Source organism: Actinomyces oris, assembly GCF_001929375.1.
GTDB lineage: Bacteria > Actinomycetota > Actinomycetes > Actinomycetales > Actinomycetaceae > Actinomyces > Actinomyces oris_B.
In genome coordinates, this window is sequence record NZ_MSGO01000038.1 from 12,220 (window position 1) to 69,260 (window position 57,041).

Sequence of the window (57,041 nt, forward strand, 5' to 3'; positions counted from 1 at the left end):
CAACCGCCGCAAGCTGGACATCATCATCGTCGGCTCCGGCCTGGCGGGCGGCGCCGCGGCCGCCTCCCTGGGCGAGCAGGGCTACAACGTCAAGGTCTTCTTCTACCAGGACTCGGCCCGCCGCGCGCACTCCATCGCCGCCCAGGGCGGTATCAACGCCGCGAAGAACTACCGCAACGACGGGGACTCCGTCTACCGGCTCTTCTACGACACGGTCAAGGGCGGTGACTACCGCGCCCGCGAGGACAACGTCTACCGCCTGGCGGAGGTCAGCGCCAACATCATCGACCAGTGCGTGGCCCAGGGCGTCCCCTTCGCCCGCGAGTACGGCGGCCTGCTGGACAACCGCTCCTTCGGCGGTGTGCAGGTCTCCCGCACCTTCTACGCCCGCGGCCAGACCGGTCAGCAGCTCCTCATCGGCGCCTACCAGGCCCTCGAGCGTCAGGTGCACGCCGGCACGGTCAAGGAGTTCCGTCGCCACGAGATGGTCGAGCTCATCATCGTCGACGGCCGTGCCCGCGGCATCGTCACCCGCGACATGGTCTCCGGGAAGATCGAGACCCACCTGGCCGACGCCGTCGTCCTGGCCAGCGGCGGCTACGGCAACGTGTTCTTCCTGTCCACCAACGCCATGGGCTGCAACACCACCGCCATCTGGCGGGCGCACCGCAAGGGCGCCTACTTCGCCAACCCCTGCTACACGCAGATCCACCCCACCTGTATCCCGCAGTCCGGGGACTTCCAGTCCAAGCTCACCCTCATGAGTGAGTCCCTGCGCAACGACGGACGCATCTGGGTGCCCAAGAAGGCCGAGGACTGCGACAAGGACCCGCGCGACATCCCCGAGGAGGCGCGCGACTACTACCTCGAGCGCATCTACCCGGCCTTCGGCAACCTCGTGCCGCGTGACATCGCCTCCCGCCAGGCCAAGAACATGTGCGACGAGGGGCGCGGCGTGGGACCGGCCATCAAGGAGCGCGACGCCAACGGCAACGAGCGGATGATGCGTCGCGGCGTCTACCTGGACTTCTCCGAGGCCATCAGCCGCCTGGGCAAGGACGCCGTCTCCGCCCGCTACGGCAACCTGTTCGAGATGTACCAGCGCATCACCGGGGACGACCCCTACGAGGTCCCCATGCGCATCTACCCCGCCGTGCACTACACCATGGGTGGCCTGTGGGTGGACTACGACCTGGAGTCCAACGTCCCGGGTCTCTACATCGCCGGAGAGGCCAACTTCTCCGACCACGGAGCCAACCGCCTGGGCGCCTCCGCCCTCATGCAGGGGCTGGCCGACGGCTACTTCGTCCTGCCCGACACCATGAATGACTACCTGGCGGACATGCTGCGCCTGGGCAAGGTCGACCCCAACGCCCCGGAGATCGCCGAGGCCAAGCGCTCCGTCGAGGAGCGCGTCGCCCGCCTCATGGCGCTGCGCGGCACCCGCAGCGTGGACGACTTCCACATGGCCCTGGGCCGCATCATGTGGGAGTACTGCGGAATGGAACGACGCGACGCCGGACTGCGCGACGCCATCGAGCAGATCCGGGCCCTCAAGGAGGAGTTCTGGCGCGACGCCCGCATCACGGGCCAGGCCGACGAGCTCAACCAGGCCCTGGAGAAGGCCGGCCGACTGCTGGACTTCTTCGAGCTGGCCGAGCTCATGTGCATCGACGCCCTGCACCGGCGTGAGTCCTGCGGTGGCCACTTCCGGGCGGAGTCCCAGACTCCCGAGGGTGAGGCCATGCGGCACGACGACGAGTTCCTCTACGTCGCCGCCTGGGAGTGGGGCGGGGAGAACCAGCCGCCGATCCTCCACAAGGAGGACCTCGTCTACAAGGACATCGAGCTCAAGCAGCGGAGTTACAAGTGAACATCAAGCTCAAGATCTGGCGCCAGAAGAACCAGGACTCGAAGGGCCACTTCGAGGAGTACGCCATGAGCGGGATCGAGGAGCACATGAGCTTCCTCGAGGTCCTCGACCTGCTCAACGAGCAGCTCTTCGCCGAGGGCAAGGAGCCGGTGGCCTTCGACTCCGACTGCCGCGAGGGCATCTGCGGTCAGTGCGGTGTGGTCATCAACGGGCAGGCCCACGGGCCCATCCGCTCCACCACCTGCCAGCTGCACATGCGCCACCTGGCGGAGGACCCCTCCTTCAAGGACGGCTCCACTATCACGATCGAACCGTGGCGCTCCACCGGCTTCCCGGTGCTGCGCGACCTCATCGTGGACCGCTCCGCCCTGGACCGCATCGTCCAGGCCGGCGGCTATATCTCGGTCAACACCGGTGGGGCCCCGGAGGCCCACTCGGTGCCCGTGCAGAAGGAGAAGGCCGACGCCGCCTTCGAGGCGGCCGCCTGCATCGGATGCGGCGCCTGCGTGGCGGCCTGCCCCAACGCCTCGGCGATGCTGTTCACCGGTGCGAAGATCTCGCACCTGGGTCTGCTGCCGCAGGGCCAGCCCGAGCGCCTCGCTCGTGTGGTGAGCATGCTCAACCAGCACGACGCCGAGGGCTTCGGCGGCTGCACGAACATCGGCGAGTGCGCGGCCGTGTGCCCCAAGTCGGTTCCGCTCGAGGTCATCTCGCGCCTCAACCGGGATCTCGGCCACGCCCTGTGGAAGGGCCAGCACGCCCACTGATCCATCTGCCTCACTCAGTACCGAGCCGGGCATTTCTCGCGTACCCCAACGGAATTTCTGTAGGGCTACGCGAGAAATGCCCGGCTCGGTGGGTTGTCACCAGCGCATGCCGGTGGGGTGGATGTCGTGGTGGGCGAGCTCGCGGCGGCGCTCGTTGAGGACGGTGTCTTCGGCGTTCCTGCCGTAGCTGTTCTTGCGGTACTTGATGCGGCCGTCGAACTCGCCGACCACCCTGGTGGAGGGCCACAGGAAGTCGAGGCGGTAGGTGTGGTCGTCAATGTGGGTCTCGTGCTGGAGGTCGGGGCGGGGCAGGGTGGCCTGCCACATGCGTACGCGGGAGAGGGACTCGCCGGGGGACTCGGAGCGGGCGTCGGTCAGGTGTGTGGCGGTGCGGGCGCTGCGGATGCCGCGGGCTCCGGTGGCCAGGTGGTCGACGGCGTCGGTCAGCTCGGCGTGGGTGCACAGGCGGGCGGCCAGGGCGGCGTCCATGGCGCACACGCCCTGGGTGAGCCCGCCCCACCGGGCCAGGTCAACGACCGTGTCAGAGATGTTGGACACCAAGACTCCTCTGACCGTTTCCAGTGCGCCGAGCCCGGTTCTCTCCCGACGTTGCAGAAGAGCGGTGCTCGATCGATCCGTGCGACGCCCGAGGCACTGGACCCGTCTCGGGATGCGGCCCACCAGGGGCAGCCCGAGCCACACGGCCGCCGACGCGCCGAGCAGGACCAGGTCCCCGCGGGCCTTGGCCAGTGCGGCCCGGATGAGAGTCAGATGCCGCAGGTCCGGCCTGGCCGCGTTCCACTCCCGCTGCGGGGTATAGACACCAGGACCGATCCGGAACAGACCCGGCGCGGTGCACAAGTGGGAAGCCCCCGCCGCGACGGCGTCGGAGGACAGAAGGAGCGATGGCGCTCTGGAAGAGGCAAGTGCGGGGGTGATACCGGTGGTCATGCCTACCAGCGTGAGGGTTGAGCTCAAGACGTGAGAACTGGCATCAGATGCTTTGTGGACTGGCGGTGTCAAAACTTGGCTGTGGAAACCGGCGCGTACCAGAATCACGCCGCTCGGTGCCCAATCGCGAAGAGGGCATTTTTCGCGTACCCCAACAGAAATTCTGTAGGGCTGCGCGAAGAATGCCCGGCTCGGCGCTAGTGGGTGGTGAAGTCCGCGATGCGGAGGTCACCAGGGCCAGAGGAACACCGACCTCGATGAGGGCGGTCACCAGAGCCGCAGCGCCGGGAATCTCCGCCATGCGTCCTGCGGTTTGCACGATCTCCTCACGTGCGAAGCGCTTGTAGATGGCGTCCTGCTCATCGGCCGTCAGCTCACTCATGCCGTAATCGCGGGCGAAGGAGCTCCACATCGACTCCACGACCGCCGAGGAGTCCACGAGTGTGCCGTCCATGTCGCACAGGACTGCCTCGGTCCGGGCCAGAGGCACCGGCTCCTCAGTGGAGCTGCCCGATGACGACAGCAGTTGAACGGACACGGTGCCTCCTGAGACGAAGCCGACGGAAGAGTGAGGAAACACGGGCACGAGTGTGATTCAGGGTATCAACGAAGGAGGCAGCCAGGCTGGGCTATGCCCACACCCCGGAGGAGCCACGGCGGTGGGAACCGACCAGGTGGGTGTCGATGATCCCGATCGCCTCCATGAGGGCGTGCATCGTCGTCGGGCCGACGAAGCGGAAACCGCGGCGCTTGAGCTCGCGGGACAGGGATGCCGATTGCGGTGACCGTGTGGGGATGTCCGCGAGTCGGTGCGGTCGTGGGGTCGTCTCCGGCTGGTAGGACCACACGAGGCCCGCCAGGCCTACGTCGACGTCACCCGCCTCCCTGAGGCGCAGCGTCGCGCGGGCATTGCCGATGGTGGCCAGGATCTTGGCCCGGTTGCGCACGATCGCGGCATCACCCAGCAGCCGGTCCACGTCCTCCTCCCCGAAGCCGGCCACCGCCTCCGGGACGAATCCGGCGAAGGCCTCACGGAAGGCCGGCCGCTTGCGCAGGATCGTCGCCCAGGACAGGCCCGACTGGAAGGCCTCAAGGCTCAGGCGCTCGAAGACGCCCCGCTCGTCGCGCACCGGCATGCCCCACTCGGTGTCGTAGTACTCGCGCAGCAACGGGTCGGTGGCCGCCCAGACCGGCCTGGCCAGGCCGTCGTCGCCCACCACCAGGTCCGGGTTATCGGGCTCCGTCACGAGTGCCTCCTCATCGGTGATGCGTCTCAGTCGCAGGGTCAGCATCGCGTCCCGGTCGACTCATCCCAACGGTAGCGGTGACGGCGGCCTCGTGGCCCGTGCCGGCTTCACCCAGGCCTTGTGCGTCGCCTACGTCGGCAGACGATAGGCTGGGCCTGTGAGCGACCCCCTCATCCTCGGCATCGAGTCCACCTGCGACGAGACCGGCGTGGCCCTCGTGCGCGGCCGCGAGCTCCTCGCCGACGTCACCGCCACCTCCATGGACCAGTACGCGCGCTTCGGCGGCATCATTCCCGAGATCGCCTCACGCGCCCACCTGGAGTCCTTCCTGCCGACCCTCGACGCCGCGCTGGAGAAGGCCGGTGTCGACCTGGGCGAGGCCGACGCTATCGCCGTGTGCGCCGGTCCCGGACTCATCGGCTCCCTGACCGTCGGCATCTCCGCCGCCAAGGCGCTGGCCGCGAGCCTGAACCGGCCGATCTACGGCGTCAACCACGTCGTCGGCCACCTGGCGGTCGACGAGCTGGTCGACGGTCCCCTGCCGGAGCGCTTCGTCGGACTCATCGTCTCCGGTGGCCACTCGAACCTGCTGAGCATCCGGGACATCGCCACCGACGTCGTCGAGCTCGGTGGCACTCTCGACGACGCCGCCGGTGAGGCCTTCGACAAGGTCGGCCGGCTCCTGGGCCTGCCCTACCCCGGTGGTCCGCACGTGGACCGGCTCTCCCAGGAGGGCGACCGAGGTGCCATCCGCTTCCCCAGGGGGCTGGCCGCGGGCAAGGACAAGGAGCGCCACCGCTACGACTTCTCCTTCTCCGGCCTCAAGACTGCCGTGGCCCGCTATGTGGAGTCCTTGGAGGACTCCGGCCAGAAGGTGCCCAGTGCTGACGTCTGCGCCGCCTTCTCGGAGTCCGTCAACGATTCCCTGACGGCCAAGGCGGTCCAGGCCTGCCTGGACACCGGCTGCGACACGCTCGTCGTCGGGGGCGGCTACTCGGCCAACTCCCGCCTGCGATCCCTGGCCGCCGAGCGCTGCGAGGAGGCCGGCATCACCCTGCGCCTGCCGCCGCTGCGCTTCTGCACCGACAATGGCGCCCAGATCGCGGCCCTGGGGTCAGCGGCCGTGCGAGCCGGCGTCGCCCCCAGTCCCATGGACTTCGCCCCGGACTCGGGGATGCCGCTGGACGTCAGCGTCGCCCACTGACGTCCGCTTCCTTCCAGCGTCCGCTGCGTTCGGGGGCAGACCGGCGGCCACTCCCCGGATGATGATCTCGATCTTGCGGTCCAGGCCGCCGCGCTCCAGCCAGCTCTCGTTGGGTGTCAGCGCCTCGGGCAGGGACGGCCTCCCGACGGCGCCCGCGAACCGGCTGGTCTCCTCCAGCCCCGTGGGCCCGCCCTGCCCGGAGGGGGCCACCGGGGAGCGCATGACCTCGATCTGCGCGTGCGTGGAGATGACGGTGTCGCCGACGAAGTCCAGAACCACCCCGGCCTCCTCGACCCCCAGGCCGCCGTCGACCAGGACCTGGCACGCCTGAGCTACGGGTGCGGCGAAGAGCTGGTGGGCCCACGGCACCCCCATGATGACTCCGGCCAGGCCGGGGTAGCGCTCCAGCATGACCCAGATGGCCTCGGCGTGGGCCCGCACCGCATCGGGCCAGCGCCTCCCGGCTGCCGGGGCGTCGATCTCGGCGGCGATCCTCTCCAGGCAGGCGGCCAACAGGTCCTCACGTGAGGAGATCGTGCGGTACAGCCCGGAGACCGCCACGCCCAGGTGCTTGGCCACTGCCGTGAGCGTGAACTCCGCGATGCCGATCTCGAGGGCGGCATCGACGACGTCGTCACGCGAGAATCCGGGTCTTGGTCCGGTCGGTCGGCCCAGTCGCGTGCGTCGTGTCATGGCAGCACCGTAATGGGCCTTGGCAACTGTTGCTCGCGGTTCCGCGACATGAGTAAGGTGGGCCTTATCGAGTTCTGAAAGTCATTCAGAATTAGGGTCGACGGAGGGGTGGGACACCTGATGAGCACACAGACGCAACCATCGGCTCCAGGAGCCTCGCCGCACTCATCGCCTGCGCTCGCGCCGACGTCGCCGCCCTCAGTCGGAGCAGCAGCACCTGACGACGCGGCTGAGCCGACCCCGCAGGGCAACGCTCAGCGCTCGCGTGAGGGGCAGGCCGCCATCGCCCGCCTCGGCGCCCCCGTGCGCACCCGCCTGCGGATCGGCCAGGTCCTCGTCCTGCTCTCCGCGGTCCTGGCGGTGGCCCCCTACATCGCTCTGGTCCAGCTCGGCGACATCCTGCTGCGCGCCCACCGGGCGGGCCTGAGCCCGGATCCCCGGCAGGTGTCAGGCGCGGTCATGGTGCTCGTGAGCGCCTACTCCACCCGCCTGCTGCTGTACTTCCTGGCGCTGCTCATCACCCACCTGGCCGACCTGTCCCTGCGCGACCGCCTGCGCCGCGACATCGTTGCGCGCATCTCCCACGCCCCGCTGTCCTGGTTCACCGCCTCCACCTCCGGGCGCCTGCGCAAGGCCGTTCAGGACGACACGACTCTGGTCCACACCGTCATCGCCCACGGCCCCGTCGAGCGCCTCAATGCCATCGTCACTCCGCTGGCCCTGCTGGGGTGCGCCTTCTGGATCGACTGGCGTCTGGCCCTGCTGGCCGTCTCCACACTCATCCTCTACGTGCTCACCTACTCGGTGTCCATGCGCGGCATGAACGAGAAGACCGTGGAGATGGACCGCAAGCTGGCCGCCATCTCCTCGGCCATGGTCGAGTTCGTCTCCGGGATCGGCGTGGTCAAGGCCTTCGGGCGCGTCGGGCGCGCCCACTCGGCCTACCTCACCGCCTCCGACGAGTTCTCCGCCTTCTATCGCGCCTGGGCGATGCCCCTGGTGACCGTCACCTGCCTGTCCTTCACCTGGGTCTCCATCCCCGTGCTGCTCCTGGTCAACCTCGGGGGAGGGGCGCTGCTCATCCATGCCGGCGCCGTCACCCTGCCCCAGGTCCTGGCCACAACCCTCGTCGCCCTGGTCCTTCCCGCCGCCCTCATCACCATCGCCTCGATCTCCTGGTCCTACCAGCTGGCCGGGGCGGCGGCCCTGCGGCTGTGTGAGGTCCTCGACACCTCCGTTCTGCCCGCCACCGACCGCCCTGAACAACCCCGTGCCGCGCGCGTCGAGATCGACCACGTCTCCTTCTCCTACGGGGACGTCCTCGCCGTCGACGACGCCTGCCTGACCTTGGAGCCGGGAACCGTGACCGCGCTGCTCGGCCCCTCCGGCTCGGGCAAGTCGACACTGGCGACCCTCATCGCCCGCTTCGCCGACCCCGACGCCGGTGCCGTCCGCATCGGCGGGGCGGACCTGCGGGACATGGACGAGTCCACCCTGTACTCCACCGTCTCCTTCGTTCTCCAGGACGCCCAGCTGCTCGCCACCACCGTGCGGGAGAACATCGCCCTCGGGCGCCCCGAGGCCGACCTGACGCAGGTGCGCGCCGCCGCCCGCGTGGCCCGCATCCACGAGGAGATCATGGCGCTGCCGCAGGGCTACGACACCGTCCTGGGGCAGGACACGGCACTGTCCGGTGGACAGGAGCAGCGCATCGCCATCGCCCGTGCCATCCTGCTGGACACCCCCGTCATCGTGCTCGACGAGGCCACCGCCATGGCCGACCCCGAGTCCGAGGCCGAGATCCAGCAGGCACTGAGTGCCCTGGTCAAGGATCGCACCGTCCTGGTCATCGCCCACCGGCCGGCCGCCGTGCGCGGCGCCGACCGCATCGCCGTCATGGACGGCGGACGCATCGTCGCCGCCGGCTCCCACGACGACCTGGTGGATGAGCCCCACTACCGGGCCCTGCTGCGCCAGGCCGGCGAGCTCAAGGACTCCGCGGAGACGGACAGCCACGACACCGCGACCAGGACGGACGGCCCCGCACTCGCCGACGGTACGGCTGACGATGCGGCCGAGAGCAGCGTTCTTGTACCGGCATCCTCCCGCACCGATGACCGGGGCGGGAGGACCGGGACCGCGCTCCCGGTGCCCTCCACTCCCGGCGGGCCCTCCCAGCCAGCGGACTCCCTGCTGTCCCGCTTCCGCAGGCTCATGACCGACTCCTCCTGGAGACAGACCCGAGGGTGCATCGCCCTGGCGGGAGTCAACGGCGTCCTGGTGGGACTGTCGCTGCTGGTGTTGCTGCCCGCCTCAGTCTCTCTGGCGACCAGTGCCCCCCGATGGGGGCTGTCCTTCGGCGGTTGGCTCGTCGTGCTGGTCGTTCTCGGCGTCGGTGCGGCTGTCTGCGACTTCCAGGGACGGCGCATGGGCATGTCGGGGGCGCTGGGCTTCATGCGCGACGTCCACCACGCGGTGGGCGACCGGATCGCGCGTCTGCCCCTGCGCTGGTTCACCGCCGACTCCGCCGGCGCCCTGTCCCGGGCCGTGAGCCAGGAGATGGTGGCCCTGGGGGAGTCCGCCGCCCACTTCATGTACCTGCTCACCTCCACGACCGCCGCATGCCTGGTCGTCGGGGTCGGCTCCTGGGCCTGGGACTGGCGCCTGGGACTCCTGCTGACGGTGGCCGCGCCCCTGTTCGCCGGACTCGTGCGCCTCTCGCGCCGTCTGCTGGACCGGGGCAAGTCCATCTCCGAGCCCGCCGAGCGCGAGCTCGCCGCCCGCATCGTCGAGATCGCCCGTTGCCAGGGGGCCCTGCGCTCCTGCCGGGCCGCCTCCGGCTACAGCCGCCTCACCGCCGCCTTCGACGACGGGGCTCGCGCCTCCAGGCGCGCCCTGTGGTGGGAATCGGCCGGCAACCTCGTCAACGGCGCGCTGAGCCAGATCCTCGTCGTCGCCATGATCGTCCTGACCTCCTCACTGGCCGCCTCCGGCGCCATGGAGCCGCTGGCGGCCATCGCCGTCATCGGCATGTGCCTGCGCTTCACCACCATGCTCGACGACATCGGAGCAGCCGTGATGGGCGTGGAGGAGCGGCGCCAAATGATGAACCACCTGGACGCCGTCATGGACGCTGAGCTCATGGCCGAGCCGCAGGAGCCCAGCGCGCTGCCCGAGCCGGGGGCCGTCGAGCTCGACGACGTCGTCTTCGGCTACCGCCCCGAGGCACCCGTCCTGACCGGGGTGTCGATGAGCGTGCCCGCACGCACCATGTGCGCGATCGTGGGGCCCTCCGGCAGCGGCAAGACGACCATCGCCCGTCTCATCGCCCGCTTCTGGGACGTGGGCTCGGGAGCCGTGCGAGTCGGCGGTGCTGACGTGCGCGACATGCCGACCACCCAGCTCATGGAGCAGCTCTCCATGGTCTTCCAGGACGTCTACCTCTTCGACGACACCCTGGCCGCCAACATCCGCATCGGCAACCCCGCAGCCGACGACGCCCAGGTGCACTGGGCCGCGGACCTCGCCGGCGTCACGGAGATCGTCGACCGCCTGCCCCGTGGCTGGGGCACGCGCGTAGGAGAGGGCGGGCGGGCCCTGTCCGGCGGTGAGCGCCAGCGCGTCTCCATCGCCCGCGCCCTGCTCAAACAAGCCCCGATCGTCCTTCTCGACGAGGCCACCAGCGCGCTGGACGCCGAGAACGAGGCCAATATCGTCGCCGCGATGCAGGAGCTGCGGCGCACCTCGACCCTCATCGTCATCGCCCACAAGCTCGAGACCATCGCCGCCGCCGACCAGGTCATCGTCCTCAACGATGCCGGACACGTCGCCCAGCACGGGCACCACGATGAGCTCGTGCCCCTCGAGGGGCCCTACCGCAGCTTCTGGGAGCAGCGTACCCGGGCCCGCGGATGGGCGCTCGTGTAGGGCACAAGACATGTGCGGCGGCGAGTCGCGCGTCGCGGGCGGACGACGGCCGCTACCCGAACGAGTGGTATCCGGGGAACCCGTTGTAGATGACGGTCGTCTGGGGCGCCTGAGGCGCAAAAGTATTCGTGGACTCCATGAGAGGCTCGCGCTGCTCCCAGGGGTCGTAGGCCAGAATCTGCATCGCAGTGGTGTACGACTGCTGGACCGCGCTGCTTGAACCGTTCGCGGTCACAACGGTTCCGGGAAGCACCAGCTCCTCCTGATCCAGCTTGAGGCACACGAGACTCATCGTCGTGGGCGCGGGGGATCCGGGGGTGTACTGATTGACCGTCTTGACGGCGACTCGCCCGCTGGCGTTGTCCCAGGGGATGAAACGGCCCGAGGACTTCATCTGCTGAAGCCACAGTCCGCGCCCGTCGACGACGGTTCGCACTGCCGTGACACTGCGATACCTCCAGATCACGAACCAGATGAGGAATCCGAGCAAGGCGAGAAGGAGCAGGCCGAGAACTGCGAACGGCCCAGAAAGAAGGACAAACTTCAGGGAGAAGGGAAGAAGAATCAAAGCCAGCATAATGATGGCGATGGTGACAGGAATGAACTGCCTGTCGATATTGCGGGAGCGGACCTCGAGAGGCTGTGGTGGCAGAAGGGGCGAGACGCACGAGGAGGACATATCTCGAGTGTAGGGAGATCCCCGAGACCCCGCTAAGGGGTGGTCTCCCCAGCAGGGGGTCGGCAAGGTCGGTGGGTGGTTGTCTGATCTCTAGTGGGTCTGGTGTGTTGGTGCGGGTGCGGCGTGACCCGCATGGTGACGATGAAGGCGTCTACTCAATCCCGTCACCAGCGAGGTCACGCCGCCATGTCATCTTCCACGACGAACGCTCTGTCGTGCCAGCCCCTGGTCCAGGTTCTTTAGGAGCGTCACCAACCCACGCGACAGACGCGGAGTGCGCCACAGCCTGCTCACGGTGCTGTCCCTGGCCGTGACCGGAGTGCTGGCCGGCTGTCGCAGCCTGACGGCGATATGGGAGCACGCCACCGACTTGACCGCCGCCGACCTGGAGGTCCTAGGGCTTCAGGCGGGGCAGGCCCTGCCCTCGGAGTCGACCATCCGCCGGGTTCTGCAGGGCCTGGACCCCGCAGACGTTGATGCCCACCTGGAGGACCGCCACCAGCTGCACACCGGCAACGGTCCCGAGAGCATGGCCACTCTACGTAACCTGGCCACCCGGCCTCATCCGCCTGGTCCACGGCGCCGGCATCTCCATCGCCTCAACTACCAGATCCCTGTCACGACAACCCACGCGAGCCATCAAGCTACTCACCCGACCAACCACCTCAACCAACTTTGCCGACCCCTGGTGTTGTCCCTAATGAGACTACGGGTTGAGAGGAAATGAGCGACGGACCAAAGGAGTGAGCGCGTTCTCCGTCTCTACAAGGGGTTCTGTTTGCCCCCAGGGATCGTGCGACAGAATCCGCACGGCAGTCCGATAGTTCTGTCGAGCGATGCCGCTGGGGCCGTCGCTTCGTAGCAGAGTCTCCGGAATCTCAACCTGCTCGTGATCGAGGTTGATCACAATCAGGCTGATCGTGGTGGAGCGTTTGCTGGTGTGTTGCGTCGTGGTCTTGACCATGACGCGCCCGTGAGCCTGCTGCCAGGGGACGAACCGGTGCGCCTGCCGCAGCTCGATACCACGTTCGTCAACGATGGTTCGCATACCGATTGCCATAGCCCCGAGTGAGAAGAACGCCCCGATGAAGCAGATCAGTAGAATTCCGAAGAATATCTGAAACAGGATGATGCCGTTTCCGGAGGATGTGAACACGACGATGTTCAAGGGGATTGCTAATGGGGACAAGAGGACTGATGTGATAAGGAAGGCGTAGAACTTTGCCGTGGTCGCACGTGAACGCAGTACGAGCCTCTTAGTCGATGGGGAGTCAGCGGATGCTGCTGCGGGAATCATGTCCTCAGGGTAGGGATCGTGCCGGTGAGCGTCCACGGGATGGTCTACCCATGCGCCGCATTGGTTCCTCGGCCCGGATCGTTGATGGGCCATGGGAACCTTGCTTATCTGCGCACGGTGGTAGACTGTGCACTCCTGGAGACCTGTTTAGATGATGTTCTGGGGTGCCTGCATGAAGGTGTTCTCAGACTCTATGAGAGGTGCGTGCTGGCCCCGAGGCCCCTGGGAAAAACGGTTCCTCATGATCCATTTTGAGGAATATGAAGCTCATGGTCGCCATATTGGCGTCAGGTGTGTACTGGATCGTCGTCTTGACAGTGATGCGCCCGTGCGCGTCCTCCCAGGGGATGAAGCGCTCGAACTGTTTTGACTGTTGCAATCGCAGGCCCTGGCTGTTGGTAACTGTACGGGCCTTGCGCACTTCGACGATCTTCCATAGGTAGAAGGACGTAACGGCAATGTTTAAAAGTGTCGCGGTCAGCAGCGGAAGCGAGATGGCTACCGCGGGCCCCTTCGATCCCAGGACGGTAAACAGCAGGACGATAAGCAGCCCAAGGAGCAGGCTCATCATAAGGGAAAAAGCGAAGCAGATGATGAGCCTCGTTTCGGTGTTTCGGGACCGCAGGACCAGCGTGTTGGGAAGTGATGAGCTCGGATACTGTGCTGCGGGGAGTGTCATAGCGGAAGTTTAGCGTTGAGCGTCCTCAATGAGGATGGGGACTTCTTTCGTCTCTCAGGAGGTGGAGGGCGCCGGCAGGAAGGGGAAACGGCAAAGCGGGCATCGTCGTCACCGGATGAGGTGCTGAACTCCCGGTGTACTCAGGGAGGGTAATTCACAGACGTAGAAAGTCCGGCGTTTGCCCAGGTCAGAGACAGTTCTTCTTCCCTCGTGAATAAGCCTCCTCGTGTCAGCCTCTTCCGCTGCGGCGCACGCCGACCCCTCCGCACGGGTTCTCACCGCCACCTCGGCAGTACTCCGCGGAAAGCTCGCAGTGATGGTCATGTTCGTGTCGTCGGGATCGTGAGCGTGTGCCTGTGGACGGGGTATCCGGTGGACGTATGCCGCAGTCCCGCAAGCTGCCCGTGATCGCGATCGTGGGCATGGTCGCCTGCGCCCCACGCTGCCGCCGCGGGTGGCGCGCAGGTTGGGGAGGAGCTTCTCCCACGGTCGCACGACGACCCCGATTCCCGCCCTGCTGGGGAATCCCGTCACCGGCATGACCAGCCTCCCGCGTGAGGAGATGAGGCTGCGGACGGGGCGTTCCTGAACCGGCATCGGGGCCCTCAACGCAGGTGATCACAGGCGGGCCGCCGGCATGCACCTCAGGACCTGGCCGCCAGCGAGAGCACCTCGGTGGGGCGCAGGGGCCTGCCCGCACGGGCCTCGGCCAGCAGCAGCCTGACGGCCGCCTCCCGCTGCCCGCCGTAGGCTCTGACCGCGGCGATCTGGCGCTGGTAGGAGGCTCCTGTCTCCAGCGTGGCGCGTACGGAGTCGAGTTCGGCGGCGCAGCCAAGGTCCTCGGCGACGGGAGCGAGCTCGGTGAGCATTCGCTCAACGGTGTCACCCACGAGCTCCTCCTCACCCGCGGAGTTGATCAGGAGGATCGCTTCCATGCCGTAACGGGCCGAGCGCCACTTGTTCTCGGCGACGTACCAGTCCGGCATCGCATCGAGCTCCTCACCCCGGTCCAGGGCGCGGGAGAAGGACTCCACGAGGCACTGGGTCAGTGCCGCGATCCCGGCCAGCTCGGTCAGGTTCGTCGCGGCATCGCAGGCCCGCACCTCGATGGTCCCCAGACGCGGCGAGGGGCGCACGTCCCAACGGATCTCGGTGAAGTCCTCAATGACGCCGGTGTGGACCAGGTCCCCGGTGTAGCTCTCCAGCTGCTCCCAGGTGCTGAACTGCTCGGGGGCGCCGGCGGTGGGCAGCTGCTGGAACATCATGGCCCGGTTGTCGGCGTAGCCCGTGTCCGCCCCCGCCCAGAAGGGCGAGGAGGCGCTCAGGCACTGCAGGTGGGCGGTGCGTGTGAGCAGAGCCTTGAGGATCGGCAGGACCTTGGCCCGGTCCTCAACACCGACGTGGACGTGGGTACCGAAGATGAGCATCTGGTGGCCCCACAGCCGGGTGCGGTCCACCAGGCGTGCGTAGCGCTCGGCATTGGTCACCTTCTGCACCAGCGGGTCGGCGAAGGGGTGGGTCCCGGCCGAGGCCAGGTCCACACGCAGGGGATCGGTGACGGGAAGAACGCGGTCGAAGGCGAGGGCGATGTCCTCCATGCACGCGGCCACGGTCCCGCGTGCCCCGGAGACCAGCTCGATGGTGTTGAGCATCATCTCGCCGTGCACGTGCGGGTCCGGGCCCACCTTCTGGAGGATCTCCTCGGCGCACTGGCGCAGGTCGAGGCTGTCACGGTCGATGAGGGCCAGCTCCCACTCCACCCCCAGCGTGGAGCGGGCCGAGCTGGCGAAGTCAAGAGACTGGGGCCGGTGAGCCGGCGGCAGCTGAGCGTCGGCGGACGCGGCGCTCGGGCTCGTCGTGTCAGTCGTGTCCTGCATGTCCTGGTCTCCTCGGATTCCTCGGGGCCCTCGCGGGTGCTGACAGGGGTCTCTCGTCGCGGGAAGGGGGCTGTTACGTCGGTGAGTGAGCCGATGAGGCGCCGGTGATCGGTTCGACGACGAGAACGGCGCCCTTAGCCTTGTCTCCCACCCGGGTCAGGATCCAGGTCTCCGACTCCTGACCGTTGAGCCTCAGCGAGGCGCGCAGGGCGTCGGGGGAGACGTCGACTCCGCGCTTGAGGATCTCCAGGCTCCCGATTCCGAGCTCGCGGCCACGGGAGCGCAGGGCCTTGAGCCGTAGCGGCAGGACCTCGGTGAGCCGGAAGGAGCGCACGAAGGGGGCGGTCGCCTCGTCGGGGAGGCGCTCTCCCGTGAGGTAGCCGATCCGGGGCCCCACCGGCCTGGCGTCCAGGGCCTGGCAGAGGTGGGCGACGAGCCCGGCGCGCACGGCGGCGCCGTCGGGAACGTGGATGATGCTGCCCAGGTCGTCGGGCGAGCCTATCGGGTCGACCTGGACCGGCGGCTGCGAGGGGTCGGAGGTGCTGGGGTCGACCAGCGTGCAGGCGCTCGCACCATCGGTCCCTGAGCGCAGGATCAGGGCGGAGCGCCCCGGCCCCTCCGGCGCCAACGGTCCGCACCAGATGGCCGCCTCGACGACGTCGCCGTCCACGCTCACCCACTGGGTGTGGGTGTCCGACGGCAGCGCGGCGTGGTCGATACCGGGAGCGACCTTGATGCCGAGGGCGGGCACGGACTCACGTAGCGCGAGCACCTGCGACAGGGCCGGCGACCACTGCTCCGGGTCGGTGATGCGCCGCCCCTCGGCGCGGCGGGCGGGGTCGGCGAAGACGGCGTCCACCCCCCGTGCGACCAGGTCGATCTCCAGGGCGTCGGCGCACTCGACGCTCGCATGGGGGAAGGGCATGAGGTTGATGGTGGCCAGGGCGGCCGTGGCCTCGTCGCGGTCGACGGCGAGCACCGGCAGGTCGAGCCCGGCCAGGGCGACGGCGTCGCCCCCGATCCCGCAGCCCAGGTCCGCGACCTTCGACACGCCCGCGGCCGCGTAACGGGCCGCATGGTGGGCCGAGACCGTCAGCCGGGTGGCCTGCTCCAGGCCGTCGGCGGTGAAGAGCATCTGCTGGGCGAAGGGGCCGAACTTCGCTGCGGCCCGCTCGCGCAGGCGCTGCTGCGTCAGTGCGGCCGCCACCAGAGCGGGGGAGTGGCCCTCCTCGCGCAGGGAGCGTCCCAGGGACAGGGCCTCGGAGGGGTCGTAGGGGGGCAGGGAGGACAGAAGCTCCCAGCCCTCGGGGGTCAGCAGGAGCGCGACGTGGTTCTCAGCCATCACCCCCGATCATTCCATGCAGAACCTGCCTGCGGGCGTGATGTTCACTGGGTGGAGCGCGGGGAGGCGGCGTGGGGCCTGTCGGACAGGCGAGCGGGCAGGTGGGGCGCCGTGCGTGTAGCCGTGGGTAGTGTGGTGACCGATGTCCGCATGCCTGCGGAGCCGGACGGCCTTGGACGGGACGATGGATAGGGGATTGATGACTGACGAGGAACCGCAGCTCGGGGATGGCGCCGATCCCGGCACCGTCGTCGACCGCGAGGGCGCCGGTGGGGACAACCCGCTGCAGGGGTCTCGCACCACGAGCCGCTGCAGGGCCCTGCTGCGCCGTCTGGTGCGGGTCTCAGTGGTCGTCGTCGGAGTCCTGGGGCTCATCACGGCCGGGGCCAGTATCTGGGCCTGGACCGTCAGCGCCGGGCATATCGAGATCGCCGGTGGAAGCCACGGCGGCAAAGAGGCGGCCAGCGCGCCGGTGGCGATCGTCCTGGGGGCGGCCGTTCACGCCGACGGGCGGCCCTCGCCCTGGTTGGCCTACCGGCTCGATGTTGCCGCCGACCTCTACACCAGCGGGCGTGTCGAGGCGATCCTGGTCTCCGGGGACAACCGGCGCGTCGGCTACGACGAGCCCACCGCCATGCGCGACTACCTCGTCTCCAAGGGAATCCCCCACCAGGCGATCGCCCTGGACTACGCGGGCTTCGACACCTACGACACCTGTGTGCGGGCCCGCAGGATCTTCGGGATCGAACGCGCCCTGCTCGTGACCCAGGACTTCCACGAGCCGCGCGCGGTCGCCATCTGCCGCACGGTCGGTGTCAGCGTCGACGGCGTCGGTGACTCGCGTGCCCGTGGCGACCGCACCACCTGGACAGTCAGCTGGGTGCGTGAGCGTCCGGCCACGATCAAGGCCGTCGTCGACGTCGTCTCCCGACGGGACCCGACCCTGGGGCGCCAAGAGACGAGTGTCGGGGAGGCCATCGCCTGGACCCGGGAGCACCGGCGCTGACGAGGGCTGACGCCCACGGCGAAACCGCCGCCACGCTTTGGCACTCGCGTTGACTGAGTGCTAATGCCGTCGTAGATTCTCCGTCAGGCGCAGCGGAGTGCTCGCCCGGTCCTGGGACGCGGGCGGGCACCTTCTGCGACTCGCACTCCTGCATCGTGCCGGACCGGCCCCCGCGACGGCGGTCGGGCACGCCTGGGGAGGGCGAACAAGCCGTTCTACTGCACGTTGAAGAGAAGGAGGAGGTCTCCAATGTCGATCTCCATCAAGCCGCTCGAGGACCGTATCGTCGTCCAGGCCGCTGAGGCCGAGCAGACCACCGCATCGGGCCTGGTCATCCCCGACACCGCCAAGGAGAAGCCCCAGGAGGGCAAGGTCGTGGCCGTGGGCCCGGGCCGCGTCGATGACTCCGGCAACCGCGTGCCCGTCGACGTCGCCGAGGGTGACGTCGTCATCTACTCCAAGTACGGGGGCACCGAGGTCAGCTACGCCGGTGAGGACTACCTCATCCTGTCGGCGCGTGACGTCCTGGCGGTCGTCACCAAGTGACTCGTTGAGGCCGTGTGCGCCGCCCGGCGCCACGGCACGTTGAAGGGGGAGGCGCCTTGGGGTGCCTCCCCCTTCAACGTGCGCGTACAGTGCCTGCTGCATGTAAGCGGCATGTCCGGACGATTGTCTTGAGCTGGGAGCGTCCGTGCTGTCGATTCCCTGAAACAGGGTGGAGCGTTAGGCCGGCTCGTCGGCGAAACGGCGTGCCTGCCGCTCGTAGTAAGCGCGCCGCTCCTCCTCGCTCATGCCTCCCCAGACGCCATAGGGCTCGCGAGTGCTCAGGGCGTGGTCCCGGCACTCCTCCAGGACGGGGCAGTCCTGACAAATGGCCTTTGCTCGTTCGTCGCGTCGTCGACGGGAACCGCCTCTCTCTCCTTCGGGGTGGAAGAAAACCGAGGAGTCCATGCCGAGGCAGGTCCCCCGGTACTGCCACTCCCAGAGGGTGGAGATCGGGCCGGGCAGACGCGATGAGTCGTGCATTGCCTCCCTTCCCTCCTTTGGATATGGCGGTCGGGCACACCGAACTTGATGTGCTATATCTAACGATAAGATCGCGCGGTGCGTTAATCAAGGCGAAACATTCTATCTCACAACGAAATTTTCTCCAGATTTGCTGCACGTCTGTGTTCGGACTGTCTGAAAACGTGTGCCAGAATATGACGCTCGAATAGCAGAAACGTTTTGTGAATGATGTTTGTCTGAAGAGTGTCTTTTTTCTGAAACGTTCCGCATTCATTGCCGCTTTATTTCTGGGACGCTGGTCGCCTCGGAGTGGTGGTCTCGCCGTCTGGCCGGCTGCCGTGTCGGGTGTCGGGTCGAGTGCCCGGCCCTGCCCCTCGGGCGCCTCGGTGCCGGCGGGCCGGTGGAGCGGGCAGGCCGGTGCCGGCGGATATGCGCAGGGCGGTCAGGTCGTCCTACGATGGCGCCGTGAGCGACTCGATCACCAGCCCTGACGTCTTTGCCCCTACCGGACTCACTTACGACGACGTGCTCCTGCTGCCCAGGCTGACCGACGTCATCCCCTCCGAGGTCGATACGACCTCCAGGTTGACCTCGAGGATCAGCCTGGCCACACCGCTGCTCTCGGCCGCGATGGACACGGTCACCGAGTCGGACATGGCTATTGCCATGGCTCGTCAGGGGGGTATCGGCATCCTCCACCGCAACCTGTCCATTGAGGACCAGGCTCAGCAGGTGCGACGCGTCAAGCGCTCGGAGTCCGGCATGGTTACCGACCCGGTGACCGTCGGACCGGACGCCACCATCGCCCAGCTCGACGAGCTCTGCGGCCACTACAAGGTCTCCGGCCTGCCGGTCGTCGATGCAGGAGGCAACCTTCAGGGGATCATCACCAACCGCGACCTGCGCTTCGTCCCTCCGGAGCGCTGGGCGAGCCTGACCGTGCGCGAGTGCATGACGCCGCGTGATCGCCTCATCACCGGCGCGACCGGCATCTCCCGGGAGGACGCCAAGGCGCTCCTGGCCGAGCACCGTATCGAGAAGCTGCCCCTGGTTGACGCCGAGGGGCGTCTCACCGGTCTCATCACCGTCAAGGACTTCGTCAAGACCGAGCAGTACCCCCACGCCACCAAGGACGCCGAGGGGCGCCTCGTGGTGGGGGCCGCCGTCGGCTACTGGGGAGACACGTGGGAACGTGCCGGGGCCCTGGCCGAGGCCGGCGTGGACGTCCTCATCGTCGACACCGCCAACGGCGGCGCCAAGCTGGCCCTGGAGATGATCTCCCGCCTCAAGTCCGATTCCGCCTTCAGCGGCATCGAGGTCATCGGCGGCAACGTCGCCACCCGAGAGGGCGCCCAGGCGCTCATCGACGCCGGGGCCGACGCCGTCAAGGTCGGGGTGGGGCCGGGCTCCATCTGCACCACGCGCGTCGTTGCCGGCGTGGGGGTGCCTCAGGTGACGGCCATCTACGAGGCCGCCCGCGCCTGCAAGCCCGCCGGGGTCCCCCTCATCGCCGACGGCGGCCTGCAGTACTCCGGTGACATCGCCAAGGCCCTGGTGGCAGGCGCGGAGACGGTCATGCTCGGCTCCCTGCTGGCGGGCTGCACGGAGTCGCCCGGTGACCTCGTCTTCGTCAACGGCAAGCAGTGGAAGCGCTACCGCGGCATGGGGTCGCTGGGCGCCATGAGCTCGCGTGGACGCACCTCCTACTCCAAGGACCGCTACTTCCAGGCCGACGTCTCCTCCGACTCCAAGATCGTCCCCGAGGGCATCGAGGGGCAGGTCCCCTACTCCGGAGCGCTGGGCGACGTCGTCTACCAGCTCATGGGAGGGCTGCACCAGTCCATGTTCTACGTGGGCGCGCGCACGATCCTCGAGCTCAAGGAGCGCGGGCAGTTCGTGCGGATCACGAGCGCCGGCCTCAAGGAGTCTCACCCCCACGACGTCAAGATGACCGTCGAGGCCCCCAACTACACCGGGCGCGACGGGGTCTGAGAGGCCGGTAGCCCCGTCGACCAGACAGACTCAGCACAGCACTGCCGCGCAGGGAGCCGGCCGGAGTGATCCGGCCGGCTCCCTCTGTGCCTGGGTGCCCCCGCTGGTTGTGCGGCAGGCGAGCGCGGAGGGACTCAGCACATGGGGGAGTCCGGCAGGGGCCAGGCGGTCTGGGCCGGCGTCCGTGAGGGGTTGCGGCGCGCCAGCCACTCGTTGAAGGACTCCGCCCAGGTGCGGTGGGCTCGGGCCTGGAAGGCCACGAGCTCATCGGGACCGAGCTCGGAGATCCGCGGGTGGACCGCGGCCAGGGCCTCGAGAACATCGAGTGTGGCGGCCACGTCCACCTCCGCGGTGTGCAGGGCCTCATCGACGCGCACGCCGTAGACCTCGCAGAGGTCGCCCAGGCGGCGCTTGCCGCGGCGGTAGCGATCCACGGCCCGGTCCAGGACCAGCGGGTCGGCGATGGGCCCCAGCTCGCGGCCAAGGCGCGAGCGCATCGTGGGCAGTCCGTGGCGAGCGAGCTCGGCCTCCATGAGAGTGAGGTCGTAGGAGGCGTTGAAGGCGACGACCGGGGTGCCGACCGTCATTGCCGCCACCAGGTGCTCGCTGACCTCTGCCAGCACCTCGGTCACCGGCCGTCCCTCGGCGCGGGCCCGCTCGGTGGTCACGCCGTGGACTGCGGAGGCGGCCTGGGGGATCTCCACTCCGGGATCGGCGAGCCACGTGGTCACCGACTGCGGCCGGACGCCGTCGGCCTGAGGCGCCGCCCGCCAGACGAGCGCCGCCGTGACCAGACGGTCCCCGCAAGGATCCACTCCGGTGGTCTCGGTGTCGAAGCCGAGCAGGGGGCCCAGTGGCCAGGCGGAGGGAACGGCGGCGGCGTCGGACGCGGAGGAGGAGTGCGGGGTGCTCATGGGGCCAGCATGCCACCGGGGTACGACATCAATGCGCCGGCGCCAGTGTGCCCTGGCCTGCCTCTGGCGCCAGCGTGCACGTGGCCGCCCCGCCGGTCGCTCCGGTGGATACCGGACCGGTCCCACTAGGATCAGGCCATGAGCACAGAGGTCGAGATCGGACGCTCCAAGCGTGCCCTGCGCGCCTACTCCTTCGACGACATCGCCCTGGTGCCGGCGCGTCGCACTCGAGACACCTCCGAGGTGCGCGTGGGCTGGCAGATCGACGCCTACCACGTGGACCTGCCGGTCATGGCCTCCCCCATGGACTCGGTGATGAGCCCCGAGACCGCCATCATGGTGGGACGTCTGGGCGGGATCGGCGTGCTGGACCTGGAGGGGCTGTGGACCCGCTACGAGGACCCCGCCGAAGCCCTCGAGCGCATCCGCCGGGCCGATCCGTCCCGGGCCACCAGCGTCCTGCAGGAGGTCTACCGCGCTCCGGTCAGACCCGAGCTCATCACTGAGCGGCTCACCCAGATCCGTGCCTCCGGCGTCGTCGTCGCCGGGCGGCTCAGCCCCGCCCAGACGCAGCGCCACTGGCGCACCGTGGTCGAGGCCGGCGTGGACCTCATGGTCATCCGCGGCTCCTTCGTGTCGGCCGAGCACGTCTCGGGATCCGTCGAGCCCCTCAACCTCAAGCGCTTCATCTACGAGCTCGACGTGCCCGTGGTCGTCGGCGGGGTGACCACCTACACCGCCGCCCTCCACCTCATGCGCACTGGCGCGGCCGGGGTCCTCGTGGGACAGGGCGGCGGTGCCTCCTCCTCCGTGCGCCAGGTCCTGGGGCTGCACATGCCCATGGCCACCGCCGTGGCCGACGTCGCCGGGGCCCGGCGCGACTACCTCGATGAGTCCGGGGGCCGCTACGTCCACGTCATCGCCGACGGCTCGGTGGGCAACTCCGGCGACGTCGTCAAGGCCATCGCCTGCGGCGCGGACGCCGTCATGCTCGGGGCCGCCCTGGCCCGGGCCGAGGAGGCGCCCGGCGGCGGCTACCACTGGGGCGCCGAGGCCCGCCATGAGCGCCTGCCGCGGGGATTCCGCAGCCATGTGGGCACGGTCGGCACCATGGCCGAGATCCTCAACGGCCCCTCCGACCGCGCCGACGGCACGCTCAACCTCATGGGCGCCCTGCGCCGCACCCTGGCCACCACCGGTTATGCGGACGTCAAGGAGCTCCAGCGGGTCGAGGTCGTCCTGGCGCCCTACACCGGTTCTTGAGAGTGCCTCCACGACAAACCGTGGTTTTGAGGGGTGGAACAGTGCAACTGAGCCGTGATCTCGGGTAGTCTCAGCCAGGACGGCAGCCATCGCGCTGCTCACACCGGCGCGGGGCGTGATTCGGTTCCCGCACCGTTAGACCCCACATGTCACAAGGAGCTTCACATGGCCCAGGTCACCGCCACCATCGCTTCCAAGGTCGGTCTGCACGCCCGTCCCGCCGCCACCTTCGTCAAGGCCGTCGCCGAGAAGGGCGTCCCAGTCACCATCGCCAAGGAGGGCGGCGCTGCGGTTGACGCCTCCTCCATCCTCGGTGTGATGACTCTGGGCGCAGGCTTCGGCGACGTCGTCACCCTGGCCTCCGACGCCGACGGCGCCGAGGCGGCCCTCGAGGACCTCAAGGCCCTCCTGGAGACCGACCTGGACGCCTGAGAACAGGTCCAGTCGACGGGGGCGCGCTCCACTGCGGGGCGCGCCCCCGTCGTTCCTTCGCGGACAGCGACGCCACCGGTGCACCACCCGGCCGCCGGCCGGGCCGCAGAGGCTTCGCCCCGAGCCCGTGGGGCCCGTCCCGGGCTGAGCGGTCCCGTCCTCAGCCCTGTCCCGCTGGGGGCAGCGGGACATACCACTCGACGCCGGTCAGGAGCATACGGGTGTTCGCGTCTCCCTCCCAGCTGACGCCGATGCCGTGTTCCTGGAGGATCGGGATGACGACGGTCCTCATCAGCGTGACGGTCATGGTGTCGTAGAGCTCCTCGCGCCGGGAGTCGTCCAGGGCCTTGTACGCCTCCTTGCTGATGTGAGCGGGCCAGAAGATACCGAAGCTGAGGTAGGTGCTGCCGCTCTCCACGAGGCGCTCGGTGTCCTGCTGGTGGAAGAACACGTACCCCAGGTCGTCCTGGCCGCCCTCGATCTCCGCGTGTCCGCAGTTGTTGCAGCAGGCGAAATCCTGCTCCGCGACGACGTGGGCCCTCCGCAGTGCCTCGAAGGCGCGGTCCAGCCTGGTGGCGGGCACGTCCCCGAATCCCGCCTGCTGGGTGCGGCGCGCATCGATGAGGTACTGGGCGATGGCGCGGCTCTGCTCGTCGGACAGCGTACCGTCGCCCTCGTCCTCCACTGCGCAGGCGATCTCGAAGGCGTGGTCGTTGATGCAGTCATTCCCGCGCACGAGCTGCATCCAGATGAGGTCGCGGATGTACTCCTCGAGCTCGGGGCCAACCACACCCCCGAGCAGCTCGTCGGGGATTCTCAGTCCGTCGGGCTGGGCGTTCAGATCGAGCATGGTCGAGACCCTAGCAAACACCACCGACGACAAGGGGCCTGGCGGCACTGCCCGGTCCTGGATGCGGGCGTGACGACGGCGCCGTCGCAACGGGAGGCTGCGGCGACGCCGTCGATCGGATGGGATGTGATGGGCAGGCGGCCCTCACTGGTGCTGGCCCAGTGCGGCCCCGCCAGTCTCAGCCCTGCTCGCCTCCGGAGGGGTTCGGCTTGATCCACCACCACAGACCCATGCCCGCGGCAATGGCCAGCAGACCCAGGCCCGACCACAGGTTGGCGTTGATACCTCCGGTCTTGTCCATCTCCTCGGCACTGTTGAACAGGACCGAGCACGCCACCAGGTAGAGGCCGATGAGCCCCAGAGCACCGGTGATGACCGCCCGGATGTCCGTGAGTGAACGATTGCTCATGAGTGTTCTCCTTCGTGTATCCGGCCGTATCTAGTGGAAGATGCTGTTGAGTGCGATGACCATGACCCCGGCGATGATCCCCAGCGGGATCGGACGGCGGTACCAGGGCAGCTCGTGCAGGTGCGGGTCGGTGCGCTCGCTCTTGGGGGTCAGGGCGTAGACGAAGCCCTTGAGCTCGGAGTCGGGCTTCGGCTCAGTGGCCAGGGAGACCAGTACCGTGATGACGACGTCGACGGTGAAGGCCACGCCCGCCGCCAGAAAGGCGCCGCCCTGCCCCGGCATGACCAGGTGCTTGGTCCAGATGAGGATGTTGACCGCCAGGGCGCTCAGGGTTCCACCGATGAGGCCGATCCAACCGGCATGCGGAGTGGCCCGCTTCCAGAACATCCCGATGATGAAGGTTGCGAACAGCGGCGCGTTGAACATCGAGAACAGCGTCTGGAGGTAGTCCATGAGGTTGGAGTAGCTCGACGCGATGATCGCGGTGAGGATCGCGACCACCGAGGCCGTCAGGGTCGAGAGCTTGCCGACCATGAGGTAGTGGGCGTCGTCGGCGTCCTTCTTGAGGTAGTGCTGGTAGATGTCCACGCCCCACACGGTGTTGAAGGCGGAGATGTTCGCCGCCATGCCCGCCATGAAGGAGGCCAGCAGACCCGTGATCGCCAGACCCAGCAGCCCGTTGGGCAGCAGGTCGCGCATGAGGTAGAGGACCGCGTCGTTGTACTGGTAGGGCGTGTTGGCCCCGGACTTGAGCAGCTGGACCTCCCTGACCATGACACCGGCGACCATGCCCGGGACGATGACGAGGAAGGGCACGAACATCTTGACGAAGGTGCCGATGATCGGGGTCGACTGGGCCGAGGAGATCGAGTCCGAGGCCATGGCCCGCTGCACCTCGACGAAGTTCGTCGTCCAGTAGCCGAAGGACAGCACGAACCCCAGACCGAAGACCAGGCCGATCACCGACATGATGTCGGAGCCGAAGCCGGAGATCGAGTTGCCGGGCCAGGAGTGCAGCTGCTGAGCCGCGACCTGGGCGGCCTTGGCAGCATTGTGAGGGTAGGTGGCCTCGGCGGCTTCGGTGATCTTGCCGGTCAGGCCCTGCCAGCCGCCCACGCGGTGCAGTCCGATGAGGGTCAGGGGCAGCAGGGCGGCCACAATGACGAAGAACTGGAGGACCTCGTTGTAGATCGCCGCGGAGAGCCCACCCATGGTGATGTAGGAGAAGACGATGACGGCGGCCACGATGAGCCCCACCCACAGGGGCCATCCCAGCAGCCAGTTCATGATCTTGCCCAGCAGGTACAGGTTGATACCGGCGATGAGCAGCTGGGCCAGAGCGAAGCTGAGCGCGTTGACCAGGTGCGCGGCAGTGCCGTAGCGCTTGAGCATGAACTCGGGCACCGAGCGCACCTTGGAGCCGTAGTAGAAGGGCATCATGACCAGGCCCAGGAAGATCATGGCCGGGACCGCGCCGATCCAGAAGTAGTGGAAGGTCGGCATGCCGTACTGGGCGCCGTTGGCGGACATCCCCATGATCTCGACGGCGCCGAGGTTCGCCGAGACGAAGGCGATACCGGTCACCCAGGCCGGCAGGGATCGACCCGAGGTGAGGAATCCGTCGGATGTGGCCGCCTTGGCTCGGGCGATGAGCCCGACGCCGATGACGAAGGCGAAGTAGATCGCGATGGGGATGTAGTCGTACCAGCGTGCGGCGATGAGTGTGCCGGATGACGCTGACGAGGCTGACAGAGCGTTCAGCGTGGAGGACATCGGTGTACCTCTCGGGGGATCTGTTGCAGGTGAGCAAGATCATTCTTGCTGTGTGGCAGGTTAGCACGGTGCCGATGACGGCACGGGGGGTTGAACCTGTCCGAGGTGCATCGGGGAGGCTGGGTAGAGTGCCCTCCATGACGCTGACTGCTGCTGCCGACGGCTCCTCCCTGGGCAACCCGGGACCGGCCGGCTGGGCCTGGTACGTGGATGACGACTGCTGGGCCGCCGGAGGCTGGGAGAGCTCGACCAACAACCGCGGCGAGCTCACCGCCGTCCTGGAGCTCCTGCGGGCCACCGAGGCCGCCGGGCTCGCCGGCGAGGAGCTCCTCATCCAGTGCGACTCCCAGTACGTCATCAACTCCCTGACCAAGTGGCGCCACGGCTGGAAGAAGCGCGGCTGGCGCAAGGCAGACGGCAAGCCGGTCCTCAATGCCGACCTCGTCAAGGACCTCGACGCCGCGCTCGCGGGGCGCACCGTGCGCTTCGAGTGGGTGCGCGGGCACGTTGGCCACCCCATGAATGAGGCCGCCGACTCCCGGGCCCGCGGCGCCGCCACCGCCTTCCAGCAGGGCCGCCCGGTGCCCACGGGGCCGGGCTGGACCCGTGGTGGCCGGGTACTGGGAAGTCACGGGACGGCGCAGGTGCCGAGTGCGGCGTCGTCGAGTGCCCCCGCCGCGCCGCAGACCGACGCCCTGTTCTGAAGGCTGAGGAACGGGGTGCAGAGTCCGTAGGGCCCCGGTGGCCGTCTCTCACAGAAACGGCACAGGTCCGTCAAACACGTGGCACAAGGCCTCCGGCGAGGCTTACTGCCATGACGACGACGAGCCCCGCCCTCCCCGCTGCCCGCCCGACGATCCTGGGCCGCCTGGCCGGCCTGCGCCGTCGGGTTCCCACGGTCGTCCTCTTCGCCGCCGTGTCCTTCACCGGCTGGAGCGTTGACTACGCGCTGGTCCTCATCCTCAACTCGCTGACCGACTCGGTCCTCTACGCCGTCGTCGGAGCCCGGATCGTCTCCTGCACTCTGGGCTTCCTGCTCAACCGGCGCCTGTTCGGGGCCGGCCCGGAGACCTTCTGGCGCTCGGCCGGCGGCTACGCGGCGGTCCAGGGCGGCGTCGCGGCGACCTCCTACGCCGGCATCTCAGTCCTCACCGGCGCCGGCGCGCCCTTGTGGCTGGCCAAGGTGCTCGTCGACTCCACGCTCTTCGTCGTCAACTACCTGGCCCAGTCCCGCCTCGTCTACCGGGCCCCGGCGCAGCAGCCGGCCCTGGCCCTGGCCACCGCGGCCTGAGGGGGCGGGGCGGAGGCTCAGGACTGGGCGTCGCGCATGAGGATGACGAGCTGGACCCGGTCGCGCAGGTCCAGCTTGGTCAGGATCCGGGTGACGTTCTTCTTGACCGAGTCCGGGGCCAGGACGAGGCGTTGAGCGATCTCCGCGTTCGTCAGCCCCTGGGCCACCAGGTCGGCCACCTCGCGCTCACGGGGGCTGAGATCGTCGAGGTGCTGGCGTGCCGCGCGCTGACGGGGTGAGGCCACGGGGCTGAGCATGTGCCGGTTGAGCAGCTCTCGGGTGACGCGCGGAGTGAGGATCGCGTCCCCGGAGCTGACCGCCCTCAGCGCCTGGTGGAGCTCGGCCGTGCGGGTGTCCTTGAGCAGGAAGCCGGAGGCGCCGGCCGACAGCGCCCCGAAGGCGAACTCGTCCTGGTCGTAGGTGGTCAGCACCAGGACCCGGATCGAGGGGTAGAGCTGGGAGATGCGGGCCGTCGCATCGATCCCGTTGAGCACCGGCATGCGCACGTCCATGAGGACGACGTCGGGAAGCGGCCGGCGCTCCTCAAGCAGGGCGGCGAGCTGGTCGAGCGCGTCCTGACCGTGGACGGCCTCGGCCGTGACCTGCAGGTCGTCGGCCCGGTTGATGATGAGGGACAGGCCCATGCGGGTGGCTCGCTGGTCATCGACGATCATCACCGTGATCGGCCTGAGGCCGCTCGATGAGCCCCCGGTGCCAGGCCCGGAGGGGGCGGATGAACTCATAGCGGCGCACCTTCCGGGAAGGGGACGAGGGCGTGCAGCACCCAGCCGGATACGCCCTCATCGGTTGCGGGGCCGGCGGACAGCGTGCCACCGTGCTCGCCGACCGCGGCAGCCAGGTTGGCCAGCCCGTGGCCGGCCGCCGCCGGTGCCTGAGATGAGCCCGGGAAGCCGTCTGCGCGGTCTGGCTGAGCGCCGCGACCGTCGTCGGACACGGTGATCCGGGTGGCGGACTGGTCATGGTCCAGGGAGACGACGACGCGCGTGGCGCCCTCGGCGTGGCGCATGACGTTGGTCAGGGCCTCCCGGACGACGACATAGACGACCTCCCCGAGGGCATGGCTGCCCGGGGCGTGGAGGGGGCGCCTGCCGGTCTCGGTGAGGGCCGCGCTGATGCCGGTGGCTCTCACCGTGGTCAGCAGGTCGGTGAGCCGGTCCCATCCGGGTGCGCCCCCGGGGATCGGCCTGTGCTCCGTGCCCAGGCAGGCCGGGTACACGGCGGCGTCGTCGGGGGAGGGGCCCGGTGCCGCCTGGAGCGAGGCGACGGCGCGCCTGGTGTCCGCCAGGCCCTCGCGGGCCAGGGTGTTCATCATGTCGATGGCCTCATCGGTCTGCGGGCTGCCGCCGGCCCCCTGCATCCCCTCGGACAGGGCGATGATCGCGGTCAGGGCATGGCCCACGGAGTCGTGGAGCTCGGCCGCCACCCGGGCCTGGTGGCGGGCGGCGTCACGCTGAGCGACCAGCCGCTGCTCGGCGGAATGCGCCGCCAGCTGGTCGTCCCCGTGCTCCAGGGCCTCCCGGCGTGAGCGGGAGATCGAGGCCACCGCGAGCACGAAGACCAGGGCGACGATCTCAGGGCTCAACGCGTCCTCCTGCGGCCACTTGGCCAGCGCCGCTGGAATGAGGTCGCACAGCGCGCAGATGCTGAAGCCGATGAGCCGGTCACGGGTGGAGGCGGTGACAAGCAGGGCGTAGAGGGCCAGCATGGACAGCAGGAACAGGCCACCGAAGGGACCCCACAGGTCGACGGCGGCCGAGGCCAGGCTCGTGACGACGACGACGGCCAGGGGCCAGCGGCGTCGGGCCAGCAGCGATCCGGCGAGCAGCAGGGCGATGATGACCCAACCCCGCAGGGGCAGGTGCGGGTAGGTGTACGAGGCCACGTTCAGCACCATCAGCTGGAAGAGGCCCGCGGCCCCGGCCACCGCCCACAGGGTCAGGGTGCTGGTGCGCCACCACTGAGCCACCCGGTCCAGGAGGGTCCGTGGGACCCGGGAGGCGTGTGCCGAGCCGGGCGCTGCGGGAACGCGGCTCATGACTGGCGCCTCGCTGCGCGGCGCAGAGCCAGGGCCAGCAGGACCACCCACACCAGGCAGATGACGCCCTCGAGTGCTGCGGCGCCCGGTGAGGTCACGTTGCCCGGGCTCAGGGCCGACGTGGTTCGGGTCAGTGAGGCTGCGGGGTTGAGGACGCTCAGCGGTCGAGCCACGAGAAGCATCGCCATCCCCGCAATGATGCTCAGCAGCACCGTGGTCATCGTGGTGGCGAAGGACGTCATGACTGCGCCCAGCCAGGTGACGAAGGTGAGGATGACCCACATTCCCAGTGCGACGACGGCGAAGCGCGGCAGGTAGGCGCCCAGGCCCACCAGGCTGAAGCCCGAGGCGAGGCCCGCCACCGCGGTGGTCAGGACCAGGACCGCGGTGGTGAGGACCGCGACCTGGAGCCCGTGCAGCAGCTTGCCCGCAACCATGGTGGTCTCCAGCCCGGTGGCGCTCATCCGCTGCCAGTTCCTCCCCTGGTGCTCACTGCTGGCGATCTGCGCGGCGAAGGCACCCAGCGCCAGCGGCAGGAACACCATTGAGAGCAGGAGCGTGGACTGGGACCACGTGATCTCCCAGGTGACGCCCTGGGCCTCGAACTGGTTGCGGTAGGCGTGGTACTGCAGGTAGCCGGACAGGGAGGCCAGGGAGCACAGGACGGTGACGGCGACCCAGTACCACCGGTTGGGGGACTTGCGGTTCTCCCAGTACCAGGCGGCTCGCACCGACGGGTGGGGCTGGGGGGCGCACGGAGCAGGCCGGCTCAGGCCGGTCGGCTGCGACGTTGTGGACGGGCCGGAGGGGCCGGGGAGCGCTGACGGGGGCTGAGCGGGCCGGAGGGGCCGGCCTGCAGCGGGGTGTGTTGCGGGGACGGTGGTGCTCATCGGTGATTCTCCTGGTGGACGATAACGAGGTGGGCGGCGACGGTCCACCCGACCGCGACCAGCGCGGCGAGCGCCGCCAGGGTCCACGGCTGGGACACGAGCGTCATGTCGCCGCTTTCCCTCATGGATTTGTAGGAGGCGACCGTGTCAATGGGGGTGGCGGCCGGAACGATGCCCCAGGGCAGCAGCCATGAGAACTTCCCGAGGTAGGCGTAGGGCAGGCTCTCGGCGATGAGGCCGCCGATGGCCGCCGCACCCAGGCTGATGCCCTGCTTGTCGAAGCAGGTGGACAGTGTGAGCTGGACTGCGGAGATGGCCAGTGTGGAGCACGCCACCACCGCGAGGGCGGGAGGCAGTGTGCGCCAGTAGGAGTCGGTGACGGTCAGCCCGATCGGGCCTGCCAGCACGGTGAACAGCACGAAGATGCTCGCCTCTATGCACAGGACCGTGAGGATCACGACGACCAGCTTGCCCCGGTAGCGGGTCAGGGGACTCTGCCCCAGCGCCGTCATCAGCTGGCCCATGCGCTCCTCGGTGTCCACGGTGACGATGCGCGAGGCCAGGATCGCGGTGATGAGGGGCATGAGGAAGGCGATGATCTGGATGAACTCATCCAGGCCGAGGGTCGCGTTGCGTGCGGCAACCGGGCCGCTCGCCCGATGGGTGATGAGCATGCTGGACCATGCCAGGCACACGGCGGTGGCGCTGGCGGCGATGAGCCAGTAGCGCTTGCGGCGCAGCTTGCCCAGCTCGAGGGCCAGGGTGGTCCACGCCCGGCTAAGCGGGGCGACGGGGAGTGCGCGCGGCGCTGCCGGTTGCGTCGAGGGTTGTGCCAGGTGCTGTGTCGGTGGTGCTGGCTCCGTGACCATGGTGGCCGCCAGGCCCGCTGTGCTCACTGGGGTGCTCATCGGTTCATCTCCTGGGAGGCGGGGGACGGCTGGGTGGCCAGGACCGGCTCGGTCAGCTCCAGGAAGGCCTGCTCGAGGGTCTTGCGCACGGTCTGGACCCGGTAGACGGTCGTCCCGGAGGAGACGATGCGGGTGATGAGCTCGCCGACGACGTCGTCGGGCATCATGGGGGTGCGTACGGCGCCGTCCCGCACCTCGTGGGCCACCCCGAGGCAGGTCAGGAGCGCGGCGACGGCCGCGGGCTCGGAGACGAGCAGCTCGATGACCCCCTCGTCGCGCAGCCCGGCCAGGGTGCCCTGATAGCGCAGACGTCCGGCGCAGATGATGCCGACGGTGTCGGCCATCTGCTCGATCTCGGACAGGATGTGGGAGGAGACGATGATCGTCACGCCCTCCTGACGGGCCAGGGTGACGATGAGCTGGCGGATCTCGGCCACCCCGGCGGGGTCGAGCCCGTTGGTCGGCTCGTCCAGGAGCATGAGGGCCGGGTTCGACAGCAGCGCCATGGCCAGCCCCAGGCGCTGCTTCATGCCCATGGAGAAGTGCTTGACCTGCTTGTTCTCCTGCCCGATGAGGTTGACGGTGGCCAGGGCGTGCTGGACGCGGTTGGAGGCCAGTCCCAGGTAGGAGGCCACCATGGCCAGGTTCTCCTTGCCGGTCAGGCTCGGGTAGTAGGAGGGGCCCTCGATGAGGGAGCCGATGGTTCCCGGCGGCAGGGGGTGGCGTTGGCTGACCGGGCGTCCCAGGACACTCATGCTGCCCGACGTCGGGCGGGTCAGTCCCAGCAGGAGCTTCATCGTGGTGGACTTGCCGGCGCCGTTGGGGCCCAGGAAGCCGTAGATACCGCCGGCGGGTACTGACAGGTTCAAACCGTCGACGGCGTTGACGCCGTTGTAGGTGCGGGTCAGTCCCTCAGTGACCACCACGTATCCCTCGGAGGGAGAGGGCGCGGCTGGGGCGGGCACGGCGCCGAGCGCGGCTGGGGCGGGCACGGCGCCGGGGGCGGCCGGGGCCGGAACGAAGGGCGCGGCCGGTTGGGGAACTGGGGCGCCCCCGTTCATGGCTGCGGTCTGGGACGGGGGTGTTGTCGGTGGGGCGGGGGGCCTTGGTGTGCTGGTGACGGGTGCGTTGCTCATGACTCCATGGAAGCCCCCGGCAGGAGGCGCACGCACCGCCGTCGGCCGGTTTGTCCCCCCTGGGGGACGACGACGGTGCCGCAGCCTTTCCTGGTGGGGTGGCTGCGGCACCGCGGTTGATGCCCTCGCCCGGGAGGACTCGACGTCAGACTCTTGAGTGCACTACCGGGAGCGGCTCAGATGAGGGTGAGCGCCTGGCGGGCGATGGCGAGCTCCTCGTTGGTGGGCACCACGAGCACCGTGACCTTCGAGTCCGGGGCGGAGACGATGCGCGGCTCATCGGAGCGGGTCTCGTTGACCTCCTGGTCGATCTTGACGCCCATGAAGCTCAGGCGCTCGCCGAGCTCGCGACGCAGGTCCGCGTCGTTCTCACCGATACCGGCGGTGAAGGTCAGGGCGTCCAGGCCTCCCATGACGGCGGTGTAGGCGCCCACGTACTTCACGAGGCGGTGCAGGTAGATATCCATGGCCTCGCGGGCCTCCTGCTCGCCGGCGCCGATGCGCTTCCACACCTCGCGCATGTCGTTGTCCCCGGCCAGACCCTTCATGCCCGAGCCGCGGTTGAACAGGTGGTCGATCTCGTCGATCGACATGCCGGCCACCCTCGCCAGGTGGAAGACGGCGGCCGGGTCGATGTCGCCGGTGCGCCCGCCCATGACCAGGCCCTCCAGCGGGGTCAGGCCCATGGAGGTGTCCACGGCGTGCCCGGCCACGACCGCCGAGGCCGAGGCCCCGTTGCCCAGGTGCAGGACGACCTGCTTGAGGTCGTCGCGCCCCAGGAACTCGGAGACCGCCCCGGAGACGAACTGGTGGCTGGTGCCGTGAGCCCCGTAGCGGCGGATGGAGTAGGTGTCGGCGACCTCACGGTCCAGGGCGTAGCGGGCGGCCTCCTCGGGCAGGTCCTGGAAGAAAGCGGTGTCGAAGACGGCCACGTGCGGCACGTCGGACAGGAGGCGGCGCCCCACCTCGATTCCCTTGAGGTGGGCGGGGTTGTGCAGCGGGCCCAGCGGCACGAGCTGCTCGATCCGGGCCACGACCTCGTCGTCGATGAGGGCCGGGCCGGAGAAGTAGCGCCCGCCCTGGACGACCCGGTGGCCCACGGCCACGATGTGGGCGTCGGCCAGCGAGGGGCCCTGCTCCTCGAACAGGCGCAGCACCTCGGACAGGCCGAAGCCGTGGTCGGGGACCGGCTCGGTGATCTCGGTGCGCTCCTCGCCGTGCTTGTGCGTGATGGCGCCGGTCTCCTCACCGATGCGCTCCACCAGGCCGGAGGCGAGCGAGGCGCCCGAGTCGGGGTCGACCAGCTGGTACTTGATGGAGGAGGAGCCGGAGTTGATAACGAGGACGGTGCGCTGAGTCACGGGGTGCCTTTCAAGAACGGTCGGGGATGAACGCGGGGATGACTGGATGACTGATGCGGGTCCCGGGTGGGCCTCGGCGGTGTGGGACCGGGGTCCGGCCCCACACCGCCGGAGGGCTCAGCCCTGGGCCTGGACGGCGGTGATGGCGACGGTGTTGATGATGTCCTCCACCAGGGCGCCGCGCGAGAGGTCGTTGACCGGCTTGTTGAGACCCTGGAGGACCGGGCCGATGGCGATGGCGCCTGAGGAGCGCTGGACCGCCTTGTAGCCGATGTTGCCGCTGGACAGGTCCGGGAAGATGAAGACGTTGGCCCGCCCGGCCACGAGCGAGTCCGGGGCCTTCTTGGCGGCCACGGTCGGGTCGATGGCGGCGTCGTACTGGATGGGGCCCTCGACGGCGAGGTCGGGCTCCTTGACCCGCACCAGCTCGGTGGCCTCACGGACCTTGTCCACGTCCGCGCCCTTGCCGGAGGTCCCGGTGGAGAAGGACAGCATCGCCACGCGCGGCTCGACGCCGAACTGGCGGGCCGTGGCGGCCGAGGAGATGGCGATATCGGCCAGCTCGGCGGCATTGGGCTCGGGATTGACGGCGCAGTCGCCGTAGACGAGCACCCGGTCCTTCAGGAGCATGAGGAAGACCGAGGAGACGATGGAGGTCCCCGGCTTGGTCTTGATGATCTGGAAGGAGGGGACGATCGTGTGGGCGGTGGTGTGGGCCGCGCCCGAGACCATGCCGTCGGCGTCTCCCATGTGGACCATCATCGTGCCGAAGTAGGACACGTCCTGGACCTTCTCACGGGCCTGCTCCAGGGTGACGCCCTTCTTGGCCCGCAGGCGGGCGAACTCCTCGGCGTACTTCTCCAACAGCTCGGGGTCGTCGGTGGCGACGACTCGGGCGGCGGCGATGTCCAGGCCCAGCTCGGTGGCGCGGGCCCGTACCGTCGTCTCGTCGCCCAGCAGCACCAGTTCGGCGATGCCGCGGCGCAGGATGGCGTCGGCGGCCCGCAGGACCCGGTCGTCGTCGGGCTCGGGCAGGACGATCGTCTTGCGGTTGGTGCGCGAGCGCTCCACCAGCTCAGCCTGGAACATGATGGGGGTGACGACCTCGGAGGGCTCGACCTCCAGGGCCGACAGGAGGGCATCGACGTCGGCCTCCTGCTCGAAGGTGGTCACAGCGACGTCGATCTTGCGTTCGGAGCCGTGGGCGAGCAGTCCCTGCAGGGAGCCGGCCGCGGAGGCGGCGGTGAAGGTGTCCAGCGGGGAGGTGATGACCGGGATGTTGACGTCCAGTCCTTCCAGGAGACGCAGCGCGTGGGGCGCCACCTCGAAGCCGCCGTTGAGGATGAGACCCGACAGGATCGGGAAGCTCGAGGAGGCCTGGGCGGCCATGAGGGAGATGAGCATGGCGGAGCGGTCGGCCGGGACGATGGCGAGCTGGCCCGCGGTCAGGCGCTCCAGGACGTGGGAGACGTCCATGGCGCACACGAGGACGGACTCGGCCTCGCGGTCGAGCAGCGTCTCGTCACCGGCGATGAGAGTGCCCTCGACGGCGTCGAGCACCTCGCGCACCACCGGGGCCGCCAGCAGCGGCACCTCGGGCAGCGTGGTGGAGGTGATGCCCTCGATGGCGGTCAGTGCCTCGCCGACGGCCTGACGGGTCTCGGGCAGGCACTTGTTGGCCACGACCGCGACGGTGCGGGCGTGGTTGTCGGCGATCTCGGCCATGGAGACCTCCACGGAGGCGACGACGTCCTCCACGTCGTGCTGCCCGGAGACCACCAGCAGCACCGGGACGCCGATGTTGGCCGCCACCCGGGCGTTGAGGGCCAGCTCGGGGTTGCCGGCGACGTCGGTGAAGTCCGAGCCGTCGATGATGACGACGTCGTGCTCGCGTGCCAGGGCCCGGTAGGCGTCGACGATGCGCGCCAGGGCCTCCTCGGGGTCGGCGTGGAACTCGTCCCAGGTCGCGCCGACGCACTGCTCGGCGGGCGTGGCGGAGCCGGCACGGTTCAGCAGGAGGCTGAGGAAGGCATCGCCCTCACGGCTCTCCACGAAGGGGCGGAAGACGCCGACCTTGGCGACCACCTTGGTCAGACAGGAGACCAGCCCGAGGGCCACCGTTGACTTCCCGGTTCCGGCGTTGGGTGAGGCGATGTAGATACTGCGCGCCACGTTAGGTCCTTCTCGCGTTGTCTTGGAGTCAGGGGCGCCGGCTCATTCCGGTGCCGTACGGGTCCGATTGTGCCCCCACCTGCGGGTCATCTGCGACCAAAGGCCCGATCTCCGCTCGTCTTGTGATGTGGGAACGGGCACATACTCAGGGGGCGGCACAGGTGTCATACGTGCTTGCCCGCCCGAGTGGTCGGCCCGCGGCCGGGCATGGAGGGGACCGTGGCCCGCCCGGTGCCGGGGTCAACGGTTACCGTGACGTTGCTGTGGGACTGCCGGGGGGTGAGCCCCTCTTCTTGCGAGACCCAGATCGTGTAGGTCGACGACGGGTCTCCCGGCTGGGGAAGGAACAGGGCGATGGCCCGCCCGCCGCCCGCCTCCTGCGCGGCAGCGACGGCGCGCTGCGGCCCGATGTCGTGAGCCCGGTCCGTGCTGGTCGGTTCCGCCCGGGACTGGTATCCGGTCATGGGGACGGGGGCAGGCGGTTGGGTGGGGCGGATGCTGAACACGCTGGCGTAATAACCCCACAGGAACAGCAGAGGAAGGAGGACCAGGCCGGCCGCCTTGAGCAGGTCGGTGTCTCTCGACAGGCGCCGGGCGCGCCAACGGGCGGACAGGGCGGTGCGTCGATAGCGCTGCAACGGCCACCACGTGCGCAGTCCGCTGATGGTCAGGACCGTGAGAACCACCCCCGAGGTGGCCACGACCAGCCCCCCGATGGTCAGGCCCCGGTGACTGTCCCCCCAGCCGGTGTGGGGAATCTCCTGAGACAGCCAGTGCACGTGGCCGGGCCCCTGGCAGGACAGCAGGCAGCGGTGCAGGTTGTCCAGGGCGGCGACCCAGGCCGGGGTCGCCGACGTCCTGCTGATCTCGTGCCCGGTGGAGGGATCGACCGCGTAGGTGGCCTGCTCGGTCCGCACCTCGACGACGTCGGTGTCCCACGTCGCTGACAGGACGAGTTCGTCGGGATGGCCGTTCTTGATCGTCTCGACCGCCTGCGGCAACGAGACCTGACCGGGGTCGGCGTCGTGGGTGGAGGCGGTCGGGTTCAGCGAGTGCAGGATCTCCGCCTGGTGCGGCAGGAGCATGCCGCTGAGAGTAATGATCAGCATTCCCAGGCCGGTTGCTGCTGACAGCCAACGGCGCACGAGCGCCATCGCCCGGCGGGTGCGGGAGGGTGGGGAGGGGAGAGGGTCGACGGCGGGATCCATGGCAGTCTTCATTGGGGAGGGCTAGGACCCGGCGGGGGCCAGCAGGGCGGCCGCGGCGCACAGGCAGGCGAGGGCCGCGATGAGGGCGTAGACGCGGTGGCCGCGCTCGCGCCGTTGCCACAGGGAACGGGCGCCGCTGACGCTGATGGCGGCGCCGGCGACCTGAATGACCAGGGCCGTGCCGACGGCCAGGGGGCCGGCGGCGCCTATGGCGGGAGCCAGGGCGTAGACGATGACGCACCTGAGGCCCGAGGCCCACAGTCCCAGCATGACGGCATGGATATCGGCGCTGACCAGGAGGGGGGAGACCGCGTCGTCCTGAGCGAGAGGGGCGGGTGTCCGAGGTGCGACAGCGTCGACGTCGACGTCGTCTCCGGTCTCCTCGCCGGGCGAAACGTCAACATAATCAATACTCGCCGCACTCTTCATACTGACGAATACGGTAACGGTCAGGATAATTTACGTCAACGCTCCCTCGTGAGCTGGTGATGTGATGTCATACAGGCGTCTTTGAGGGAAATAACTGCTGGTAGGGCCCTGTTTTGTAGGGCGGAGAAATAAAGGGTGCCGGACTGTGTGCCGGGTGCTGCCCGGAGTCGGACCGTGCTAGCGCAGCAGGGGCAGTGCGGAGATGAGGGTCAGGACGACGATGATCGGCTCGAAGACCCGCTGATCCATGTGCTCGGCGAGGCGCCGACCGACCAGGGCCGAGGCGATGACGACCGGGGCGGCGATCGTCGCCAGTGACAGCGTCGTGGGGTTGACAAGGCCGGCTGAGACGGAGAAGGGCAGCTTGACCAGGTTGACCAGGAAGAAGAACCAGGCCGTCGTCCCCAGGAAGGCCTTGACCGGATAGCGGCAGGCCAGGAAGTACATGGAGGTCACCGGTCCGCCGGCGTTGGCGACCATTGTGGTGAAGCCGGCCAGGCTGCCGTAGACCAGGCGGGCCAGGCGACTGCCGGCCGGGGTCGGGAGGGCCGCCTCGGGTGAGTCGCCGGACCTGCTCCTGGCGGCCGAGCGGCGCTGGTACAGCGTGATAGCGACCAGGATCAGCAGGATGGCGCCGATGAGGCGGCGAGTGGAGTCGTTGGAGGCCAGGTGCAGGAACAGGGCGCCGACGCCGACGCCGGCCAGGACCGCGGGGACGAGTCTGCGCAGCATGCGGAAGTCCGCGTCGCTGCGATAGCTCCACACGGCCAGCAGGTCGCCGGTCATGAGCATGAGCAGGATGGCGCCGGTGGACTCCTTGGCCGGCAGCGCCGCGGTGCACAGGGCCACAGCGATGGTGGCCGCCCCGGGCAGGGCGGTCTTGGCGATGCCGCACAGGGCCGCCACGACCGCGAGAAGGATCCAGGAGGTGGTGGTCAAGGTGGGGAGCACGGGACCTCTCAGCGGTGAGAAGAGTCGGAGTCTGGTCTGAACTTTGTCCAGACTGATGCATGGCCGTCGACGGTGAGGACCGATGGGGCCTCGCCATCGACGATGGCCTGCGTGAGTTCCGTCGGGGCCGGCTCAGAGCCGGGCGGCGGCCTCCAGGAGGTTGCGCGCGGAGAGCCGGAGCCCCTCGACGTTGCCGTACTCGGCGTCCTCATGCTCGATGTTGACGTTCATCTCCGGATCGATCTCGGTGATGGTGGCCAGGAATCGAGCCCAGTAGCCGGTGTCGTGCCCCAGTCCGAGGGCGACGAACCTCCAGGCCGGGTCCTGGGGCCAGGAATTGCACCAGTAGCCGTAGGCCACCGGGACCTTGCCCTCGGCCTCGGCGGGAACGCGACCGAAGTCGGTGTCCAGGACCCCGCGGTAGGCGGCACCGGGGAAGATCCTGGTGTCCTTGGCGTGGACGTGCCCCACCAGGGACCCCAGGCGCTTGGTGGCCACGATCGGGTCCATCTGCTGCCAGAACAGGTGGGAGGGATCCATGTTGACCTTGATGTGGGTCGCCCCGGTCTCCTCGATGAGCCTCTCGAAGGAGGGGACGTTGAAGACCAGGTTGCGCGGGTGCAGCTCCAGGCAGACCTGGACGTCGTTGTCGCGGGCCAGGGCGTCGATCTCCTTGAAGAAGGGGACGACGACGCTCCACTGGTAGTCCAGGATCTCCATGTCGATCCCGTTCCACGGGTTGACGACCCAGGTGGGGTACTTCGCGCTCGGGTCGGTGCCCGGAGTGCCGGACATGGTGACGACCTCCTTGACACCGAGCAGGCCGGCCAGGCGGATGGCCGCCCGAATGTCCTCAGCATGCTTGAGGCCCTCATGGGGCAGCGGCGAGGTGGGATTGCCCGAGGTGTTGAGGCCGGACAATCGCAGGCCCCGGTCCTGGAAGAGGCCCAGGTACTCGTCGCGGGCGGCGGACGAGGCCAGCAGGGCGTCCACGGGGCAGTGCGGGGAGGGGATGAAGCCCCCGACGTTGACCTCCGCCCCGGTGAGCCCGGCGTCCTTGAGGACATCGAGGGCCTCGGGCAGGGAGCGGTCCTGGAGGCAGGCGGTGTAGGCGCCGTAGGTCAGTGGCATGAGAGGTCTCCTTGGGTGTTGTTCGCTACGTCGTGGGTGGCGGTGTGTCTGAAGGGGGTGGCCCAGTGGGGTGGCTGGCAGGCTGCTCTCACAGGCTTGCGAGCTCGGGCAGGTCCGAGACGTCGATGGCGGCGCCCCCGGCGGCGGCTGAGCGGGCCACGGCGTCGGCCAGGAGCATCTCGCGGTAGCCGTCGGCGAAGCTGGCGCAGCGAGGCAGGGCCCCCTGCCCGGGGGTGATGCCGGCGACCTGCTGGAGGAAGGCGTGGGCCTGGTAGGTGAACTGCTCGATCTGGGTCAGCCCGACCCCGCCGAAGGCCATGGAGGAACCCTTCGCGAAGTAGGGGAAGTCGGGGTTCACCAGGACGCGGCGGGCCCCGCCCAGCCCGGCCGGGGAGCTGACGTCGTCGATCTTGATCTCACCGCAGCGCGCCAGGTCCCAGGAGACGCGGCCCTTGGTGCCCAGGACGTCCACCATGAGGGAGTTGGGCAGGCCCCAGGCCACGCGCGAGCAGGAGAAGGTACCCACGGCGCCGTTGGCGAAGTGCGCGGTGAAGGTGGCGACGTCGTCGTTCTCCACCGGCTCGTAGGTGACGTCAGCGCAGTCGCCGTCGCCCAAGGCTGTTCCGCGAGTGACGTGTCCGGCGGCCACGGGGCGCTCCTTGATGGAGGTCATCATGGCCGCGCCCGAGACCGAGACGATGGGGCCGCAGATGAGCTCGGCGGTATCGATGAGGTGACTGCCGACGTCGCCCAGGGCTCCCGAGCCCATGGGGCCCTTGTAGCGCCAGGCCATGGGGGTGGAGGGATCCACTCCGTAGTCGCACCAGTAACGGCCGTCGAAGTGGTGGATCTCGCCCAGGTGGCCCTCGGTGACGAGCTTGGCGATCTCGGCCAGGGCGGCGTTGCGACGGTAGGTGAAGCCCACACCGGTGACGACACCGGCCTCCTTCTCCGCCTGGGCCATGGCGCGGGCGCTCTCGAGCGTGTCCGCCAGGGGCTTCTCACACAGGACGTGCTTGCCGGCTCTGATGAGGGCCTCGGCGATCTCGCGGTGCAGGGCGTTGCCCACCACGATGGAGACGATGTCGATGTCCGGGTCCTCGGCCACGGTGCGCCAGTCGTCCACGGCGTGCTCGTAGCCGTAGCGCTGGGCGGCGTCCTCGGCGAAGGGGAGGTAGGCGTCGGCGATGGTGTGCAGGCGGACCTGCGGCAGGCCCAGGTCGAAGACGGTGCCGACCTGGCGCCAGGCGTTGGCGTGGGTGGTGCCGGCCATTCCGGCACCGATGACGGCGACTGACAGGGGAGTGGTGCTCATGGTTGCCTCGGGTGTCCTCGTTGACGAGTGGGTGACAGGGAGAAGTCCTGCGCTGACATGAATTCACGCGCGTGAATTCATGGCTTCAGTCTGTGTGCCGGGCCTGGCGATGTCAACCGGTTCTGGGGGATGGTCGGGACAAAGACGGGACACCTGTGGGTGTGTGCTGCGAGTCCGGGACCACAGCCCGTGGCTTGGAGGGCCGTCATCCCGACGGTGCGTGCGCCGGCCGCTGTCCTGGGCGTCACTCCCTGGGTGCTGCGTGGCGTTGCGGACGGCATCCCCGGCACTGATGGGCGTGCCGACTCGGCCACCTCCCGTTCTGGAGCGAAGTACTGATTCCATGGCAGCCGCCCCGGAGGCTCTGGGCTCACGGGGAGCGCGGGGACGTGCCGATGGAGGCGGTCTTGAGTGCGTCGAGGTTCATGCGGTCGGGTATGCGGCAGATGACTTGATCGTCATCGAGGATCCTCGGCCTCCATTCCATGCAACGGAGTGTCCGTCGCGTCCTCGAACGTGCGTAGCTTTTCGGTATTACTGAGTAGCGTGGTTCTGGATCCATGGCCTGGCGCGATGAATAGCGTTCTGAATCTCGCTTAGCATGGTCTTCCATGCATTAAGGCGGGATAATGTGGACCCATTCGCTGTGTTGAGTTCGGCCAGGATCTTGGCTCGTTGTACCGAGAAAGTTCCAATATCCAAAAGTTCACCATTAGGAATATGGCGACTCAGGAGGTGATGTAGAAGTCTCTTGGTGTCTTTACGGTTCTCAAGGGTGCTTTCTGATAGTGATGCTTCACGTCGTAACCATGTACCGCATTCTTGGTCGTCGAGAAGTGAGGCCAGCGCCCAGGTTTCTGTCATCGTCACTGGGACTACCGGGACCACCGGGACGGGATGGGTGAACTCAATCGCCCCGACGGCGTTGCCGATCTCGTTGATCCGGGCCTTGAGGCCTGCATTGTCCGCGTCTCGATGGATGAAGATGAGGTCATACAGCTCCGCGTCATTCTTCTGCAGGGTGCCCAGCTTCGCCTCAACGGATCCCTTCAGGTCGAGGCGGGCGCTGACTGAGGCGGGCTCGCATGTCAACTGGGTGAGAAGAACTTCCAATACGTTTGCCAGTGCGCCGTCCGAGGAGCCCTCGCACAAGAGGCAGCAATACCAGTCACTCATTGGTGTTCCAGTTCTTGGGATTCTCGAGGAATGCGGCAATCTCGCCACGAGAGACGGGACGAGCTCCTGCTTCTCTGCCCCCGGGAGTGCCTTGCGTTCGCCATGTTTCAGGGAGTGGGTGGAATCCGACGCTGCGTAGGACTCCTCCGTGGCCGTCGGGGATGGATTTTCCGACTGCACACAGGATGTCATCAGAACTGGTCGCCTGGACGAAGTAAGGAGAATGAGTATTAACGATGACCTGCCGAGCCGAGTTCTCTGTGGGCTCGGAGATCCCCTGCAGAAGTCCGTGCATATCTGCTATCTTGGACGGATGGATGCCGTTCTCTGGTTCCTCCATGCATAGCATCCCGAAATAGTCGTGTGAGACCTTCATTGCGGACAAGGCGAGGAAGCGTAGGGTGCCGTCAGAAAGTGATCGCGCAGGCAGTTCTGGGGTTGCTCCGATTCTGGCGCGCAATTCCAGTGTGTCACGGGCCTGATCCTGTATAACGCGCAGGTCTCGGATGTCTACCAGTGCCCCGATGGTGTCGCGAACACGATTCATGACACTGCTGCCATCCCCTTCTTGAAGTGCCTGGCGGAACAAGGAGGACGGGATGTGGGCGCCAGTGGAGGAGATGGGTCTGCTCTCAACTATGTCATCAGGTGCACGCATTGCACTTGGTTCCAGGGCGACGAATCGCCAGGATCGCATCTCCGCCTGTGCTGCAAGAATGATGGGATTCTCGGCGGTCGCTGTGGCGGATAATACTGTTCGCTGAGTATTTTCTGCAGCGATTTTCCTGGGGTGCCCCCTGCTGCCGGTTCTTATCTGCACAACCGTCTTGCCGTTGTCTTCTATTGATGATAGTGGGGGGAGTCTAAGTCCTCCTCGGATGAAATGTTTCACATAGCTTCCGGAGTTCGGGAAGTGGAGCGTTTCTGTCGCTTTTGAGATTGGGGAAAGCTTTTCATTCACTAGTCTCAGCTGTAGTCCTGCAGAGAGGGGTTCTCCTCTCTGGACGGCGATCTCAACCTCGTAGCGAACGAAGGTGTGTCTCGGTTCAACTTGTTGACTGAATTCATCGGATGCCTGAGAGGGGAGAATCATCTCTGCCGCTAAGCTGAGATTCTCTCGCCCCTCGAGTACGTGCTCGGAGAAGAGGGAGGAAATGTCGGAGCGCTGCTGAGGGGTGGGTCTGATGAGCGTGCAGGCCTCTAGGAAGGAATGGGTGCTCAGTAGCGAGAGGAACTCGATTGCGTCGAAGAGGTTTGACTTTCCTACCGAGTTCGGTCCGGCGATACAGGTGAACGGACCGAAATCGACGGAGATGTTTTCAAGATTCTTGAATCCGGATACCTCGAAACGAGTAAGCATGTGCATCCTTCTTCTGAAGACATTAAGGTCGCGTTGGATGATATCACATGAGCGTGGATTCAGGAATATCTGTGGATGAAATGTTGTCCGCTGTTGCTGGGTGCGGATATCTTGAACGATTCCGAGTCGCTCAAACCCGCTTCGGTTCATTTTGTCGTCCCAGGGACGAGGCGCGCGTGACGAGCTGCGGCTCCAGGACCACGCTGCGGGCCTCGGTCCCGGAGCCCGCCTCGGCCTGCAGCTCGTCGTCGGACGTGAGCCCGGCGCGCCGGCACACCAGGTCCACCGCGCACTCGCCCAACCGTTCCTCGGGCTGGTCGATGCTGGTCAGGGAGAACTCCTCGCGCAGGGCCAGGTAGGTGTTGTCGTAGGAGGCCAGGGCGACGTCGGCCCCGGGCTCGCGGCGGCTCTCGCGCAGGACGGGCACCGCGTCGATGGCCAGGGCGTCGTTGTGAATGACCAGGCCCAGTGACTCGGGATGGTCCTGCAGGGCCTCCCGGGTGGCGGGGCCGGCGTCCTCGCCGCAGCTGCGCGCCTCGAAGTCCAACCCGGTCGCCTGAGCGGCGTGCGCCAACGAGCCTTCTCGGTCGTGGCGGGAGGCCGCATCAGTCAGGTGCGGGCCGATGTAGCAGATGGTGCGCATGTCCCGGGATGCCAGGTGATCAATAACGAGGCGGGCAGCGGCCTCCTCATCGACCCGCACCGAGTCGACCCGCCCGCCCGGGCTGCGCCGTCCGATGACGCATACGGGCACCTCCTCACCAATGGCCAGCAGGTCCTCGCCGGTCAGCCAGGGCGAGACGAAGATAATGCCCGCGACCCGTACCCCCAGCAGGCTCTCGACCGCCTGGTGCAGGACCTCGGGCTGGTCGGAGCCGACCGTGACGAACAGGGTGAGGCCGCGCTGGGCGGCCGCCCGGCCCAGGCTGGCCGCGATCTGTTCGAAGAAGGCGTTGCGCAGGTTGGGCAGTACCAGACCGATGATGTTCGAGCGCTTCCGGGCCAGCGAGGAGGCTGAGACGTTGACTCGGTAGCCGAGGGACGCCGCCACGTCCTCAATGCGCTCGCGGGTGTCGGCGGCGACCTTGGGCGAGCCGCTCAGGGCCAGAGAGACCAGGCTGCGCGAGACCCCTGCGGTGCGTGCGACGTCGCTCTGGGTAGCGGCGTGAGCCTTGGTCACCGTCTCCTCCTGCTTCCTGCGGTGCCGGGTCGCCTCTCGTAGGACGCGTTCAGGCGGGCGTCCGGCTACCGGGAAGGCTACAGGCTGATCCGGAGGGCTGCGGCGGCGGTCGGTGGGGGCTCGCGCAGTAGTTGGGGAACGACGACGCTCCCGACCATCACTGGTCGGGAGCGTCGAGGTGAGGCGTCAGCCGGTGGGGTCGACCCGGAGGGGGAGTCCGCGCGAACCCCGTGACGTCTCAGGCCTTGAAAAGGGTTCCCTCAAGGTAGGCGCGCGCCTTGCGGGCGTACTCCAGCGGGTTGGCGATGGCCGGGTCCTGCTCGGCCTCCACCAGGATCCACTCGGAGTAGCCGTGTTCCACGAGGAACTTGTAGGGGACGGTGAAGTCGATCGTGCCGTCACCGGGGACGGTGAACATCCCGGCCAGGAAGGAGTCGAGGAAGGAGCGCTCAGCGGCCTTGGACTCCGCCATCTTCTCGGGGCGCACGTCCTTGAAGTGGACGTGCTTGACACGGTCGATGGTGGCCTCCAGCAGGCCCATGACGTCGCCGTCGCCCACGTAGGCGTGGCCGGTGTCGAACAGGAGGGAGACCTTGGCCGGGTCGGTCAGCTCCATGAGACGGATGGTCTCCTCCTTGGTCTGGATGACCGTGCCCAGGTGGTGGTGGTAGACGAGCTCCAGGCCATGGGCGTGGGCGACGTCGCCCAGACGGTTGAGGCCCTCGGCCAGCACCGGCCACTGCTCCTCGGTGAGCACCGGCTTGTTGGTGAAGATGCAGACGTCGCGGATGCCCTGGACCGAGCCGGTCTGCTCGGAGACGACGACGCGGGTGGCGCCCAGGTACTCCAGGTAGGCGCAGGTGGCCTCGAAGTCGGGGATGACGGCCTCGACGCCGTCGCGCAGGATGAAGGAGGAGAACCACTGGGCGACGATCTTGATGCCGCGGGCCTCGGCGGCAGCCTTGACCTCCTCCTTGGGAGGGAAGAAACCGGCGCACTCGGTGCCGGCGAAGCCGGTGTCGGCCAGGTCCAGGAGCATGTCCTCCAGGGTGTTGAAGGCGCCGACCTCGGGGATGTCGTCATTGCGCCAGGTGATCGGGTGCATGCCCCAGGAGATGCCGTGGGGGTCGGAGATGGCGGTTGCGGGGTCGAGGGTGAAGGACATCGTTGCTCCGTGTTCTCGCTCGGGTGGTGCTGGGCGGTGGTCAGTGGGTGGGTGCGGTGAGGTGGCGGTGATGTGTGGGCGGCTGGTGTGCCGTCGGCTCATGGCCGCCAGTGGTGCGCTCCCGGGAGGGACCGGCGTCGGTGCCGGGAGGTGGGCCCGTGCCTCGAACCTAGCAACAGGACTTTGTCCTGACAAGCCCCCTTTCGGGTCCTCCCGGGAGCGCGTGTGCTGGGGGAGGGGTCAGGAGTAGAGCTTCTCCATCTCGACCTCGATCTCCTCCAGGGACTTGTCCTTGGTCTCCGGCATGATCTTGAACAGGACGACGGCGACGACCAGGTTGAGCACGCCGTAGATGGTGTAGGTGATGCCGCCGCCCAGGGTCTCCATCATGGGCGGGAAGGTCCAGGTGATGATGGCGTTGGCGGTCCACATGCAGAAGATCGCCGTGCCGTTCATGATGCCGCGGACGTTGGCCGGGAAGATCTCACCCATCATCGTCCACACGATCGTGCCGTTGGAGGACTGCACGATGAGCATGAAGACGGACATGAGTCCCAGGATGAGGTAGGCGGCCCAGGTGGGCGGGGCGGTGTGGTCGGCCATGTGCGGGGCGATGAAGAACTGGAAGGTCGCCGCGATGCCCAGCAGGGTGACGCCCACGCCGATGACGTCGCCGATGAGGACCTGGCGGCGCCGGAACCTCAGGATGAGCCAGATGCCGATGGCGGAGCCGATGACCGACATGACGCCGTTGGCCACCTGCGCGGTGATGGAGGCCGAGGTGGACATACCGGCGTACTCCAGCACCTTGGGGGCGTAGTACATGACGGTGTTGACACCTGTGGTCTGGTTGACCACGGCCAGGAAGATGCCGACCAGCAGCAGCTTGCGCAGCCAGGGCGTGGCCATGACGTGGCTGAAGCCCTTGCGCTGGGACTCCTCGTCCTTCTCGTGCTGGCGGGCCTCGACCATCTCCATGATCTCGTCCTCGATGGCGCCGTCCTTCTCCGGGATGCGCACGCGCTTGAGGGCGCCGATGGCGTCGTAGAGGCGCTCCTTGGCCAGGTACCAGCGCGAGGACTCGGGCATGAGGCGGATGCCGATCCACAGGGCCACGGCCGGGATGGAGCACAGGACCAGCATGTAGCGCCAGGCCTCGCCGTTACCGGCGCTGATGCTGAGCTGGTCGAGGAAGGCGTGGTACTCGTCCGCGCTCATCGGGCCGCCCTTGGCGGCCTGGAGCTTGGCGACCTCGTCGAAGACGTACTGGCCCGGGGTGAAGTGCCCGCTGGGGTCCTCGGCGATGGTGATCCTCGGGCCGCCCTGGAGGGAGTTGATGATGGCGTTCATCGAGAAGGCGAGCAGCTGGCCGGTGACGATCATGAGCTGGTCGATGGCCACGATGGAGCCGCGGATGCGTTTGGGGGCCGTCTCCGCCAGGTAGACGGGGACCGTTGCGGAGGCGGCCCCGACGGCGAAGCCCAGGACGACGCGGAAGGGGTACATGACCCAGACGTTGGGGGCGATGGTGGTGCCGATCGCGCCGGCGAAGAACAGGAAGGCCAGGACGGTGATGTTGTGGCGCCGGCCCCAGCGGTCCGACATGAGGCCGCCCAGCAGCGCGCCCAGCGCGGCGCCGGCCAGCAGGGTGCCTCCGATGGCGCCCTCCTGGAAGGAGGTCAGCTGGAGGCCCTTGGCGTCGAAGGGCATGTACATGTACGGCAGGGCGCCGGAGATGACGCCGGTGTCGTAGCCGAAGAGCAGTGAGCCGAGCGTGGCCACGGCGGCGATGGCGATGACGCCGCGGTGCTTGCCCGAAGGCGGAGTCTTGGCCACCGCCTTGTTGAGCTCTTCCCTGGTGAGTCCACGCAGGGACGTCGTGACTCCCTGAGACATAGGGGGTCTCCTCTCAGTCCTGCGGCGACGATGCCGCAGGGGTCGTTGTGATGGGTGGGTGGTGGAGTGAAGAGAAAAGTGAGGTGTGGGGCGGCTCAGGCGTCGAAGGTGGTGCGTCCCTCGACGCGGGGGACCTCGTGCCACTGGCCGTCGGCCGCCGAGGCGACGACGGCCTCGTCGACCTCCGCGGCGCACCAGGCGTCGGCGGCCGAGGGGGCCACCTGCTTGCCGGTGAGGATGGACTCGATGAACTGCGCGGCCTCGATGGCCTTCATGTCGTCAAAGCCCATGGAGGTGCCGATGGCGGGCTGGAAGCGCTGCCACTGGCCCCACTGGGGGCCGGCCATGGCGCGGGTGTAGCCGTGGGAGGCGCCGCCGTCGAGCACGGGGCAGATCTCCAGCTCGTTGAGGCGCTCGAAGTTCCAACGGGCCGAGCCCTTCGTGCCGTAGACCTCGACGACGTACTCGGCGCGCGGTCCCACGCTGACGCGGGAGGACTCCATAGTGCCCACGGTGCCGTTCTCGAAGCGCACCAGCATGGAGACGTAGTCCTCGTTCTCCACCGGGCCCACCTCGTCGCCGATCTCGAAGCCCGAGTGGCCGATGCCCATCTTGGTGGGGATGGGGCGCTCGGTGATGAAGGTATCGGTGACCGCGGTGACCGAGGCGATGCGTCCCACGATGTACTGGGCCAGGTCCGCCCCGTGGCTCATGAGGTCGGGCACGACGCCGGCCCCGGCCTTCTCCTTCGAGGCCCGCCAGGTCAGGGGTCCCATGGGGGAGGAGTTGTAGTCGGCGATGAACCACACGCGCACGTTCGTGATCCGCCCCAGCTCGCCGCCGCGCACCAGGGAGCGCAGGTACTCGATGGCCGGGGTGTGGCGGTAGTTGAAGCCGACGGCGGTGACGAGCCCCGCCTTCTCGGCGGCCTGGGCGATCTGCCGGGACTGCGCGGCACTGACCCCCATGGGCTTCTCGATCCAGAAGGGCTTACCGGCCTCGACGGCCGCCAGGGCCATCTCGTGGTGGAGGAAGTTGGGGGCGCAGATGGAGACGGCCTCCACCTCGGGGTCGGCCAGCAGGTCGCGGTAGTCGGCGTAGGCGCGCTCGAAGCCCAGGTTGTCCACCGCCTCCTGACGCACCTCGTCCACCGGGTCCGCGGCGGCGACCAGGCGTGGGGTCACCCCCAGCTCGGGGAAGCGCTCGGCGATGGCGCGGTAGCTGCGGGAGTGAAGCCGTCCCATCCAGCCCAGGGAGATGACTCCGATACCCAGTGTTGACTTATTGGCCATGACGGTCCTTCCCGACAACATTGTCGGCTGCTGCGTGTGTGGAAGTGCGTCCGGAAGCCCCGGGAAACACCCGTCGTTAATGACGTCACAGGAAGATATCAGAGCAACTTTGTCCTGACAAGGGGTGAGGGTGAGGTCGGATGACTGCTCTGAGCAGGGCCTACGTGCTCACCGGTGTTGTCAGATAGGATGGGCTCAACCGGTGTCCAAGGATGGACTCCGGCTCCCGCGGATCATGCTGGTTCGTGAGGCACAACGGCGTGGAAAGGGAGACGTCTGCCGTGAAAGGACCTCGAGGACGAGGTGGGCGGGTCACGATCAGGACCGTCGCCGAGCGCGCCGGCCGCTCCATCTCCACCGTCTCGGCGGCTCTCAACGGCTCCGACGGCGTCGCCGAGAAGACCCGTGGTGAGATCCTGAGCATCGCCACCGAGCTCGGCTACCAGGCGGATCCGCGCGCCCAGTTCCTACGCCGCAGCCACACCGGGCTCATCGGCGCCAGCTTCGCCATCGGGCAGGCCTACCAGGGGCTCATCGTGGACGGGCTCTTCCAGGCGGCCTCCGCCCTGGATCACGCGCTGGTGCTGGCCACCTCCACCCCGCACCGCGATGTGGTCGACGGGCTGCGCTCACTGCTGCTCCAGCGCTGCGAGGGCCTCATCCTGGTCGACCCCGACCTCTCCGTGGACGCCCTGGCCGGAATCGTGGACCGCCCCCCGACGGTTCTCGTCGGCACCAGTACCGAGCTGGGGGATGTCGATGAGGTCCACTCCCGCGACGACGTCGGCATCCAGCTGCTCGTTGATCACCTGGTCGACACCGGACGCCGCCGCGTCACCCATGTGGACGGCGGGAAGGAGACCGCCGCAGGGCGACGGATCGAGAGATTCAGGCAGGCCATGGAGAGCCGGGGCCTGGGGCGAGGTGCGCGGGTGGTGCCCGGGGGAGGCGATGAGGACAGCGGCGCCAGGGCGGTCCACCACCTCATCCAAACCGGCGAGCTGCCCGAGGCGCTCCTGTGCTTCAACGATCACTGCGCCGTCGGAGCCCTCATGGAGCTGCGCCGCCAGGGGGTGAGGGTGCCGCAGGACCTGGCCGTCACCGGCTACGACGGCATTCCGGTCACGGCGGCCTCGGCCTTCTCCCTGACCACGGTGCGCCAGGACGCCGGCCTCATCGCCGAGGTGGCGGTACGGGCGTTGCTGGCCCGGATGCACCCGGACCAGGACTGCCACATCCCGGCGGAGGTTGCCGGTGAGGACCGGCCTCTGGGCGGCCGCCTCTACCGGGTGGTCCCCGATCTTGTTGTCCGCGACACGACGGCCCCGCCGCGCGAGCGCCGGGACAAGGCCCGTGCCTGATACGGCACGCGGCGTACGGTGAACCTCACCAAGGGAAGCCACAACCGAGGGGCGCACGCCCCGCACACTGGGACAGGAACCATGATTAACGGAGAACTCATCGACCTGGTCGCCGGCGACTACGAGGCGCGTATTGCCTCATCGGGTGCCATGCTCGTCCACCTGCGTCGCCAGGGGCGCGACCTCATCATGCCCTTCGATGCTGAGGCCACGCTGCCCGCCGGCTGGCAGGGCAAGACCCTGCTGCCGTGGGCCAACCGCATTGCCGAGTCCCGTTACGACTACGCGGGCACCGAGTTCCTCGTGGGCTGCAACGAGCCGGCCAGTGGCTCGGCCCTCCACGGCCTGGCCGGTTGGATGGACTGGCAGGTCGCCGACGACGACCCCTCCGGCCCCGACGACGGCGCCCCCCGTAGCCGGGTCGTCCTGGAGCTGAGCCTGCTGGCCTCCTACGGCTACCCCTGGAGCCTGGAGGCCAGTGCCTGTTTCGAGCTCGACGCCGAGCGCGGGCTGAGCGTGACCGTGACCGCCACCAACGTCGGTGCGGCCCGCCCCGCCCCGCCGGTCCCCGGCGCACCGGAGGTCGAGGGCGAGCCCGCCCCCGCTCCCTACGGCATCTCCTGCCACCCCTACCTGACGCGCTCGGTGCCCCTGGACGACTGCGTCCTGACGATCCCGGCGGCCGAGGTCCTCGACGTCGACGAGCGCATGGCCCCCACGCACCGGCGCAGCGTGGAGGGCACCGACTGGGACTGGCGGGGCGGCCGGCTCGTCGGGGCCACCCAGACGGACAACGCCTACACCGCCCTGCCCGAGGGCACCTGGGAGGTGAGTCTGCGCGGCGGGCAGGGCAACCGCGCCGTCGTCATGACCTCGGACGTCCCCTGGGTGCAGGCCTACACCGCCGACGAGCTCTCCCGGCCCGGCGTGGCCATCGAGCCCATGACCTGCCCGCCCAACGCCTTCAACAGTGGGGAGGGCCTCATCGCCCTGGCAGTGGGGCAGTCCCACTCCTTCACCTACCGCCTCTACGAGCAGGACTGAGCGCACACGCGGCCTTGCTGAGCCCGCAACGGCCCTGCAGGCGCTGAGAACGCGCGGTGGGCGTCGTCGAAACGGATGGCTCGACGACGCCCACCACGCGTCAGAGTGGTGAACCGGCGCTCAGCTCAGGCGCACCGGCTGCCCGGAGTGGGCCGACTCCGTGGCGGCCTCGGCCAGGCGCAGGGCGGCGATGGCGTCCCCGATGCCGGTGGGGGGCGTGGTGCCGGCCTCGACGGCCTCGATGAAGGCGCTCAGCTCGATGCGGTAGGCGTCGGCGTAGCGCTCCAGGAAGAAGTCGAGGTAGGGCTCCTGGGCGTCGGTGACCTCGCCGTTGGACAGGCGCACCGTGGTGGCGCGGATGTTCTCGGCGAACAGGGCGCCCTCGCGGCCCGAGGCCTCGAGGCGCTGGTCGTAGCCGGAGGAGCAGTGCCGGTTGTTGATGATCGTGGCCACGGCGCCCGAGGCGGCCTTGAGGGTGACGACGGCGGCGTCGAAGTCGCCGGTGTCCTTCAGGGCCGGGTCGAGGTTCTGTCCGGCCGCGTAGACCTCCTCGATCTCACCCAGGAAGAAGCGGGCGGTGTCGAAGTCGTGGATGGTCATGTCGCGGAAGATGCCGCCGGAGACCTTGATGTACTCCGCCGGCGGGGCGGCCGGGTCGCGGCTGATGATGGTCAGCTGCTCGATGTCACCGATCTTGCCGGCCTCGACCGCGGCGCGGGCGGCGGCGAAGCTGGGGTCGAAACGGCGGTTGAAGCCGAACATGACGGGGACCCTGACGGCGTCGAGCTCGTCCTGGGCGGCCTCGACGTCCTTCATGTCCAGGGCGATCGGCTTCTCGCACAGCACCGCCTTGCCGGCCTTGGCGGCGGCCAGCAGGTGGGGGATGTGCAGCGGCGTGGGGGAGCCGACGATGACGGCGTCGATCTCAGGGTCGGCGAAGACCTCCTCGGCGCCCTTGCAGGACCGGGCCCCGTAGACGGCGGCGAGCTTCTCGGCCGCGTCCTCGAAGGGGTCGCAGACCAGGGCGAGCTGGGCCTGGGGGTGGGCGGCGATGGTCTTGGCGTGGACGTGGCCGATGCGGCCGGCGCCGATGACGGCGATGGAGAGCATCCTTGCTCCTTCTGCGTGTGAGGGTGTGTCTGAGCTGGTGAGTTGATGGTGAGTGTGGTGGGGCGGGTCGACGACGTGAGACGTGCCTGGACATGTCTGAGCGTGTCGTGGGCCCTCCCGGTGCGGTGGGTGCCGCTCTGGTCGTCCGGGGCCCCACCGGGACCCGGACGACCCTGACTGGAGCCGATCAGGGCTGGGGCATGATGACGTCACGCACCAGGGCGTCCAGGTCGGCATCGGCCTGGAGGAACCCGCGCAGGGTGCGGACGGTCGCGCCGAAGGTGTCGAACTCCTCGGGCGTCATACCGTCGGGCTCGTAGGCGCGCACGAACTCGGGGATCGACAGGAGCGTCTCCATGATCTCGGGGGCCACGGGCTCGTTGATGCGCTCGACGACCTTGTAGCCGGAGTCGTTGATGAGCTTCTGCCAGGCGAAGGGCGGGGAGACGACCAGGTCGCCGCCGACCAGCTCGGACCACTGCAGCACGTTGCGGAAGGCGGCCGACAGCACGCGGGCGCGCAGGCCGCGGGCCTGGAACTCCTGGTAGGCGCGCTTGAGCGCGGCCACGCCACCCCACTCCAGGTGGCCGGGGTCGATGAAGAGCTTGTCCCGCTTGGCCACGATCTTGAGCCAGTCGTCCAGGCGGCCGCCCATGAGGGTGACGACCGGGCCCATGGTGGAGACGTCCTTGCCCTCGGCCTCGCGGCGCTTGAGGCCGCGCTCGATGGCCTCACCGGTGGCTACGGCCTGGGGCACGGAGAAGGAGACGGTGACGTTGACCGACACGCCCCGGTAGGTGGCGTCCTCGATGGCCTTGACGCCCACGGAGGTGGCGGGGATCTTCACGATGATGTTCTTGGCCAGGTTGGAGAACTCCTCGGCCTGGTCGGCCAGGGCCTTGGCACTGCGGGCCAGGCGCGGGTCGGTCTGCATCGACAGGCGGCCGTTGCGCCCCTTGTGCTCCTCGAAGATGGGCTCGAGCAGCTTGGCGGCCTCGATGCTCATCTCGCGTACGACCTGCCAGCCGATCTCGGACTCGGTGGCCTCGGGCATCTCCTCGGCCAGCTCGGCGATGCGGGGGAGCCACACGTCCTTGCGCTGGTTGATGCAGGTGTAGGCGATGGTGGGGTTGCAAGTGGCGCCCACACCGCCGAAGGAGATGGACTGGCGCAGCTCGTCGGGGTCGGCCGAGTCGTTCCACAGTGCGGTGGGCGTGTTGCGGGCGGCGTCGAGAAGGGGTCCGGGGGTGTAGTCGATGCTCATCGGTTCTGTGCTCTCTTTCGGGTTCATCCGTGCAGGCGTCCTTGCAGCCGCGGTCCGGTAGCCCCTATTGAAGTGTGCCCGACGGCATCTGTCAATAAAATGTCAGGACAAAGATTCCTGGGAACGGTGGTGACCCGCACCGGGGTGAGGGCTAGCTGGAGAACAGTGAGGTCTCGAAGGTGTAGCGCGAGGCGCGGTAGATGTGCTGGCCGTACTCGATGACGCGGCCCGACTGGTCGTAGGTGATGCGGGTGGCGGTCATCAGGGCGGCGCGGCGTCGCTCGTGGAGGAGCTCGGCCTCCCGGGCGGTGGCGTTGCGGGCCCCGATGGTCTGCTTGGCCGTGGTGGGGATGGCGTCCTGGGCGCGCAGCAGGTCGTAGAGGCCCCCGGTCTCCAGCTCCTCGCGGGTGGGGGCGATGGCCGCCGGCATGAGGTTGGACAGCACCGCGATCGGCTCGCCGTCGGCGCAGCGGATTCGGGTGCAGGTCACGACGGCGGTACCCTCCTCGACCTCGAGGTGCTCGGCGTCGTCGGCGTCGGCCTCGTGCTCGACGTAGTCCAGCACGTTCGTGGAGGTCGTGTGGCCGGCTGCGGACAGGTCCGACAGCAGGCTGGTCAGCTGCATCGGCCGGTGGACGTGCATGGGGGAAACGATCGTGCCCACGCCCCGACGGCGTTTGACCAGGCCGCGGTCCACCAGGTGCTGAAGGGCCTGGCGCGCCGTGGGGCGGGAGACCTTCAGTCGCTTGGCCATCGAGAGCTCGTCCTCCAGGCGGCTGCCGGCCGGCAGTGTGCCGTCGAGGATGAGTGCGGCCAAGGGCTCGGAAATTTGCGTGTGCAGCGGCGTCTTGGAGTCGCGGTCGATCGTGATGTTGAGGGCGAAAGGGGGTGTTGGATCGGACATGAGTATGGGCCTGTGTCAGACGTGATAATGCCTCGAGCATACGGATGCCGTGTGCCGATGTCACGCACGGTCGTCGTCCCGGCGCCGCTACACGGGGAGGTGGAGCCTCAAATGTTCTGACAAATGCTTGACCTGGGGTGGTTCCGTGGGGCAGGCTTCGCAGTGACGCCCGACGCAGACCTCGTTCCCGCAGGCCTGCAGACCCCAAGGATGTGGAGACGCGATCACCGTGATGACAGCAACGACGGCAACAACCAAAGCAACTGAGGCGGTCGCGCCCGAGGGTGTGCCCGCAGGCGGCGGAGACGACAATCGGCTCGACGTGCTCACCATCGGGCGCTGCGGCATCGACATCTACCCCCTCCAGGTCGGCGTCGGGCTGGAGGACGTGGAGAGCTTCGGCAAGTTCCTGGGCGGAAGCCCCACCAACGTGGCAGTGGCCGCCGCCCGCTACGGGCACCGCTCCGCCGTCGTCACTGGTGTGGGCAACGACCCCTTCGGGCGCTTCGTGCGCACCGAGATGCGCCGTCTGGGGGTCGACGACCGCCACGTCGTGACCAAGGCCGCCTACAACACCCCGGTCACCTTCTGCGAGATCTTCCCGCCGGATGACTTCCCCCTCTACTTCTACCGCGAGCCCTCGGCCCCCGACCTGGAGCTGACCTGGGAGGACCTGCCGCTGGAGGCCGTTCGCGACGCCTCCATCTTCTGGATCTCGGTGACCGGACTGAGCAAGGAGCCCTCGCGCTCGGCCCACCACGCGGCCCTGGGCACCCGCGACCGGCGGCGCTTCACGATCGCCGACCTCGACTACCGACCCATGTTCTGGAAGGACAAGGAGACGGCTCACCGCGAGGTCGCCAAGATCCTGCCCAAGGTCACCGTCGCCATCGGCAACCGGGAGGAGTGCGAGGTCGCCGTCGGTGAGCGCGACCCCGAGCGTGCCGCCGACGCCCTCCTGGAGGCCGGTGTCGAGCTGGCCATCGTCAAGCAGGGGCTGGAGGGGACGCTGGCCAAGACCCGCACCGAACGGGTGGAGATGCCCGTGACCTCGGTGGAGACGAAGAACGGCCTGGGCGCCGGGGACGCCTTCGGCGGGGCCATCTGCCACGGCCTGCTGTCGGGCTGGTCCCTGGAGAAGACCATCTTCGCCGCCTCCACCGCAGGAGCGATCGTCTCCTCGCGACTGGAGTGCTCCACCGCCATGCCCACCGAGCCCGAGCTGCTCGAGCTCATGCGCGCCCGCCGCGACGAGGTCGCCCCGGGCCTGACGGACCTGTGAGGAGTCCCCGATGAGTACATCACCCACACCTTCCGCCTCCGCCCGGGGGTCGCGGCCGCTGACCGACGCCGTCACCGAGATCCGGGCCACCGACCCCGGCCGTATCGGCCGGGCCCTGGCCCAGCGCCCCCGCGCCGACCTGGCCGGGGCCGGGCGCCTCATGGTCATCGCCTGCGACCACCCTGCCCGCGGGGCCCTGGGGGCCGGCGAGCGGCCCCTGGCGATGGCCGACCGCGAGGACCTCCTCCGGCGCTGCATGACGGCCCTGTCCCGCCCCGGCGTCAACGGGTTCCTGGGAACCGCCGAGATCATTGAGGACCTGACCCTCCTGGGCGCGCTGGACGGCAAGCTCGTGTGGGGCTCCATGAACCGGGTCGGTCTCCAGGGGGCCTCCTTCGAGATGGACGACCGCTTCGGCGCCTACGACGCCGACGGCATTGAGGCCTCCCACCTCGACGGCGGCAAGATGCTCACCCGCATCAACTACGCCGACCCCGCCAGCGCCGCCACCCTCGAGGCCAGCGCCAAGGCCATCGACTCCCTGTCCCAGCGCGGCCTGAACGCGATGATCGAGCCCTTCATCTCACGGTGGGAGGGCGGCCGGGTCGTCAACGACCTCAGCGAGGAGGCCGTCATCCGCTCGATCTGCATCGCCCAGGCGCTGGGGCGCAGCTCGGCGCACACCTGGCTCAAGCTGCCCTGCGTCAGCGATCCCGTCTCGATGCGGCGCGTCATGGCCTCCACCTCCCTGCCCAGCCTCATCCTGGGCGGCGAGGTCTCCACCGACCCCGAGGCCACCCGCGCCTCCTGGGCGGCGGCCCTGGAGCTGCCCAATGTCAGAGGACTGGTCGTGGGCCGCTCCCTGCTCTACCCGGGCAATGACGACGTCGAGGCCGCCGTCGACGCCGCCGTCGCCCTGCTGTGAGCACCTGATAGGTCCGCGAGCGGGCCGATCTCCTCGGCCCGCAGCCACCGC

General features: G+C 68.5%; 52 protein-coding genes. 17 read left to right on the forward strand and 35 right to left on the reverse strand.

The features are described from left to right. Both BKH32_RS08875 and BKH32_RS08880 read left to right on the forward strand, forming a co-directional pair. The coding region (locus BKH32_RS08875) for a fumarate reductase/succinate dehydrogenase flavoprotein subunit (RefSeq protein WP_256691482.1) at window positions 1-1,873 on the forward strand (1,873 nt) is incomplete at its 5' end. Beyond that, on the forward strand, window positions 1,870-2,640 hold the full coding sequence (locus BKH32_RS08880) for a succinate dehydrogenase/fumarate reductase iron-sulfur subunit (protein WP_003789384.1): 771 nt from the start codon (window positions 1,870-1,872) through the stop codon (window positions 2,638-2,640). The genes BKH32_RS08875 and BKH32_RS08880, both read left to right, overlap by 4 nt. Before the next feature lie 96 nt (window positions 2,641-2,736). Here BKH32_RS08880 and BKH32_RS08885 read toward each other — a convergent pair whose 3' ends face one another. From BKH32_RS08885 to BKH32_RS08895, 3 genes are all read right to left on the reverse strand, one after another. Further along, entirely contained in the window at window positions 2,737-3,198 is a 462-nt protein-coding gene (locus BKH32_RS08885; RefSeq protein ID WP_256691486.1) for a hypothetical protein, read from the reverse strand. A gap of 436 nt (window positions 3,199-3,634) precedes the next feature. Then, window positions 3,635-4,129, reverse strand: coding sequence for a hypothetical protein (locus BKH32_RS14470; RefSeq protein WP_256691488.1), 495 nt, complete (start codon window positions 4,127-4,129; stop codon window positions 3,635-3,637). 91 nt (window positions 4,130-4,220) lie between these two features. Beyond that, window positions 4,221-4,838, reverse strand: a complete 618-nt coding sequence (locus BKH32_RS08895; protein WP_075249841.1) for a DNA-3-methyladenine glycosylase I — start codon at window positions 4,836-4,838, stop codon at window positions 4,221-4,223. A gap of 157 nt (window positions 4,839-4,995) precedes the next feature. Here BKH32_RS08895 and tsaD point away from each other — a divergent pair, with 157 nt between their 5' ends. Further along, window positions 4,996-6,042, forward strand: coding sequence for a tRNA (adenosine(37)-N6)-threonylcarbamoyltransferase complex transferase subunit TsaD (gene tsaD, locus BKH32_RS08900; RefSeq protein ID WP_075249680.1), 1,047 nt, complete (start codon window positions 4,996-4,998; stop codon window positions 6,040-6,042). On the opposite strand, the gene BKH32_RS08905 is transcribed toward tsaD, so the two are convergent. Then, entirely contained in the window at window positions 5,953-6,735 is a 783-nt protein-coding gene (locus BKH32_RS08905; RefSeq protein WP_075249682.1) for a TetR/AcrR family transcriptional regulator, read from the reverse strand. The genes tsaD and BKH32_RS08905 overlap by 90 nt on opposite strands. A 120-nt stretch (window positions 6,736-6,855) precedes the next feature. Here BKH32_RS08905 and BKH32_RS08910 point away from each other — a divergent pair, with 120 nt between their 5' ends. After that, a complete protein-coding gene (locus BKH32_RS08910) occupies window positions 6,856-10,662 on the forward strand; it encodes an ABC transporter ATP-binding protein (RefSeq protein WP_075249684.1) in 3,807 nt (1,268 codons plus the stop codon). 52 nt (window positions 10,663-10,714) lie between these two features. Here the strand turns inward: BKH32_RS08910 and BKH32_RS13625 are convergent, their stop codons facing one another. Continuing rightward, the gene (locus BKH32_RS13625; protein WP_143222781.1) at window positions 10,715-11,098 is read right to left on the reverse strand and encodes a hypothetical protein; all 384 of its coding nucleotides are present in this window, start codon (window positions 11,096-11,098) and stop codon (window positions 10,715-10,717) included. Window positions 11,099-11,636: 538 nt separating this feature from the next. Here BKH32_RS13625 and BKH32_RS14475 point away from each other — a divergent pair. After that, window positions 11,637-12,068: a transposase family protein gene (locus BKH32_RS14475; RefSeq protein ID WP_256691550.1), complete on the forward strand. Its 432-nt coding sequence runs from the start codon at window positions 11,637-11,639 to the stop codon at window positions 12,066-12,068. Here BKH32_RS14475 and BKH32_RS08925 read toward each other — a convergent pair. The 4 genes from BKH32_RS08925 to BKH32_RS08940 form a co-directional block, all read right to left on the reverse strand. Further along, window positions 12,048-12,638, reverse strand: coding sequence for a hypothetical protein (locus BKH32_RS08925; RefSeq protein WP_143222782.1), 591 nt, complete (start codon window positions 12,636-12,638; stop codon window positions 12,048-12,050). The genes BKH32_RS14475 and BKH32_RS08925 overlap by 21 nt on opposite strands. Before the next feature lie 184 nt (window positions 12,639-12,822). Beyond that, window positions 12,823-13,317, reverse strand: a complete 495-nt coding sequence (locus BKH32_RS08930) for a hypothetical protein (RefSeq protein WP_143222783.1) — start codon at window positions 13,315-13,317, stop codon at window positions 12,823-12,825. 644 nt (window positions 13,318-13,961) lie between these two features. Continuing rightward, window positions 13,962-15,194 (reverse strand): glutamate--cysteine ligase, encoded by a 1,233-nt coding sequence (locus tag BKH32_RS08935; protein WP_075249692.1) that lies wholly within the window; start codon window positions 15,192-15,194, stop codon window positions 13,962-13,964. Between the two features lie 73 nt (window positions 15,195-15,267). Then, on the reverse strand, window positions 15,268-16,536 hold the full coding sequence (locus BKH32_RS08940; RefSeq protein ID WP_075249694.1) for a class I SAM-dependent methyltransferase: 1,269 nt from the start codon (window positions 16,534-16,536) through the stop codon (window positions 15,268-15,270). Window positions 16,537-16,735: 199 nt separating this feature from the next. On the opposite strand from BKH32_RS08940, the gene BKH32_RS08945 reads away from it, so the two are divergent. Further along, complete coding sequence (locus BKH32_RS08945) at window positions 16,736-17,542, forward strand: ElyC/SanA/YdcF family protein (RefSeq protein ID WP_081376764.1); 807 nt, start codon at window positions 16,736-16,738, stop codon at window positions 17,540-17,542. A gap of 249 nt (window positions 17,543-17,791) precedes the next feature. Beyond that, window positions 17,792-18,088 carry a co-chaperone GroES gene (groES, locus tag BKH32_RS08950; RefSeq protein ID WP_075249696.1) on the forward strand — a complete coding sequence of 99 codons (297 nt, stop codon included), beginning with the start codon at window positions 17,792-17,794 and terminating at the stop codon, window positions 18,086-18,088. 177 nt (window positions 18,089-18,265) lie between these two features. Here groES and BKH32_RS08955 read toward each other — a convergent pair whose 3' ends face one another. Then, the gene (locus BKH32_RS08955; protein ID WP_075249698.1) at window positions 18,266-18,568 is read right to left on the reverse strand and encodes a WhiB family transcriptional regulator; all 303 of its coding nucleotides are present in this window, start codon (window positions 18,566-18,568) and stop codon (window positions 18,266-18,268) included. 411 nt (window positions 18,569-18,979) lie between these two features. Between BKH32_RS08955 and guaB the strand changes: the two genes are divergently transcribed. After that, on the forward strand, window positions 18,980-20,542 hold the full coding sequence (gene guaB / locus BKH32_RS08960) for an IMP dehydrogenase (RefSeq protein ID WP_178384592.1): 1,563 nt from the start codon (window positions 18,980-18,982) through the stop codon (window positions 20,540-20,542). 134 nt (window positions 20,543-20,676) lie between these two features. On the opposite strand, the gene BKH32_RS08965 is transcribed toward guaB, so the two are convergent. Beyond that, entirely contained in the window at window positions 20,677-21,456 is a 780-nt protein-coding gene (locus BKH32_RS08965; RefSeq protein WP_075249700.1) for an exonuclease domain-containing protein, read from the reverse strand. Between the two features lie 138 nt (window positions 21,457-21,594). Here BKH32_RS08965 and BKH32_RS08970 point away from each other — a divergent pair, with 138 nt between their 5' ends. Next, on the forward strand, window positions 21,595-22,719 hold the full coding sequence (locus BKH32_RS08970) for a GuaB3 family IMP dehydrogenase-related protein (protein ID WP_075249702.1): 1,125 nt from the start codon (window positions 21,595-21,597) through the stop codon (window positions 22,717-22,719). A 165-nt stretch (window positions 22,720-22,884) separates the two neighbouring features. Further along, window positions 22,885-23,151 (forward strand): HPr family phosphocarrier protein, encoded by a 267-nt coding sequence (locus BKH32_RS08975; protein ID WP_010614584.1) that lies wholly within the window; start codon window positions 22,885-22,887, stop codon window positions 23,149-23,151. A 160-nt stretch (window positions 23,152-23,311) separates the two neighbouring features. Here the strand turns inward: BKH32_RS08975 and BKH32_RS08980 are convergent, their stop codons facing one another. The 3 genes from BKH32_RS08980 to BKH32_RS08990 form a co-directional block, all read right to left on the reverse strand. Next, window positions 23,312-24,001 (reverse strand): DUF6891 domain-containing protein, encoded by a 690-nt coding sequence (locus BKH32_RS08980; protein WP_075249704.1) that lies wholly within the window; start codon window positions 23,999-24,001, stop codon window positions 23,312-23,314. A gap of 178 nt (window positions 24,002-24,179) precedes the next feature. Next, entirely contained in the window at window positions 24,180-24,410 is a 231-nt protein-coding gene (locus BKH32_RS08985; RefSeq protein ID WP_075249705.1) for a hypothetical protein, read from the reverse strand. Window positions 24,411-24,440: 30 nt separating this feature from the next. Then, window positions 24,441-26,183, reverse strand: coding sequence for a sodium:solute symporter family protein (locus BKH32_RS08990; protein ID WP_075249706.1), 1,743 nt, complete (start codon window positions 26,181-26,183; stop codon window positions 24,441-24,443). A gap of 137 nt (window positions 26,184-26,320) precedes the next feature. Between BKH32_RS08990 and BKH32_RS08995 the strand changes: the two genes are divergently transcribed. Continuing rightward, window positions 26,321-26,887 (forward strand): ribonuclease H family protein, encoded by a 567-nt coding sequence (locus BKH32_RS08995; protein ID WP_075249707.1) that lies wholly within the window; start codon window positions 26,321-26,323, stop codon window positions 26,885-26,887. 110 nt (window positions 26,888-26,997) lie between these two features. Next, window positions 26,998-27,474 (forward strand): GtrA family protein, encoded by a 477-nt coding sequence (locus tag BKH32_RS09000; RefSeq protein ID WP_075249708.1) that lies wholly within the window; start codon window positions 26,998-27,000, stop codon window positions 27,472-27,474. A gap of 17 nt (window positions 27,475-27,491) precedes the next feature. Here the strand turns inward: BKH32_RS09000 and BKH32_RS09005 are convergent, their stop codons facing one another. From BKH32_RS09005 to BKH32_RS09060, 12 genes are all read right to left on the reverse strand, one after another. Beyond that, a complete protein-coding gene (locus BKH32_RS09005; protein ID WP_075249709.1) occupies window positions 27,492-28,217 on the reverse strand; it encodes a response regulator transcription factor in 726 nt (241 codons plus the stop codon). Continuing rightward, the gene (locus BKH32_RS09010; protein WP_075249710.1) at window positions 28,214-29,530 is read right to left on the reverse strand and encodes a sensor histidine kinase; all 1,317 of its coding nucleotides are present in this window, start codon (window positions 29,528-29,530) and stop codon (window positions 28,214-28,216) included. The genes BKH32_RS09005 and BKH32_RS09010 overlap by 4 nt, the downstream gene beginning before the upstream one ends. Then, window positions 29,527-30,420, reverse strand: a complete 894-nt coding sequence (locus BKH32_RS09015) for an ABC transporter permease (protein ID WP_075249711.1) — start codon at window positions 30,418-30,420, stop codon at window positions 29,527-29,529. Before BKH32_RS09015 ends, BKH32_RS09010 begins: the two co-directional genes overlap by 4 nt. Then, window positions 30,417-31,328: an ABC transporter permease gene (locus BKH32_RS09020; protein ID WP_075249712.1), complete on the reverse strand. Its 912-nt coding sequence runs from the start codon at window positions 31,326-31,328 to the stop codon at window positions 30,417-30,419. The genes BKH32_RS09015 and BKH32_RS09020 overlap by 4 nt, the downstream gene beginning before the upstream one ends. Beyond that, window positions 31,325-32,254 carry an ABC transporter ATP-binding protein gene (locus tag BKH32_RS09025; protein WP_075249713.1) on the reverse strand — a complete coding sequence of 310 codons (930 nt, stop codon included), beginning with the start codon at window positions 32,252-32,254 and terminating at the stop codon, window positions 31,325-31,327. Before BKH32_RS09025 ends, BKH32_RS09020 begins: the two co-directional genes overlap by 4 nt. Before the next feature lie 386 nt (window positions 32,255-32,640). Beyond that, the gene (locus BKH32_RS09030) at window positions 32,641-33,825 is read right to left on the reverse strand and encodes an acetate/propionate family kinase (protein WP_075249714.1); all 1,185 of its coding nucleotides are present in this window, start codon (window positions 33,823-33,825) and stop codon (window positions 32,641-32,643) included. A 117-nt stretch (window positions 33,826-33,942) separates the two neighbouring features. Further along, window positions 33,943-35,997, reverse strand: a complete 2,055-nt coding sequence (gene pta / locus BKH32_RS09035; RefSeq protein WP_075249715.1) for a phosphate acetyltransferase — start codon at window positions 35,995-35,997, stop codon at window positions 33,943-33,945. Between the two features lie 164 nt (window positions 35,998-36,161). Next, window positions 36,162-37,205 carry a PepSY-associated TM helix domain-containing protein gene (locus BKH32_RS09040; RefSeq protein ID WP_075249716.1) on the reverse strand — a complete coding sequence of 348 codons (1,044 nt, stop codon included), beginning with the start codon at window positions 37,203-37,205 and terminating at the stop codon, window positions 36,162-36,164. A gap of 21 nt (window positions 37,206-37,226) precedes the next feature. Further along, the gene (locus tag BKH32_RS09045) at window positions 37,227-37,634 is read right to left on the reverse strand and encodes a hypothetical protein (protein ID WP_075249717.1); all 408 of its coding nucleotides are present in this window, start codon (window positions 37,632-37,634) and stop codon (window positions 37,227-37,229) included. A gap of 177 nt (window positions 37,635-37,811) precedes the next feature. Then, entirely contained in the window at window positions 37,812-38,585 is a 774-nt protein-coding gene (locus BKH32_RS09050; protein WP_075249718.1) for a sulfite exporter TauE/SafE family protein, read from the reverse strand. Window positions 38,586-38,717: 132 nt separating this feature from the next. After that, window positions 38,718-39,716, reverse strand: a complete 999-nt coding sequence (locus BKH32_RS09055) for a sugar phosphate isomerase/epimerase family protein (RefSeq protein ID WP_075249719.1) — start codon at window positions 39,714-39,716, stop codon at window positions 38,718-38,720. 88 nt (window positions 39,717-39,804) lie between these two features. Further along, window positions 39,805-41,031: a Gfo/Idh/MocA family protein gene (locus BKH32_RS09060; RefSeq protein ID WP_075249720.1), complete on the reverse strand. Its 1,227-nt coding sequence runs from the start codon at window positions 41,029-41,031 to the stop codon at window positions 39,805-39,807. A gap of 189 nt (window positions 41,032-41,220) precedes the next feature. Between BKH32_RS09060 and BKH32_RS13940 the strand changes: the two genes are divergently transcribed. Continuing rightward, window positions 41,221-41,370: a hypothetical protein gene (locus BKH32_RS13940; RefSeq protein WP_178384593.1), complete on the forward strand. Its 150-nt coding sequence runs from the start codon at window positions 41,221-41,223 to the stop codon at window positions 41,368-41,370. 195 nt (window positions 41,371-41,565) lie between these two features. Here BKH32_RS13940 and BKH32_RS13630 read toward each other — a convergent pair whose 3' ends face one another. The 6 genes from BKH32_RS13630 to BKH32_RS09085 form a co-directional block, all read right to left on the reverse strand. Continuing rightward, the gene (locus BKH32_RS13630) at window positions 41,566-42,207 is read right to left on the reverse strand and encodes a hypothetical protein (RefSeq protein WP_143222784.1); all 642 of its coding nucleotides are present in this window, start codon (window positions 42,205-42,207) and stop codon (window positions 41,566-41,568) included. Next, window positions 42,200-43,567, reverse strand: coding sequence for an AAA family ATPase (locus BKH32_RS09065; protein ID WP_075249721.1), 1,368 nt, complete (start codon window positions 43,565-43,567; stop codon window positions 42,200-42,202). The genes BKH32_RS13630 and BKH32_RS09065 overlap by 8 nt, the downstream gene beginning before the upstream one ends. Before the next feature lie 130 nt (window positions 43,568-43,697). Beyond that, window positions 43,698-44,747: a LacI family DNA-binding transcriptional regulator gene (locus BKH32_RS09070; RefSeq protein ID WP_075249722.1), complete on the reverse strand. Its 1,050-nt coding sequence runs from the start codon at window positions 44,745-44,747 to the stop codon at window positions 43,698-43,700. Window positions 44,748-44,985: 238 nt separating this feature from the next. After that, window positions 44,986-45,912 carry a myo-inosose-2 dehydratase gene (iolE, locus tag BKH32_RS09075; RefSeq protein WP_075249723.1) on the reverse strand — a complete coding sequence of 309 codons (927 nt, stop codon included), beginning with the start codon at window positions 45,910-45,912 and terminating at the stop codon, window positions 44,986-44,988. A gap of 240 nt (window positions 45,913-46,152) precedes the next feature. Further along, window positions 46,153-47,808, reverse strand: coding sequence for an MFS transporter (locus tag BKH32_RS09080; protein WP_075249724.1), 1,656 nt, complete (start codon window positions 47,806-47,808; stop codon window positions 46,153-46,155). Window positions 47,809-47,903: 95 nt separating this feature from the next. Beyond that, on the reverse strand, window positions 47,904-49,100 hold the full coding sequence (locus BKH32_RS09085) for a Gfo/Idh/MocA family protein (protein ID WP_075249725.1): 1,197 nt from the start codon (window positions 49,098-49,100) through the stop codon (window positions 47,904-47,906). A 281-nt stretch (window positions 49,101-49,381) separates the two neighbouring features. On the opposite strand from BKH32_RS09085, the gene BKH32_RS09090 reads away from it, so the two are divergent. Together BKH32_RS09090 and BKH32_RS09095 are read left to right on the forward strand one after the other, a co-directional pair. Beyond that, window positions 49,382-50,461: a LacI family DNA-binding transcriptional regulator gene (locus BKH32_RS09090; RefSeq protein WP_075249726.1), complete on the forward strand. Its 1,080-nt coding sequence runs from the start codon at window positions 49,382-49,384 to the stop codon at window positions 50,459-50,461. Window positions 50,462-50,542: 81 nt separating this feature from the next. Next, entirely contained in the window at window positions 50,543-51,505 is a 963-nt protein-coding gene (locus BKH32_RS09095; protein WP_075249727.1) for an aldose 1-epimerase family protein, read from the forward strand. A 120-nt stretch (window positions 51,506-51,625) separates the two neighbouring features. On the opposite strand, the gene iolG is transcribed toward BKH32_RS09095, so the two are convergent. From iolG to BKH32_RS09110, 3 genes are all read right to left on the reverse strand, one after another. Further along, window positions 51,626-52,615 (reverse strand): inositol 2-dehydrogenase, encoded by a 990-nt coding sequence (gene iolG / locus BKH32_RS09100; protein WP_075249728.1) that lies wholly within the window; start codon window positions 52,613-52,615, stop codon window positions 51,626-51,628. Window positions 52,616-52,802: 187 nt separating this feature from the next. Next, window positions 52,803-53,879: a transaldolase family protein gene (locus BKH32_RS09105; protein ID WP_075249729.1), complete on the reverse strand. Its 1,077-nt coding sequence runs from the start codon at window positions 53,877-53,879 to the stop codon at window positions 52,803-52,805. A 151-nt stretch (window positions 53,880-54,030) separates the two neighbouring features. Continuing rightward, complete coding sequence (locus BKH32_RS09110) at window positions 54,031-54,783, reverse strand: GntR family transcriptional regulator (RefSeq protein WP_075249730.1); 753 nt, start codon at window positions 54,781-54,783, stop codon at window positions 54,031-54,033. A 229-nt stretch (window positions 54,784-55,012) separates the two neighbouring features. Here BKH32_RS09110 and iolC point away from each other — a divergent pair, with 229 nt between their 5' ends. Both iolC and BKH32_RS09120 read left to right on the forward strand, forming a co-directional pair. Then, on the forward strand, window positions 55,013-56,065 hold the full coding sequence (iolC, locus tag BKH32_RS09115) for a 5-dehydro-2-deoxygluconokinase (protein ID WP_075249731.1): 1,053 nt from the start codon (window positions 55,013-55,015) through the stop codon (window positions 56,063-56,065). A gap of 10 nt (window positions 56,066-56,075) precedes the next feature. Beyond that, window positions 56,076-56,990: a Cgl0159 family (beta/alpha)8-fold protein gene (locus BKH32_RS09120; protein ID WP_075249732.1), complete on the forward strand. Its 915-nt coding sequence runs from the start codon at window positions 56,076-56,078 to the stop codon at window positions 56,988-56,990. The last annotated feature ends 51 nt before the right edge of the window (window positions 56,991-57,041 follow it).

Coding starts and splice junctions, on each gene's coding strand:
- BKH32_RS08980 (WP_075249704.1), bottom strand. CDS start 24,001: ATGCTCGATCTGAACGCCCAGCCCGACGGACTGAGAATCCCCGACGAG.
- BKH32_RS08965 (WP_075249700.1), bottom strand. CDS start 21,456: ATGAGCACCCCGCACTCCTCCTCCGCGTCCGACGCCGCCGCCGTTCCC.
- BKH32_RS08935 (WP_075249692.1), bottom strand. CDS start 15,194: ATGCAGGACACGACTGACACGACGAGCCCGAGCGCCGCGTCCGCCGAC.
- BKH32_RS08955 (WP_075249698.1), bottom strand. CDS start 18,568: ATGCACGACTCATCGCGTCTGCCCGGCCCGATCTCCACCCTCTGGGAG.
- BKH32_RS08975 (WP_010614584.1), top strand. CDS start 22,885: ATGGCCCAGGTCACCGCCACCATCGCTTCCAAGGTCGGTCTGCACGCC.
- BKH32_RS08945 (WP_081376764.1), top strand. CDS start 16,736: ATGACTGACGAGGAACCGCAGCTCGGGGATGGCGCCGATCCCGGCACC.
- BKH32_RS08930 (WP_143222783.1), bottom strand. CDS start 13,317: ATGACACTCCCCGCAGCACAGTATCCGAGCTCATCACTTCCCAACACG.
- BKH32_RS09120 (WP_075249732.1), top strand. CDS start 56,076: ATGAGTACATCACCCACACCTTCCGCCTCCGCCCGGGGGTCGCGGCCG.
- BKH32_RS09080 (WP_075249724.1), bottom strand. CDS start 47,808: ATGTCTCAGGGAGTCACGACGTCCCTGCGTGGACTCACCAGGGAAGAG.
- BKH32_RS08940 (WP_075249694.1), bottom strand. CDS start 16,536: ATGGCTGAGAACCACGTCGCGCTCCTGCTGACCCCCGAGGGCTGGGAG.
- BKH32_RS13630 (WP_143222784.1), bottom strand. CDS start 42,207: ATGAGTGACTGGTATTGCTGCCTCTTGTGCGAGGGCTCCTCGGACGGC.
- BKH32_RS08925 (WP_143222782.1), bottom strand. CDS start 12,638: ATGATTCCCGCAGCAGCATCCGCTGACTCCCCATCGACTAAGAGGCTC.
- iolG (WP_075249728.1), bottom strand. CDS start 52,615: ATGCTCTCCATCGCCGTCATCGGCGCCGGCCGCATCGGCCACGTCCAC.
- BKH32_RS09110 (WP_075249730.1), bottom strand. CDS start 54,783: ATGTCCGATCCAACACCCCCTTTCGCCCTCAACATCACGATCGACCGC.
- BKH32_RS09040 (WP_075249716.1), bottom strand. CDS start 37,205: ATGGATCCCGCCGTCGACCCTCTCCCCTCCCCACCCTCCCGCACCCGC.
- BKH32_RS09065 (WP_075249721.1), bottom strand. CDS start 43,567: ATGCTTACTCGTTTCGAGGTATCCGGATTCAAGAATCTTGAAAACATC.
- BKH32_RS09010 (WP_075249710.1), bottom strand. CDS start 29,530: ATGAGCCGCGTTCCCGCAGCGCCCGGCTCGGCACACGCCTCCCGGGTC.
- BKH32_RS09045 (WP_075249717.1), bottom strand. CDS start 37,634: ATGAAGAGTGCGGCGAGTATTGATTATGTTGACGTTTCGCCCGGCGAG.
- BKH32_RS08985 (WP_075249705.1), bottom strand. CDS start 24,410: ATGAGCAATCGTTCACTCACGGACATCCGGGCGGTCATCACCGGTGCT.
- BKH32_RS08995 (WP_075249707.1), top strand. CDS start 26,321: ATGACGCTGACTGCTGCTGCCGACGGCTCCTCCCTGGGCAACCCGGGA.
- iolE (WP_075249723.1), bottom strand. CDS start 45,912: ATGTCCTTCACCCTCGACCCCGCAACCGCCATCTCCGACCCCCACGGC.
- BKH32_RS09055 (WP_075249719.1), bottom strand. CDS start 39,716: ATGCCACTGACCTACGGCGCCTACACCGCCTGCCTCCAGGACCGCTCC.
- BKH32_RS09085 (WP_075249725.1), bottom strand. CDS start 49,100: ATGGCCAATAAGTCAACACTGGGTATCGGAGTCATCTCCCTGGGCTGG.
- BKH32_RS08905 (WP_075249682.1), bottom strand. CDS start 6,735: ATGACACGACGCACGCGACTGGGCCGACCGACCGGACCAAGACCCGGA.
- BKH32_RS08990 (WP_075249706.1), bottom strand. CDS start 26,183: ATGTCCTCCACGCTGAACGCTCTGTCAGCCTCGTCAGCGTCATCCGGC.
- BKH32_RS09020 (WP_075249712.1), bottom strand. CDS start 31,328: ATGAGCACCCCAGTGAGCACAGCGGGCCTGGCGGCCACCATGGTCACG.
- BKH32_RS09095 (WP_075249727.1), top strand. CDS start 50,543: ATGATTAACGGAGAACTCATCGACCTGGTCGCCGGCGACTACGAGGCG.
- BKH32_RS09015 (WP_075249711.1), bottom strand. CDS start 30,420: ATGAGCACCACCGTCCCCGCAACACACCCCGCTGCAGGCCGGCCCCTC.
- BKH32_RS08910 (WP_075249684.1), top strand. CDS start 6,856: ATGAGCACACAGACGCAACCATCGGCTCCAGGAGCCTCGCCGCACTCA.
- BKH32_RS09105 (WP_075249729.1), bottom strand. CDS start 53,879: ATGAGCATCGACTACACCCCCGGACCCCTTCTCGACGCCGCCCGCAAC.
- BKH32_RS09000 (WP_075249708.1), top strand. CDS start 26,998: ATGACGACGACGAGCCCCGCCCTCCCCGCTGCCCGCCCGACGATCCTG.
- BKH32_RS09005 (WP_075249709.1), bottom strand. CDS start 28,217: ATGAGTTCATCCGCCCCCTCCGGGCCTGGCACCGGGGGCTCATCGAGC.
- BKH32_RS09060 (WP_075249720.1), bottom strand. CDS start 41,031: ATGAGCACCACTCCCCTGTCAGTCGCCGTCATCGGTGCCGGAATGGCC.
- guaB (WP_178384592.1), top strand. CDS start 18,980: ATGCGCAGGGCGGTCAGGTCGTCCTACGATGGCGCCGTGAGCGACTCG.
- groES (WP_075249696.1), top strand. CDS start 17,792: ATGTCGATCTCCATCAAGCCGCTCGAGGACCGTATCGTCGTCCAGGCC.
- BKH32_RS08970 (WP_075249702.1), top strand. CDS start 21,595: ATGAGCACAGAGGTCGAGATCGGACGCTCCAAGCGTGCCCTGCGCGCC.